This is a genomic window from Streptomyces sp. NPDC005863 (assembly GCF_042871345.1).
Classification (GTDB): Bacteria; Actinomycetota; Actinomycetes; order Streptomycetales; family Streptomycetaceae; genus Streptomyces.
The window spans coordinates 1-56903 of record NZ_JBIAII010000003.1 but is presented as its reverse complement, the minus strand read 5'-3'; the positions used below and the strand labels follow the sequence as shown (position 1 = coordinate 56903).

General features: G+C 71.0%; 47 protein-coding genes, 1 tRNA gene and 1 pseudogene. 27 read left to right on the top strand and 22 right to left on the bottom strand.

The features are described from left to right. Positions 1–105: 105 nt before the first annotated feature. The gene (locus ACFYO9_RS12630; protein ID WP_355813383.1) at positions 106–795 is read right to left on the bottom strand and encodes a MarR family transcriptional regulator; all 690 of its coding nucleotides are present in this window, start codon (positions 793–795) and stop codon (positions 106–108) included. Positions 796–933: 138 nt separating this feature from the next. Here ACFYO9_RS12630 and ACFYO9_RS12625 point away from each other — a divergent pair, with 138 nt between their 5' ends. The 4 genes from ACFYO9_RS12625 to ACFYO9_RS12610 all read left to right on the top strand — a co-directional run bounded on the left by ACFYO9_RS12625 (position 934) and on the right by ACFYO9_RS12610 (position 5908). Then, a complete protein-coding gene (locus ACFYO9_RS12625; protein WP_358778501.1) occupies positions 934–2442 on the top strand; it encodes an MFS transporter in 1509 nt (502 codons plus the stop codon). Between the two features lie 225 nt (positions 2443–2667). Beyond that, positions 2668–2871, top strand: coding sequence for a cold-shock protein (locus tag ACFYO9_RS12620; RefSeq protein WP_030362889.1), 204 nt, complete (start codon positions 2668–2670; stop codon positions 2869–2871). A 142-nt stretch (positions 2872–3013) separates the two neighbouring features. Continuing rightward, positions 3014–4627: a DEAD/DEAH box helicase gene (locus ACFYO9_RS12615; protein WP_355813376.1), complete on the top strand. Its 1614-nt coding sequence runs from the start codon at positions 3014–3016 to the stop codon at positions 4625–4627. Positions 4628–4990: 363 nt separating this feature from the next. Further along, positions 4991–5908: a pentapeptide repeat-containing protein gene (locus tag ACFYO9_RS12610; RefSeq protein ID WP_358778502.1), complete on the top strand. Its 918-nt coding sequence runs from the start codon at positions 4991–4993 to the stop codon at positions 5906–5908. A gap of 21 nt (positions 5909–5929) precedes the next feature. On the opposite strand, the gene ACFYO9_RS12605 is transcribed toward ACFYO9_RS12610, so the two are convergent. Next, positions 5930–6850 (bottom strand): hypothetical protein, encoded by a 921-nt coding sequence (locus tag ACFYO9_RS12605; RefSeq protein ID WP_358778503.1) that lies wholly within the window; start codon positions 6848–6850, stop codon positions 5930–5932. Between the two features lie 232 nt (positions 6851–7082). On the opposite strand from ACFYO9_RS12605, the gene ACFYO9_RS12600 reads away from it, so the two are divergent. Together ACFYO9_RS12600 and ACFYO9_RS12595 are read left to right on the top strand one after the other, a co-directional pair. Further along, positions 7083–7964 (top strand): S1 family peptidase, encoded by an 882-nt coding sequence (locus ACFYO9_RS12600; RefSeq protein WP_388666237.1) that lies wholly within the window; start codon positions 7083–7085, stop codon positions 7962–7964. A 222-nt stretch (positions 7965–8186) separates the two neighbouring features. Then, complete coding sequence (locus ACFYO9_RS12595) at positions 8187–11291, top strand: endo-alpha-N-acetylgalactosaminidase family protein (RefSeq protein WP_358778504.1); 3105 nt, start codon at positions 8187–8189, stop codon at positions 11289–11291. A gap of 63 nt (positions 11292–11354) precedes the next feature. Here the strand turns inward: ACFYO9_RS12595 and ACFYO9_RS12590 are convergent, their stop codons facing one another. Next, positions 11355–13106, bottom strand: coding sequence for a beta-galactosidase family protein (locus ACFYO9_RS12590; protein ID WP_358778505.1), 1752 nt, complete (start codon positions 13104–13106; stop codon positions 11355–11357). 163 nt (positions 13107–13269) lie between these two features. On the opposite strand from ACFYO9_RS12590, the gene ACFYO9_RS12585 reads away from it, so the two are divergent. After that, positions 13270–14178: an AraC family transcriptional regulator gene (locus tag ACFYO9_RS12585; protein ID WP_355813358.1), complete on the top strand. Its 909-nt coding sequence runs from the start codon at positions 13270–13272 to the stop codon at positions 14176–14178. Positions 14179–14189: 11 nt separating this feature from the next. Beyond that, a complete protein-coding gene (locus tag ACFYO9_RS12580) occupies positions 14190–14624 on the top strand; it encodes a chorismate mutase (RefSeq protein ID WP_388666234.1) in 435 nt (144 codons plus the stop codon). A 108-nt stretch (positions 14625–14732) separates the two neighbouring features. Here the strand turns inward: ACFYO9_RS12580 and ACFYO9_RS12575 are convergent, their stop codons facing one another. After that, on the bottom strand, positions 14733–15182 hold the full coding sequence (locus ACFYO9_RS12575; protein WP_358778506.1) for a hypothetical protein: 450 nt from the start codon (positions 15180–15182) through the stop codon (positions 14733–14735). A gap of 187 nt (positions 15183–15369) precedes the next feature. Here ACFYO9_RS12575 and pepN point away from each other — a divergent pair, with 187 nt between their 5' ends. Further along, on the top strand, positions 15370–17925 hold the full coding sequence (gene pepN / locus ACFYO9_RS12570; protein WP_358778507.1) for an aminopeptidase N: 2556 nt from the start codon (positions 15370–15372) through the stop codon (positions 17923–17925). Positions 17926–17984: 59 nt separating this feature from the next. Here pepN and ACFYO9_RS12565 read toward each other — a convergent pair whose 3' ends face one another. Next, positions 17985–18356 (bottom strand): hypothetical protein, encoded by a 372-nt coding sequence (locus tag ACFYO9_RS12565; protein ID WP_358778508.1) that lies wholly within the window; start codon positions 18354–18356, stop codon positions 17985–17987. Between the two features lie 194 nt (positions 18357–18550). Between ACFYO9_RS12565 and ACFYO9_RS12560 the strand changes: the two are divergent. Beyond that, a pseudogene (locus tag ACFYO9_RS12560) lies at positions 18551–18919 on the top strand (transposase); the annotation flags it as partial. A gap of 69 nt (positions 18920–18988) precedes the next feature. Here the strand turns inward: ACFYO9_RS12560 and ACFYO9_RS12555 are convergent. Next, the gene (locus ACFYO9_RS12555) at positions 18989–20011 is read right to left on the bottom strand and encodes an Lrp/AsnC family transcriptional regulator (RefSeq protein WP_358778509.1); all 1023 of its coding nucleotides are present in this window, start codon (positions 20009–20011) and stop codon (positions 18989–18991) included. Positions 20012–20137: 126 nt separating this feature from the next. On the opposite strand from ACFYO9_RS12555, the gene ACFYO9_RS12550 reads away from it, so the two are divergent. Together ACFYO9_RS12550 and ACFYO9_RS12545 are read left to right on the top strand one after the other, a co-directional pair. Beyond that, complete coding sequence (locus ACFYO9_RS12550) at positions 20138–21688, top strand: MFS transporter (RefSeq protein WP_358778510.1); 1551 nt, start codon at positions 20138–20140, stop codon at positions 21686–21688. 351 nt (positions 21689–22039) lie between these two features. Further along, positions 22040–22735 carry an alpha/beta hydrolase gene (locus ACFYO9_RS12545; RefSeq protein ID WP_358778511.1) on the top strand — a complete coding sequence of 232 codons (696 nt, stop codon included), beginning with the start codon at positions 22040–22042 and terminating at the stop codon, positions 22733–22735. 155 nt (positions 22736–22890) lie between these two features. Here ACFYO9_RS12545 and ACFYO9_RS12540 read toward each other — a convergent pair whose 3' ends face one another. Together ACFYO9_RS12540 and ACFYO9_RS12535 are read right to left on the bottom strand one after the other, a co-directional pair. Next, positions 22891–23442 carry a transposase gene (locus tag ACFYO9_RS12540; protein WP_388666231.1) on the bottom strand — a complete coding sequence of 184 codons (552 nt, stop codon included), beginning with the start codon at positions 23440–23442 and terminating at the stop codon, positions 22891–22893. A 99-nt stretch (positions 23443–23541) separates the two neighbouring features. Beyond that, on the bottom strand, positions 23542–23646 hold the full coding sequence (locus ACFYO9_RS12535) for a transposase (protein ID WP_388666339.1): 105 nt from the start codon (positions 23644–23646) through the stop codon (positions 23542–23544). A gap of 254 nt (positions 23647–23900) precedes the next feature. Between ACFYO9_RS12535 and ACFYO9_RS12530 the strand changes: the two genes are divergently transcribed. The 3 genes from ACFYO9_RS12530 to ACFYO9_RS12520 all read left to right on the top strand — a co-directional run bounded on the left by ACFYO9_RS12530 (position 23901) and on the right by ACFYO9_RS12520 (position 28118). After that, positions 23901–25379, top strand: coding sequence for an aminotransferase class V-fold PLP-dependent enzyme (locus ACFYO9_RS12530; RefSeq protein WP_358778512.1), 1479 nt, complete (start codon positions 23901–23903; stop codon positions 25377–25379). Further along, the gene (locus ACFYO9_RS12525) at positions 25376–26815 is read left to right on the top strand and encodes a SidA/IucD/PvdA family monooxygenase (RefSeq protein WP_358778513.1); all 1440 of its coding nucleotides are present in this window, start codon (positions 25376–25378) and stop codon (positions 26813–26815) included. The genes ACFYO9_RS12530 and ACFYO9_RS12525 overlap by 4 nt, the downstream gene beginning before the upstream one ends. A 121-nt stretch (positions 26816–26936) precedes the next feature. Further along, positions 26937–28118: a GDSL-type esterase/lipase family protein gene (locus ACFYO9_RS12520; RefSeq protein ID WP_358778514.1), complete on the top strand. Its 1182-nt coding sequence runs from the start codon at positions 26937–26939 to the stop codon at positions 28116–28118. Here the strand turns inward: ACFYO9_RS12520 and ACFYO9_RS12515 are convergent. Continuing rightward, positions 28115–29935, bottom strand: coding sequence for a 5'-nucleotidase C-terminal domain-containing protein (locus tag ACFYO9_RS12515; protein WP_358778515.1), 1821 nt, complete (start codon positions 29933–29935; stop codon positions 28115–28117). The genes ACFYO9_RS12520 and ACFYO9_RS12515 overlap by 4 nt on opposite strands. Before the next feature lie 130 nt (positions 29936–30065). Here ACFYO9_RS12515 and ACFYO9_RS12510 point away from each other — a divergent pair, with 130 nt between their 5' ends. Further along, entirely contained in the window at positions 30066–30776 is a 711-nt protein-coding gene (locus tag ACFYO9_RS12510) for an SIMPL domain-containing protein (RefSeq protein ID WP_358778516.1), read from the top strand. 33 nt (positions 30777–30809) lie between these two features. Here the strand turns inward: ACFYO9_RS12510 and ACFYO9_RS12505 are convergent, their stop codons facing one another. Continuing rightward, on the bottom strand, positions 30810–31631 hold the full coding sequence (locus ACFYO9_RS12505; protein WP_358778517.1) for a glucose 1-dehydrogenase: 822 nt from the start codon (positions 31629–31631) through the stop codon (positions 30810–30812). Positions 31632–31720: 89 nt separating this feature from the next. On the opposite strand from ACFYO9_RS12505, the gene ACFYO9_RS12500 reads away from it, so the two are divergent. Beyond that, positions 31721–32593, top strand: coding sequence for a helix-turn-helix transcriptional regulator (locus ACFYO9_RS12500; protein WP_358778518.1), 873 nt, complete (start codon positions 31721–31723; stop codon positions 32591–32593). Here ACFYO9_RS12500 and ACFYO9_RS12495 read toward each other — a convergent pair whose 3' ends face one another. Both ACFYO9_RS12495 and ACFYO9_RS12490 read right to left on the bottom strand, forming a co-directional pair. Further along, on the bottom strand, positions 32594–33226 hold the full coding sequence (locus ACFYO9_RS12495; protein ID WP_358778519.1) for a TIGR03086 family metal-binding protein: 633 nt from the start codon (positions 33224–33226) through the stop codon (positions 32594–32596). Continuing rightward, positions 33223–34434, bottom strand: a complete 1212-nt coding sequence (locus ACFYO9_RS12490; RefSeq protein ID WP_358778520.1) for an alpha/beta hydrolase — start codon at positions 34432–34434, stop codon at positions 33223–33225. The genes ACFYO9_RS12495 and ACFYO9_RS12490 overlap by 4 nt, the downstream gene beginning before the upstream one ends. Before the next feature lie 95 nt (positions 34435–34529). On the opposite strand from ACFYO9_RS12490, the gene ACFYO9_RS12485 reads away from it, so the two are divergent. The 6 genes from ACFYO9_RS12485 (at position 34530) to pyk (ending at position 38781) form a co-directional block, all read left to right on the top strand. Then, on the top strand, positions 34530–35144 hold the full coding sequence (locus tag ACFYO9_RS12485; RefSeq protein WP_358778521.1) for a TetR/AcrR family transcriptional regulator: 615 nt from the start codon (positions 34530–34532) through the stop codon (positions 35142–35144). Positions 35145–35466: 322 nt separating this feature from the next. Beyond that, the gene (locus ACFYO9_RS12480) at positions 35467–35985 is read left to right on the top strand and encodes a sigma-70 family RNA polymerase sigma factor (RefSeq protein ID WP_355813313.1); all 519 of its coding nucleotides are present in this window, start codon (positions 35467–35469) and stop codon (positions 35983–35985) included. Further along, entirely contained in the window at positions 35982–36623 is a 642-nt protein-coding gene (locus ACFYO9_RS12475) for a hypothetical protein (RefSeq protein WP_358778522.1), read from the top strand. Before ACFYO9_RS12480 ends, ACFYO9_RS12475 begins: the two co-directional genes overlap by 4 nt. Before the next feature lie 116 nt (positions 36624–36739). After that, positions 36740–36898, top strand: coding sequence for a hypothetical protein (locus ACFYO9_RS12470; RefSeq protein ID WP_355813307.1), 159 nt, complete (start codon positions 36740–36742; stop codon positions 36896–36898). Next, on the top strand, positions 36891–37190 hold the full coding sequence (locus ACFYO9_RS12465; RefSeq protein ID WP_355813304.1) for a hypothetical protein: 300 nt from the start codon (positions 36891–36893) through the stop codon (positions 37188–37190). The genes ACFYO9_RS12470 and ACFYO9_RS12465 overlap by 8 nt, the downstream gene beginning before the upstream one ends. Before the next feature lie 154 nt (positions 37191–37344). After that, positions 37345–38781 carry a pyruvate kinase gene (pyk, locus tag ACFYO9_RS12460; RefSeq protein ID WP_358710791.1) on the top strand — a complete coding sequence of 479 codons (1437 nt, stop codon included), beginning with the start codon at positions 37345–37347 and terminating at the stop codon, positions 38779–38781. Positions 38782–38790: 9 nt separating this feature from the next. On the opposite strand, the gene ACFYO9_RS12455 is transcribed toward pyk, so the two are convergent. Together ACFYO9_RS12455 and ACFYO9_RS12450 are read right to left on the bottom strand one after the other, a co-directional pair. Further along, the gene (locus tag ACFYO9_RS12455; protein ID WP_358778523.1) at positions 38791–39576 is read right to left on the bottom strand and encodes a helix-turn-helix domain-containing protein; all 786 of its coding nucleotides are present in this window, start codon (positions 39574–39576) and stop codon (positions 38791–38793) included. 83 nt (positions 39577–39659) lie between these two features. After that, positions 39660–39743: transfer RNA gene (locus ACFYO9_RS12450), tRNA-Leu, on the bottom strand. Between the two features lie 102 nt (positions 39744–39845). Here ACFYO9_RS12450 and ACFYO9_RS12445 point away from each other — a divergent pair. Further along, positions 39846–40502, top strand: coding sequence for a response regulator (locus ACFYO9_RS12445; protein WP_355813296.1), 657 nt, complete (start codon positions 39846–39848; stop codon positions 40500–40502). Between the two features lie 80 nt (positions 40503–40582). Here the strand turns inward: ACFYO9_RS12445 and ACFYO9_RS12440 are convergent, their stop codons facing one another. The 8 genes from ACFYO9_RS12440 to ACFYO9_RS12405 all read right to left on the bottom strand — a co-directional run bounded on the left by ACFYO9_RS12440 (position 40583) and on the right by ACFYO9_RS12405 (position 50502). Further along, a complete protein-coding gene (locus ACFYO9_RS12440) occupies positions 40583–41299 on the bottom strand; it encodes an ABC transporter ATP-binding protein (RefSeq protein WP_355817713.1) in 717 nt (238 codons plus the stop codon). After that, the gene (locus tag ACFYO9_RS12435; RefSeq protein ID WP_355817715.1) at positions 41296–42120 is read right to left on the bottom strand and encodes an ABC transporter ATP-binding protein; all 825 of its coding nucleotides are present in this window, start codon (positions 42118–42120) and stop codon (positions 41296–41298) included. The genes ACFYO9_RS12440 and ACFYO9_RS12435 overlap by 4 nt, the downstream gene beginning before the upstream one ends. Positions 42121–42123: 3 nt before the next feature. Further along, positions 42124–43977 carry a branched-chain amino acid ABC transporter permease gene (locus ACFYO9_RS12430; RefSeq protein WP_358778524.1) on the bottom strand — a complete coding sequence of 618 codons (1854 nt, stop codon included), beginning with the start codon at positions 43975–43977 and terminating at the stop codon, positions 42124–42126. Positions 43978–43982: 5 nt separating this feature from the next. Further along, positions 43983–44912: a branched-chain amino acid ABC transporter permease gene (locus ACFYO9_RS12425; protein ID WP_358710798.1), complete on the bottom strand. Its 930-nt coding sequence runs from the start codon at positions 44910–44912 to the stop codon at positions 43983–43985. A gap of 165 nt (positions 44913–45077) precedes the next feature. Further along, positions 45078–46331, bottom strand: a complete 1254-nt coding sequence (locus tag ACFYO9_RS12420) for a branched-chain amino acid ABC transporter substrate-binding protein (RefSeq protein ID WP_358778525.1) — start codon at positions 46329–46331, stop codon at positions 45078–45080. An 890-nt stretch (positions 46332–47221) separates the two neighbouring features. After that, a complete protein-coding gene (locus ACFYO9_RS12415; RefSeq protein ID WP_358778526.1) occupies positions 47222–47602 on the bottom strand; it encodes a hypothetical protein in 381 nt (126 codons plus the stop codon). A 95-nt stretch (positions 47603–47697) separates the two neighbouring features. Continuing rightward, complete coding sequence (locus ACFYO9_RS12410) at positions 47698–48174, bottom strand: hotdog fold thioesterase (protein WP_358778527.1); 477 nt, start codon at positions 48172–48174, stop codon at positions 47698–47700. A gap of 48 nt (positions 48175–48222) precedes the next feature. Continuing rightward, positions 48223–50502: an FdhF/YdeP family oxidoreductase gene (locus ACFYO9_RS12405; RefSeq protein WP_358778528.1), complete on the bottom strand. Its 2280-nt coding sequence runs from the start codon at positions 50500–50502 to the stop codon at positions 48223–48225. A gap of 230 nt (positions 50503–50732) precedes the next feature. Between ACFYO9_RS12405 and polA the strand changes: the two genes are divergently transcribed. The 3 genes from polA to ACFYO9_RS12390 all read left to right on the top strand — a co-directional run bounded on the left by polA (position 50733) and on the right by ACFYO9_RS12390 (position 56793). Beyond that, positions 50733–53402, top strand: a complete 2670-nt coding sequence (gene polA / locus ACFYO9_RS12400; protein WP_358778532.1) for a DNA polymerase I — start codon at positions 50733–50735, stop codon at positions 53400–53402. Positions 53403–53870: 468 nt separating this feature from the next. Continuing rightward, entirely contained in the window at positions 53871–54821 is a 951-nt protein-coding gene (locus tag ACFYO9_RS12395) for a serine hydrolase (protein WP_358778529.1), read from the top strand. 199 nt (positions 54822–55020) lie between these two features. Next, positions 55021–56793 (top strand): lytic transglycosylase domain-containing protein, encoded by a 1773-nt coding sequence (locus tag ACFYO9_RS12390; protein WP_358778530.1) that lies wholly within the window; start codon positions 55021–55023, stop codon positions 56791–56793. The last annotated feature ends 110 nt before the right edge of the window (positions 56794–56903 follow it).

Genomic DNA, 56903 nt, shown 5'->3' with positions numbered 1-56903 from the left:
TAGCGAGGCGCCCGTGCGGGAGGAAGGGTCGCGTACGAGAAACTGACGTAAAGTCAAGTTTGTAGACCGGCAGGCGAGTTGGCCCGTGGGGGAGACGGGGCGGGGTTACTCGGAGAGGCGCGCGGCCGCCCGCCGCTGACGCTCGGCCGCTCCCTCCAGGAAGCGCGTGACGGTCTCCAGCTCCTCCGTCGTGAACTCCTCGTAGAGCTCCCCGACTTCGCGCGCCCAGTCGGTGAACGTCGCCTCCAGCCCGGCGAGTTGCTCCTCGCGGATCTCGACGAGTACGCGCCGCTTGTCCGTGGGGTGCTTGACGCGCCGGACGAAGCCCTTGCTCTCCAGGCGGTCGACGAGCCCGGTCACCGAGGCGGGAGCGAGAGCGGTGCGCTCGGCCAGCTCCTTGGCGGTGAGCGGACCGCCGCGCTGCAGCAGGTCGAGGGTCTTCGTCTCGGTCGCGCCGAGCCCCTGCCGGGCGGCGACCGCCGCGTGGAACATCACGGTGACCGCGCTGCTCTCGCGTCCGGCGGTGGTGAGCCGCTCGATCGCCTCGGCGCGCCGCCACTCGGCGCGGACGTCCGGCTCTCCGTGGGGTGCGTGGTTCTCGCGGTCCCCGCGTGACGTCCGCGAGCTCTCGCGCGGCGTCCGCGTCCGGGAGCCGCGCTTGCTGTCCGTACCGCGTGTACCGCCTGTACCGCCCGTACCGCCTGGACCACCTGTACCGCCTGGACCACCTGTGCTGCCCGTACTGCCGGCACCGCCCGTACCGCCCGTGCTGCTCCTGTCGCCCGTGCTGCTCATGCGGGACACCTTAGTTCATATTTCGTTCGACCGAACGAACTACTTGCGATCACGTCGGCGCCCGTGCCACGCTTTATTTCGTTCGCCCGAACGAAATAAATCGGGCACCCCTGCCGTGCGAGTCTCTCTGGAGCCAACATGCCCCCCGCCCCGCCGACCCAGCCCCGCCCCCACTCACCTTCACCCTCGGCCTCCACCTCGCCCTCCACCCCGCCCTCCGCGCCGACGCCCGAGAGCGGCGGCCCCACCGCGCCCCACCCCCGGCGCTGGGCCGCGGCCGCCGTCATGATGATCGCCGCGCTGATGGACCTGCTCGACGTGACGATCGTCAACGTCGCGATCCCCTCCATAGGCCGTGAGCTGGGCGCCTCCGAAGGGGCCCTGCAGTGGATCGTCTCCGCCTACCTCCTCGGTTTCGCCGCCACGCTGATCGTCTCCGGGCACCTGGGGGACCGTTACGGACGCAAGAGCCTCTTCCTCGCGGGCACCGCCGCGTTCGGGCTGGCGAGTCTGGCGTGCGGGGTCGCGCAGTCGCCCGGGCAGCTCGTCGCGGCGCGCGCCGTGCAGGGGGTCGCGGCGGCGCTGCTCATGCCGCAGGTGCTCGGGTCGCTCCGCACCCTCTTCCAGGGCAAGGAGCGCGGCGCCGCCTTCGGGATGTACGGCGCCGTGGCCGGCTTCGCCTCGGCCGTGGGGCTGCTGCTCGGCGGCGTCCTCACCGACGCCGACCTCTTCGGGTGGGGCTGGCGCTCCGTCTTCCTGGTGAACCTGCCCGTCGCGGTGGCCACCTTCGCCGCCGCGACCGTCCTCGTGCCGGCCACCCGTGAGCGGTCCGCCGGGCGCCCCGACGTCCTCGGCAGCCTCGTCCTCGCCGGCTCGCTCGTCGCCGTCGTGCTTCCCCTGGTCCAGGGCCGGGCCAATGGGTGGCCGGTGTGGGGCTGGTGCTGCCTCGCGGCGGGGGTGCTCGGTCTCGCGGGGCTCGGTGTGATCGAGGGCGGCCGCCGCTTCGGCGCCACCGTGCCGCTGCTGCCCTCCCGCGCCTTCCGGCTCCCCAGCTTCTCGGTGGGGGTCCTCGTGCAGCTCCTCTTCTCCGTCGGCATGCAGGGCTTCTTCCTGGTCTTCGCGATCTGGCTGCAGGGCGGCGAGGGCTACACCCCCCTGCAGGCGGGCGTCGTCACCGTGGCCTTCTCCGTCGGCGGGTTCCTGACCGCCCCGGCTGCCGACGGCCTCGCGGTCCGGTTCGGGCGGCTCGTCCTGGTGGCCGGGGCGCTGCTCATGGCGGGCGGCTTCTGCTGGGTGTGGGCGGCGGTCACGGACTCCTCGGCGCACCACACCGGGGCGTGGCCCCTGGTGCCGGGGCTCGTGACGGCCGGTGCCGGGCTCGGCTTCCTCGTCGTACCGCTGGTGAACGTCGTGCTGTCCGCCGTGCCCGGTGAGATGGCGGGCGCGGCCTCCGGGATCTTCGCGACGGCCCAGCAGTTCGGCGGGGCGCTCGGTGCCGCGGTCATCGGCACGATCTTCTTCGGCCACGCCGCCGACGGCCCGACGGACGCGCTCGGCGCGGCGATGCCGTGGGTGGCGGCAGGCTTCGGCCTCTGCGCGGTGCTGTGCCTGGCGCTGCCGGGGCGGGCGGTGGTCGCGGCCGAGTGAGCCGGGAGGCGGTCGCTCGCGGGGCCGGGAACAAGGGGTCCCGCGGGCGTGTTAAGGTTATGCGTTGCAGTTTTGGTACCCATGAACTTTATGTGCGTCTGACGGGAATGCTCCGAGGACGCAAAATTGTTTTTCCGGTTCTCTCCGGTATATGGGGGTCATTGCAGCGCTGGAGATTCGCAATTCGGTGTTTCTCCATTCACTGCCCCTGTTGAGGAGATTGACATGGCAACCGGCACCGTTAAGTGGTTCAACTCGGAAAAGGGCTTCGGCTTCATCGAGCAGGACGGCGGCGGCCCCGACGTCTTCGCCCACTACTCGAACATCGCGTCCTCCGGCTTCCGTGAGCTCCTGGAGGGCCAGAAGGTCTCCTTCGAGGTCACCCAGGGCCAGAAGGGCCTGCAGGCCGAGAACATCGTTCCTGCCTGATCGCCGCAGCGCGCGAACCTCACAGCCGAGGCCCGCACCGGAAGGTGCGGGCCTCGGCTTGCGCTGTCATCGGGCCCGACCGGGCCCAGAGCCGCTCCGGCTCAGAGGTCCGGAAGTCCAGCGACCAGGAAGGCATCACTGAATGAACCGCCCCGAACGTCCGGCGCGCCCCGCCCGCAAGCGCCCCGCCACCGCAGGTGGAAAGGGCCGGCCGAACGGCCAGGCAAAGGGCTCCGCGCACTCTTCGCATTCCGCGAAGAAGTCCGGCGGCCGCAAGCCGAGGCCGGTACAGGGCGGCGAGTTCGCACTGCCCGAGAGCAGCACGCCCGCACTGCCGTCGGTCGAGGCCTTCGGTGACCTGGACATGCCCGAGGCCCTCCTCAAGACGCTGGCCGCCCAGGGCGTGACCGAGCCGTTCCCGATCCAGGCGGCCACCCTCCCCAACTCCCTCGCCGGGCGCGACATCCTCGGCCGCGGACGCACCGGCTCCGGCAAGACCCTCGCCTTCGGCCTCGCCCTCCTGGCCCGTACGGCGGGACAGCGCGCCGAGCCGAAGTCGCCGCTCGCCATGGTCCTGGTCCCCACGCGCGAGCTCGCCCAGCAGGTGACGGACGCGCTCACCCCGTACGCGACCTCCGTGAACCTGCGCATGGCCACGGTCGTCGGCGGCATGTCGATCACCCGGCAGTCCGGGACGCTGCGCCGCGGCGCCGAGGTCCTGGTCGCCACCCCCGGCCGCCTCAAGGACCTCATCGAGCGCGGCGACTGCGACCTCTCCCGGGTGCGCGTCACCGTCCTCGACGAGGCCGACCAGATGGCCGACATGGGCTTCATGCCGCAGGTCACGGCGCTGCTCAAGCAGGTCGGGCAGGGCGGCCAGACCATGCTGTTCTCGGCGACGCTCGACAAGAACATCGACCGCCTGGTCCGGATGTTCCTGACCGACCCCGTCGTGCACTCCGTCGACCCCTCCGCGGGCGCGGTCACCACGATGGAGCACCACGTCCTCTACGTCGCCGACGAGACGGACAAGAAGGCCGTCGCGATGCGGATCGCCGCCCGCGAGGGTCGCGTGATCATGTTCCTGGACACCAAGCGAGCGGTGGACCGCTTCACCAAGCGGCTGCTCGCCAACGGTGTACGGGCCTCCGGCCTGCACGGCGGCCGCTCGCAGCCGCAGCGCAACCGCACGCTGGACCAGTTCAAGACCGGCCAGGTCACCGCGTTGATCGCGACGAACGTGGCGGCGCGCGGCATCCACGTCGACGACCTCGACCTGGTCGTCAACGTCGACCCGCCGAGCGACCACAAGGACTACCTGCACCGAGGCGGCCGTACCGCCCGCGCCGGCGAGTCCGGCAGCGTCGTCACCCTCGTACTGCCCGACGAGAAGCGCGACATGACGCGGCTGATGTCCGACGCGGAGATCCGCCCGAACACGGCACGCGTCTCCTCCTCGGACGAGGAGCTGACCCGGATCACCGGGGCGCGCGAGCCCTCCGGCATCCCGGTGGTCATCGAGGTGCCGCAGCCGCAGCAGCAGCCCACCGCACGGACCGGCGCGCAGCGCCGCCGCCGCCCCCGCGGGTCCGGAGGCGCGGCCACCGGAAACCAGGGCCAGCGCACGGTCCCCCGCCAGGGCCAGTCCGGCCAGACCAGAACGGGCTCCACCGCAGCCGGCGCCAACGGCAACGCCCGCCGCCGCAACCGTGCCGGTGGCGGCGGCTCCCAGGGCGGCCGCCGCTCCGCAGCCTGACCCCGCCGGCACCACCGCCGTGAGCCACGCGAGCCCCCACGCCCCCGCACCCGCGTACGAGACGGGAGGGGACGTGGGGGTATGTGCGCACGGAGCACCGAGCACGCTGTAGCAATGTTGTCCGCGAGGCGTGGCGAACAGTGGATAGCGAGTACGCACATACCCCCGCGGCCCCGCACCCACAAACAAAGCGAAGGCGCAGACACCAGACGCCCACGCCCCCGCACCCAAGAACGGCCCCAAGGCGCAGACGCCCACGCCCCCGCACCCAAGAACCGCCCCCAAGGCGCAGACGCCTACGCCCCCGAGAACCGGCCCCAAGAACCGGACCCCAGGCGCAGACGCCACGAAGGAGCCCGCCCGATGACACCGGAGCGCGAACCCGTCGACCTGCCCCTGCTGGACGTGCAGGCCGACGACCGCACCGCACTCCGCGCCGACTGCGCCAACTGCTTCGGGCTGTGCTGCGTGGCCCTCACCTTCTCCAGGTCGGCGGACTTCCCGGTGAACAAGGACGCGGGCACACCCTGCACCAACCTCCGGGCGGACTTCCGCTGCGGCATCCACCGCGACCTGCGGGACCAGGGCTACCGGGGCTGCACGGTGTACGACTGCTTCGGAGCGGGCCAGCACGTCTCGCAGGTCACCTTCGAGGGCCGCGACTGGCGCCAGGACCCGGCCACGGCACGCCAGATGTTCGCGGCGCTCCCGATCATGCGGCAGCTCCACGAACTGCTCTGGTACGTGACCGACGCGCTCGCCCGCCCGCAGACCCGCCCGATCGCCGCCGACCTGAGGCGTGCCCGCGCCGCGACGGAGCGGCTGACCCGGGGCACCCCCGAGGCCGTCGTCGAGACGGACGTGGCGACCCACCGCAACGAGGTCAATCAACTCCTCCTGCGCGCCAGCGAACTCGTCCGTGCCGAGCACCTGAGCCAAGGCAGGACCAGCAACGGCACCGGCAACCGCAACCGCAACCGCAACGGCAAGGGCGCGAAGAAGAACCGCAGGGGCGCCGACCTCATCGGCGCCCGCCTCACCGGCGCCGACCTCAAGGGCGCGGACCTGCGCGGCGCCTACCTCATCGGCGCCGACCTGCGCGACGCGGACCTGCGGGGGGCCGACCTGATCGGCGTGGACTTCCGCGACGCGGACCTGCGCGGCGCCGACCTCACCGACGCGCTCTTCCTCACCCAGTCACAGGTGAACGCGGCCAAGGGCGACGACCTGACCAAGCTGTCGTCCACCCTGGACCGCCCCGCCCACTGGTCGGCGGCCTGACCCCGAGACCCCCGACACCCCCTACGCGTCACACTCCAGCACCGTCCGGCACAGCACGCACCGCACCCGCGTCCGCCCGTGCGCCGGCACCCGGATCCGCTGGTGGCAGGTGGGACAGGGAAAGGTCACCTTGAGAACCCCCGCCTCAAGCGAGAACGAGTAACCCTCACCCCCGAGACGGCCCGCACCTCCACCCTCAAGACGGCCCCCACCCCCACCCTCCCGCGCAGCCCGCCGCTCCTTCGCGTACCGCCGCCGCCCCGCCCACCCCGCCGCCGTCAGCGGCGGCTGCCGCTCGTCGAGGCGGGCCCGGGCGAGCCCCTCGGTGTACGCCGTGTACGCCTGCGCGCTGGTGAACCAGGTCTCCGGTGCCTCGCCGAAGGCCGACGCCCGCTTGGCCAGGACGTAACCGAACTCCTCCGGGGTGAGGTAGCCGAGCTTCTGCGAGGACGCGCCGTCCTCGCGGTAGGCGTCGAGCAGCAGCCACCCCGCCCCGAGATAGGTCGTGGCCGTGTCGGTCAGGATCTCGTTGTCGCGCGTGCCGGGGAACGACAGGTCGAGCCGGTGCAGATAGACGTGCATGACCTCGTGGGCGAGGGCCGCGCCGATGTCCCTGCGGTGCGTGCGGAAGCGGTCGTTGAGTTCGACGAAGTACTCGGGCCCCGCGGCGAGTTCGACGGACGCGGCGTGTTCCATCGCGCGGAATCCGACGATCATCCGGGCGTCGGGCAGGCGCAGGTGCCGGACCATCTCGCGGGCGACCCGCTGCACGCCGAGGTACAGGTCGTCCTCGTCGCCGAAGGCCACGTCGGCGGGGGCGACGCTGGTGTCGAAGGTGTGGACGGTGTCGTACGAGAGGCGTTTGTAGAGCGCGGTCACGGCGGCGCGCACCGTCTCCAGGTGAGGGAAGCCGTGCACGACTGGACCGCCGCCGACCGCCACGTCCGTACCTCCTGACGCCACCCCGCCGGGCCGCTCAACTCGCCTCCACTGTAAGGGCGGTGGCGGCGCGGCGGAGGGGTCCGTGCGGGGGACGGTGGCGGCGCGGGGGAGGGCCCCGTGCGGGGCACGGCGGCGACGGCGCACGGCATCACGACATGCCGTGGCCGAAAACCGCCCCTTGTCCTGAGCGGACACCGATCTCCATAATCCGCAACAACGCTTTGGCGGGCTCATGCCATCCACGCGCGTTCCGTGCGGAAGGACCGGGCCCGTCACGCGTGCATCCCCCCACGAACCCCCCACGAAGGGAAGTCAGTTGAAGACCAAGCTGCGTGGAGTGAAGAGAGCCGCCACCCTCGGTGCGATCGCCCTCGCCACCGTCAGCCTTCAGCCCGTGGCCGCCTCGGCTGCACCCCACCCGGGCCCCCAGCCGGGTGAGCGCGTCGTCGGCGGCACCCCTGCCGAGCAGGGTGAATTCCCGTTCATGGTCCGTCTGTCGATGGGCTGTGGCGGCGCGCTGTACGCCAAGGACGTCGTGCTGACCGCCGCGCACTGCGTCGACGGCTCCGGCGACAACACGAGCATCACCGCCACCGGCGGCGTCGTGGACCTGGAGAGCCCCGACGCGGTCAGCGTGAAGTCCACCAAGGTCCTGCAGGCGCCCGGCTACGACGGCAAGGGCAAGGACTGGGCGCTCATCAAGCTCGCCGAGCCGATCGACCAGCCCACCCTGAAGATAGCCAAGGACGCCACGTACAACGAGGGCGACTTCACCATCGCCGGCTGGGGCGCCGACAAGGAGGGCGGCGACCAGCAGCGCTACCTCCTGAAGGCGACCGTCCCGTTCGTCAGCGACGCCGACTGCCAGGCCGCGTACGGCGACGACCTCACGCCCGGCGAGGAGCTCTGCGCCGGCAAGCTCGCCGAGGGCGGCACGGACACCTGCCAGGGCGACTCCGGCGGGCCGATGTTCCGCAAGGACGAGGCCGGCGAGTACGTGCAGGTCGGCATCGTCAGCTGGGGCAACGGCTGCGCGCGGCCGAAGTTCCCCGGCGTCTACACCGAGGTCTCCACCTTCGCGGCGGACATAGAGAAGGCGGCGTCGGAGCTCTGACCGGTTCCGTACGTCCGCCCACCTGAACGGCCCCCCGGCGCGGGGCGCCCGCTTCCTGCGGCGCCCCGCGCCGTCGCGTCGTTCCAGAGTCCAGCGGGCGCCCGGCGTCGTCGCGTTAGTCCAACACCTGTCCCTCCTTTGTCCATGGGCGCACCGGCACCGGCCGCCGCATCGTGAGCGGCACGAATCCAGTCCCACGTCCGTCCCATGGAGGGGTGCCCCATGCCGCCGTCAGACACGACCGGACCGAGCCGCAGAACGGTGGTCGCGACGGGTGCGATCGCCGGAATGGGCGTCGCCGTCGGAGCGGGCGGCAGCGCCTTCGCCGCGTCCTCCTCGCTCCCCGCGGGGCGCGCGGCGGGCGAGGCGGTGCTGCGCTCGGCCGATCTGGACGTGCGCGTCGCCACCGCCTTCCCGAGCGTCGTCTCCTACACCGACCGCGCGAGCGGCGCCGTGCTGCACGGCCGGGCGGCGGGCGCCGTCACCACGGTCCTGATCGACGAGGCCGAGCACACCCCGAAGGTCACCGCGAAGGCGTCCGGCCGCCGCATCGCGTACGTGCTCTCCTTCGACGGCGGCACCCGGATCGACGTCGAGATCGCGGTCGAGGGCCGGCAGGTCCACTGGCGCGTCACGAAGATCGCGGACACGGCGGCGCTGCGCGTCGGCACCCTGCGCGTCCCCGGCCTCGCCCTGCTCTCGGTCCGCGCCGACCAGCCAGGCGCCGCCCTCCTCGCCGCCAAGGTGCAGCTGGACAAGGCCAAGAGCGGCGACACCCTCGTACGCCCCGCCGCCGGCACCCCCGCCGAGGCACCCGTCGGATGCGCGTACGCCGTCGTGGCGCACGACGGGCTCGGCGGCGCGATCGAGACGAACACGGTCTACGACAAGCCCACTTCGGAGGCGGGCACCACCTGGGAGAACGGCCGTCTGTGGCGCGAGACGGTGCGGGACGGCGACCGCGTGGAGGCCCGGCTGACCCCCGGCCAGTGGACGCACCGGGCGGCGACCGCGCCCGTCGACGCCACCGAGCCCCTCCCGTACGCCACCGTCGTGATCACCGGCGACCGCAACGGCGACGGCGTCGTCGACTGGCAGGACGCCGCCATCGCCTTCCGCGACATCATGGTGACCCCGCTCGGCGCCGACGAGCAGCATCTGCGGGTCGTCCCGCACATCCCGTTCAACTTCGCCTCGCAGGCCACCAACCCGTTCCTCGCCACGCTCGACAACGTCAAGCGGATCCACCTGGCGACCGACGGCCTGCGCCAGTACACGCTCCTCAAGGGCTACCAGTCGGAAGGCCACGACTCCGCCCACCCCGACTACGCGGACAACTACAACACCCGCGCCGGCGGCCTCGACGACCTCAACACCCTGGTCCACGAGGGCAAGAAGTGGAACAGCGACTTCAGCGTGCACGTCAACGCCACCGAGTCCTACCCCGTCGCCCGCGCCTTCTCCGAGAAGCTCGTCGACAAGAGTGACGAGCAGTGGGACTGGCTCGACCAGAGCTACCGCATCGACCAGCGCCGCGACCTGGTCTCCGGCGACATCATCAAGCGCTTCGCCGACCTGCGCGGCCAGACGGACAAGGGCCTCAACGCCCTCTACATCGACGTGTTCCGCGAGTCGGGATGGACCTCCGACCGCCTTCAGCGCGCCTTCCGCGACCAGGGCTGGACCATCACGTCGGAGTGGGGCCACGGCTTCGAGCGGTCCTCGCTCTGGTCGCACTGGGCCACCGAGACCGACTACGGCGGCGACACCTCGCGCGGCATCAACTCCCGCCTGATCCGCTTCGTGCGCCACCACCAGAAGGACGTCTTCGCCGACAAGTGGCCCACCCTCCTCGGCGTCGCCCGCATGGGCAACTTCGAGGGATGGGTCGGCAAGACCGACTGGCACGCCTTCTACGACCTGATCTGGACCCACTCGCTGCCCGCCAAGTACCTCCAGGCGAACCCCGTCAAGAGCTGGGGCGAGCACGAGATCGCCTTTTTCGGGGACGGGGCGACCACGGTCTCCGATGCCACCGGCGAGCGGCGCATCACCACCGGCGGACACATCGTCTACGAGGACGGCCGCTATCTGCTGCCGTGGGAGCCCCGCAAGGCGCACGATCCCGCCAAGCTGTACCACTACAACCCGGCGGGCGGCGCCAGCAGTTGGCAGCTCCCGCGCGGCTGGGCACGCCGCTCCCGCGTGGCGCTGTACCGCCTCACCGACCAGGGGCGCGTCTTCGAGTCGTACGTCTCCGTGGCGGGCGGAAAGGTCACGCTCAAGGCCGACCCCCAGCAGCCCTACGTCCTCTACCGCGAGCGCGCCGCCGCCCTGCCCGACCCGAAGTGGGGCCAGGGCACCCCGCTGCACGACCCCGGCTTCCACTCCGGTTCCCTGAAGGGCTGGCAGGTCAGCGGCCCCGCCGCGGTGAAGCCCAGCACCCTCGGCGACCACGAACTGGTCATCGGTGCGGGCGGCGCCGCCGCGGTCGGGCAGCGGCTCGCCCGCCTGCGGGCCGGCACCTATGTCGCCTCCGTGCAGGTCGAGGTCGGCGAGAAGCCGGGGGAGCGGCGCAAGGCCGCCCTGGAGGTGCGCACCGCCGACGGCGTCACCGCAGCCAACTTCACCGAGACCTCGACCGCCGGCAACTACGTCGCAGCCGACCGCAAGCACGGCACCCGCTTCCAGCGCATGTTCACGTTCTTCACCGTCCCCGAGGGCGGCGGCACGGCCCAGCTGACCCTGCGCGCCGAGGCGGGACAGGCGCGCGTGCGCTTCGACAACGTACGGATCACCGCCACCGCCCGCCCGGCGAAGCGCCCCCGCGCCACCCTCGTCCACGAGGACTTCGAGCATGTCCCGCAGGGCTGGGGCCCCTTCGTGAAGGGCGACGCGGGCGACGTCACCGACCCGCGCACCCACATCGCCCAGCGCCACGCCCCCTTCACCCAGCGCGGCTGGAACGGCAAGGTGATCGACGACGTCGTCGACGGCACCAACTCCCTGAAGTCACGCGGCGAGAACACCGGCCTGGTCTACCGCACGGTCCCGCACACCGTCCGCTTCACCCCCGGCAAGCGCTACCGCGTCTCCTTCCGGTACGAGAACGAGAAGGCGGGCCAGTACGCGTGGATCACCGCCACCGACGAGCCGGCACCCCGCGAACTGGAGCGCAGGGAACTGCCGGTGGCGACCGAACCCACCACCCTCGTCCACGAGTTCACCGCACCGGAGCGGGGCGAGGCCTGGGTGGGCCTGTGCAAGACCGGTGAGGACGGCACGGCGGAGTTCGTGCTCGATGCGTTCGAGGTCACGGAGGTCTGAGGAGCCGCACGCGACGGAGCCCGCCCCTTGCCGGGGGCGGGCTCCGTCCGTACGTATACCGACTCAGGTCAACTCGACCCGCTCCCCGCCCTCCTCGAGCTCCAGCACCCACACCTCGTTGGTGCCCGCCCGCAGGACGGGGCCCGGCATGTACAGCGACGTCTGCGGGCCCGCCGACCAGTAGCGGCCCAGGTTGAAACCGTTGACCCACACGAACCCCCTTGTCCAGCCCGGGAGTTCGAGGGAAGCGTCGCCGGGGGAGTCGACCTCGACCGTGCCCCGGTACAGGCCGGGGCGGCCGTCTCCGGGGGCGGTCGCGGGGAGCTGTCGTACCGCCGCGGCGTCGTCGAACGCGTCCAGGCGCAGGCCCCGCGCCCGCACCCCGTGCAGGTACTGCCGTTCGTGCAGGATCCCCCCGGTGACGCCCTTCGGCTCGCCCGTGCGCGGGCCGTAGTTGACCCTCCCCAGGGACTCCACCCACAGCTCCACGCGCGCGTGGCCGGCGACCGGGGTGAGCAGGGTGGGGGTGCCCTCGGTGAGGACACCGGCGCGTGCACCGTCCACGTACACCACCGCCCGGTCCCGAAGGCCCCGCACGCTCAGCGGATACGGTTCGCGCGGGCCCGGCACGGCCACGGCGTACCGCACCAGGCCGCGGTCCACGTCGAGCTCCTCGAAGGTGGGCGGGACGGCGTGCTCCGACTCGGGGGTGCCGAGGGCGTCGAGGACCGCCTCCAGGGGAGACCACTGGGTGAGGTCCGCCGAGGCTGGGGCGGTGAGCGCGGGGAGCGGCGGGGGCGGATCGGGCAGCGGGGCGGACGCGTACGGGGCGAGGACCTCGCGGAAGGCCCAGAACTTGGCGGTGGCGCGGCCGCGTTCGTCGACGGGCGCGTCGTAGTCGTACGACGTGACGTCGGGCTGCAGCTCCCCGTCGTGCAGCGCGCCGCCGCCTCTATTGGCCCCGGCCCAGCCGGCGAAGCTCGTGCCGCCGTGCGCCATGTACAGGTTCACCGACGCCCCGCACTCCAGGATCTCCCGCAGCGCCGCCGCCGCGTCGTCCGCGTCCCGCGCGACATGGTCGGCGCCCCAGTGGTCGAACCAGCCGCACCAGAACTCCATGCACATCAGCGGGGACCGGGGCCGGTGCCGGCGCAGCGTGGCGAACGCCGCGCGGGCCCCCGAGCCGAAGTTGGCCGTCGCCAGGACGCCCGGAATCGAGCCGCCGGTCAGCATGTGGTCCTCGGGGCCGTCCGAGGTGAACAGGGGGACCGTCACGCCCTGCTCGCGCAGCAGATCGGCGAGGTGGCGCAGGTAGACCTGGTCCGAGCCGTAACTGCCGTACTCGTTCTCGACCTGCACCATGATCACCGGGCCCGCGCCGTCCGCCCCGTACTGGCGGGACACGACCTCGGGCAGCAGCCGGCGGAACCAGCGCTCCACATGGCCCAGGTACTCCGGGTCGCGGGTCCGCGCGCGAGCCCCCACCGCCCCCGTCAGCCAGTGCGGCAGACCGCCGTTCTCCCACTCCGCGCAGATGTAGGGGCCGGGGCGGACGATCGCCCACAGGCCCGCCTCGTGCGCCGCGTCCAGGAAACGGCCCAGCGCCTCCACGTCGCGATAGACCCCGGGACGCGGCTCGTGCAGGTTCCACGGCACGTACGTCTCCACGCAGTTGAGGCCCATCGCGCGCAGCATCGCCAGACGGTGACCCCACTGCGCCTCGTGCACCCGGAAGTAGTGCAGCGCACCGGAGAGCAGCCGCACCGGCCGACCGTCCACCTCGAAATCGTCCTCGCCGACCCTGAACCCGTTCATCGCGTCCCTTCGCTCACGTACCGCTCGCCCACGATCACCTCTGGCGGGCGGCAGGGTCCATGGACAAAGATCGGGTCCGGTTGGACGCAGCGAGGGGACCGGACGCGTCCGGCGACGCACGAGCAGACCGGACCAGGCCCGGCACCGGAAGGGACGCACGCGGATGTACCACACGTGGATGCGGTATTTCACCCCGAGCCCGGCCCACCACCGGCTCGGCCTCGCCTGCCTCGGCGTCGGCCTGCAGCACGGGGCGCTGCCGGTCGTCGGGCCGCGCACCCTCGACCACCACGTCGCCGTCGTCGTCAGCTCCGGCGGCGGCTGGTTCCGCGCCGCCGACGGGCGCAGGACCACCGTGACCGCGCCCGCCCTGATCTGGCTCACCCCCGGCGTGCGCCACCACTACGGGCCCGACCCGGAGACCGGCTGGGACGAGTGCTTCGTCGACTTCACGGGGCCCGCCACCGCCACGTACACCGAACTCGGCTACATCGAGCCGACCCGCCCCGTCGTGCCGCTCTCCGACGCGGCGGGGGCCCGCGCCGCCGTCGCCCGCATCGCCCGCGCGGCCCGGCGCGGCAACCCCCTCCTTGAGGTCGAGACCGGCGCGGCCGTCCACGAACTCCTCGTCGCGCTGCGCCGCGCCCGCGCCGACATCGCCCCCGACGGCGACCCCGTGCTGCAGGCCCTGGCCCGCGACGCCTTCCGGCCGCTGTCCGTCGCCGAGCACGCGGCCCGGCACGGCATGACCCCCGCCGAACTGCGCACCGCCGTGCGGCGCGGCGCCGGATGCAGCCCCAAGGACTACCTCCTCGGCATCCGCCTGGGCCGCGCCAAGGAACTCCTCGCCGCCACGGAGCTCCCCGTCGCCGCCGTCGCCCGCCGCGTCGGCTACGACGACCCCGCCTACTTCTCCCGGCTCTTCACCCGCCGCGTCGGGATGGCGCCCGTCCGCTTCCGCGACCAGCAGGGCAGGTCCGTACCCGGCGGCTGGTCCCACCAGATACCGGATCCCGACCACCCGCCGATCCTGCGCTCTTCCGCCGGTGGCGGTCCGGAAGCGGCAACGTAGGCTCGTGGCCCATGACCACCAGCCACACCAGTGACGAGAACAGCGCGAGCGGGACCGGAGCCGGCGCCGCCCCCGCGACGGGCGCCACCGGGGCGAGCACCCCCGCAATGGGCGCCCCCGCGCAGGCGGACGAGGCCGTGCGCGCCGAGCTGTCCCGGCTGCGCGACAGCATCGACAACATCGACGCCGCCGTCGTCCACATGCTCGCCGAACGCTTCAAGTGCACCCAGCAGGTCGGCCACCTCAAGGCCGAGCACCACCTGCCGCCGGCCGACCCGTCCCGCGAGGCCCGCCAGATCGCCCGGCTGCGCCAGCTCGCCGAGAACGCCAAACTCGACCCCGCCTTCGCGGAGAAGCTGCTCAACTTCATCATCGCCGAGGTCATCCGCCACCACGAGAGCATCGCGGACAACAGCCCGGCCGGCGGCGACGCCCCCAAGGCCTGACGCCGGCCGACGCCGCTCCGGGCGCGACCCGCACCGAGGACCCCGTCAGCCGTGCGCCGACGGGGTCCTCGACTGCCGGCGCCGGACGGCCGGCCCGGCGCCGGTCACTCAGCCCTTGCCCGGGCCGGCGTCGCCCACCGTCAGGGGGCTCAGGCGCACGCCGCCCAGATCCATGCCGCCCAGGTGCACGACGCCCGCGCCCGGCACCGCACCCGGGTCCGCGCCCGGGTCCGCCGCCTTCCCGAGACCCGGCAGAGCGCCCGGCTGCTGCGCCGGCTGCTTCGCCGGGTCCGCCATCGAGACCTTCCCGGACTTCATGCACTGGTCGTGGACCGTGGCGGGGTTCAGGGCGTCGACCTTGACGAGCTGCGCGGCGCCGATCTGCTCGATGATCTTCTGCACGCTCGCGCACACCGTCTCCAGGATCTTGGCGTCGGGAGCCGCGGGCGCCGTGGGCGGGGGCGGCTCCGCGGCGACGGCGGGACCCGCCGCCGCGAGCGGCCCGAAAGCGGCGGCGGCGGCCAGACCGATGCAGGCCAGGGTGGTGCGTGTACGCATGGTTCTCCCTCGAACAGAGCGATTTCCGTCGGTTCTCCCGCTCCATTCACCGACCCCGCACACCGGGCCGCACCCGGGGCACCCCCATTCAGCGGGTCGCCCACCACTTCCGGCGTACCAAAGGGTCGGCACGGCCCACCGGCGATAAGCCCTACGCCGTCCGGGCTCCATCGGGCAGCATGGCCCCATGCCCGTACTGACGCGCGACGAAGCGCAGACCCGAGCCCGGCTCATCGACGTCCACCACTACGCGGTCGAGCTGGATCTGAGCCGGGCGGCCGACCCCGCCCGCGACACCTTCGACTCCCGGACCGTCATCCGGTTCGGCGCCCGCGCCGACGGTGCCACCTTCGTCGAGCTCAAGCCCGCCGAACTGCGCTCCGTCACCCTCGACGGGCAGACCGTCGACCCCGCGGCACTCGTCGACAACCGGCTCGTCCTCGACGGGCTCACCGCGGGCGAGCACGAGCTGCGCGTGGACGCCGCGATGCGCTACTCCCGTACCGGCGAAGGCATGCACCGCTTCACCGACCCCACCGACGGCGAGACGTACACCTACACACAGCTGTTCATGGAGGACGTGCAGCGCGTCTTCGCCGCCTTCGACCAGCCCGACCTGAAGGCCGTCTTCGAGCTGACCGTCACCGCCCCCGACGGCTGGACCGTGCTCGCCAACGGCGTCACCGAGGACATCGGCGGCGGCACCTGGCGGGCCGCCGCCACCCCGCGCATCTCCACCTACCTCGTCGCCGTCGCCGCGGGCCCCTGGCACTCCGTGCGCACCGAACACCGCGGCCTGCCCTTCGGCATCCACTGCCGCCGCTCGCTCGCCCCCTTCCTGGACGCCGACGCCGACGAGATCCTCGACATCACGCGCGCCTGCTACGACCGCTACCACGAGAAGTTCGACGAGCCCTACCCCTTCGACTCCTACGACCAGGCGTTCGTCCCCGAGTTCAACGCCGGCGCCATGGAGAACCCCGGGCTCGTCACCTTCCGCGACGAGTTCGTCTACCGCTCCGCCGTCACCGACACCGAGCGCCAGACCCGCGCCATGGTCATCGCCCACGAGATGGCCCACATGTGGTTCGGCGACCTCGTCACCCTCACCTGGTGGGACGACATCTGGCTGAACGAGTCGTTCGCCGAGTACATGGGCTTCCAGACCACCGCCGAGGCCACCCGCTTCACCGACCCCTGGACCGACTTCGGCGTCGCCCGCAAGACCTGGGGGTACGACGCCGACCAGCGCCCCTCCACCCACCCCGTCGCCCCCGACCCCGACGCCGTGCCCGACACCGCGTCCGCGATGCTCAACTTCGACGGCATCTCCTACGCCAAGGGCGCCGGCGCCCTGCGCCAACTCGTCGCCTGGCTCGGCGAGAAGGACTTCCTCGCCGGCATCAACACCCACTTCGCCCGGCACAAGTTCGGCAACGCCACCCTCGCCGACTTCATCGACTCCCTCGCCCACGCCACCGACCGCGACGTGCACGGCTGGGCCGAGGCCTGGCTGCGGACCACCGGCGTCGACACCCTCACCCCGAAGGTCGGCCACACCGGACGCGCCTGGCACCTCACCGTCGACCGCGCCGCCGGACCCGGAGCCGACGGGCGGGAGGGTACCGGCCGGCCCCACCGCATCGCCGTCGGCGTCTACGACCGCGACCTCTCCGACGGCCGCTCCCTCGTCCTGCGCGAACGCTTCGAGACGGACGTCCCCGCCACCGGCGACATCACCCGCGACGGCGGCCGCCCCGCCCTCGTCGTCCTCAACGACCAGGACCTCACCTACGCCAAGATCCGCCTCGACGAGACGTCCGAGGAGGTCGCCCTGCGCGGCATGTCCGGCGTACCCGACGCCCTCACCCGCGCCGTCCTGTGGAACAGCCTGCGCGACATGGTCCGCGACGGCGAACTGACCGTCGGCGACTACCTGTCGACCGCGAGCGCCCACCTGCCCGAGGAGACCGACCTCGCCCTCGTGCAGGGCGTCCTCGCCTTCGCCACCACCCACATCGCGCACCGCTACGCCACCCCCGAGGAGCGGCCCGACGCCCTCGCCCTCCTCGGCGAACTCTGCCGCGACCTGATCCGCCGCACCGAGGACGGCTCCCACCCCGGCCTGCGCCTCACCGCCGTCCGCGGCGCCATCGACGTCGCCACCCAGGCCGGACCGCTCCAGGCCTGGCTGCGGGAGGGCACCGTGCCCGGCGGACCCGAGCTCGACCCCGAGCTGCGCTGGCGCGCCCTCGCCCGGCTCGCCGCACTCGACGCGACCGACGAGGCCACCATCGCCGCCGAGCTGGCCGACGACCCGAGCGCCACCGGCCGCGAGGGCGCGGCACGCTGCCGGGCCGCGCTGCCCGACGCCGACGCCAAACGCACCGCGTGGGAGGCCATGTTCGCCACGGACGACCTCTCCAACTACCTGTTCACCGCCACCGCGCAGGGCTTCTGGCAACCCGAACAGGCCGACCTCGTACGGGAGTACGTGCCGCGCTACTTCGAGGACGCCGTCTCCCTCGCCGCCCGGCGTGGACCCGCCATGGCCGAGGCGGCGGGGCGGCACGCCTTCCCCCTGCCGTTCGTGGACGAGGAGACCCTCCGGCTCGGCGAGCGGTGTCTGCGCGACGCCGACCCCACTCCTGCCCTGCGCCGCAAGCTGGCCGACCAACTCGACGACCTGGCACGGGCGTTGCGGGTACGGGAGGCGGGGCGCGAGGCGGCACGCGAGGGGTGAGAACACGTCCGGGGGCGTAGGACCTTGTGCCTGCGCCCCCGGCCCCGTGGGGCGAACCCTCAGGCAGGGACGAAGACGTCCTCGTGGGCCCCGTCGAGGATGAACCCGTTGTCGAAACGGACCCGCACGCTCACCCGAGGCCCCCGCTCCTGGAAGGCCGTCCACGCGGGTTCCAGAGCGGCGACCTTCTCTTCGAGCTGCCTCCTGCTCCCCGTGGGCATCCCGGCCCCGTAGGCGTCGAGCAGCGCCTTGAGCCGCTCGTACTCGCGTACGTCGTCGCTCTCGTCCTGCTGCCCGACCACCTGCTCGACCGTCCCGCCGACGCCCGCCGCCAGGGACAGGAACCCGACGACGACCCCCGCCACCTCGGCCGCATCCGTCAGCCGGGTGTCCGCCGCCAGCACCACCCGCTGGCCCGCCCTCAGAGTCATCCGCTCCCCATCTCCGCCGCACCGGCCCACTCGAACCGCCGGACGATCACTACATCACACGGGTCCCGGGAACTGTGGCAGCCCCAGGAGCCGCGGTAGCTCCCTCGCGCTCTCACCGCCCCACCGCCGCGCACGCCCTAAGAGGTCGTCGAGTCGGGTGATGTGGCGTCCGGGACAGGCGGTATGCCGACGTCATGACGGGACGTCGTGTGTATCCGAGTGATCTGCCCGATGCCCGCTGGGAGTTGATCGAGCCGGTGCCGGCCGCGTGGCGGTTCGAGCGTCGCGGCCGCGCTCTGGACTTCGGCAGGCCACCCCGGCACGATCTGCGAGAGATCATGAATGCGATCCTGTATGTGGACCGCACCGGCTGCCAGTGGGCCTACCTCCCACACGACTTCCCGCCCTGGCAGCCGGTCTACGGATACTTCGCCCATTGGCAGAAGGATGGCATTTTCGCCCATCTCAATGGGCTCCTGCGGGAGTTGGTACGAGCGCAGGACGGCCACGACAAACACCCGTCGGCCTGCGTGATCGACGCGCAGAGCGTCAAGACCTCCACCACCGGCTCGAGGGCCGCCACCCGCGGCGCCGCAAGCGCGTCCGAGGCCACAGCATCGCAACACGCTCAGTCAAAGTTCGGGTGGCAGCGGGTATGGGCCCGGGCCCTTGAGGGTTCGGTGGATGGGCGTGGTCACTGTGTGCCGCAGTCCGGGCAGTCCGGACAGAGTCTGGGTCAGGTAGCGGTACAGGAGTTGCGCCGACTCCACCTGGATGCTCGCGTACAGGTTCGTCGCGCCGGTCACCGCCGCGGCGAAGGACACCTCGGGATGCGCCGCCAGGGCCTCGCCTGCCTCGGCCAGCCGCGCGGGGTCGATCTCCAGCCAGAGCGCGATCCTGAGCTTTCGGTGCAGGACGTCGGGGTGGTAGTCCACGTCGAAGTACAGCACGCCTTCGGCGCGTAGATCGTTGATGCGGCGGCGCACTGTGGACTCGGACAGCTCGGTGGCCGCGGCCAGTTCGCCCACCGGAGCCCTTCCGTCGCGGGCCAGCAGGTCGAGCAGTAGTCGGTCGCGGTCGTCCAGCACGACGGGTTCCGAGCCGGCTGCCGACACCCCGTCCGTTGGCCGCGGGGTCAGTGCGGCGACCTGTGCGTCGCTCAGCGGTCCGCTCTTGGTGATGAAGCCGAGGTCCTGGCCGAAGAACACATGCAGGACGCAGTGCGCGGAGACGTCGACCACTCGTGGGGTGCGGGGCAGTTGCTGCACCAGGAAGGGCTCCTCCAGGCCGGGCCCGCGGGCGCGAACCGCGGCCATCGTCTCCGTTCCCCCCGAGGTGAGGTTGACCCAGGTGGTGTCCGTGCGCCGGGCCAGTGCCGAGCCGATGGAGGCGGATGCGTCCGGAGTGCACCGCACGCGCACGAACCATGACAGGTCTCCCAGCCGGAACGGGTCGGTCAGACCGAGCACGCGCAGTTTCCCGGTGGTGCGCAGGCGGGTGAAGCGGCGAGCCGCGGTCTGGTCGGAGACGCCCAGCACGGCTGCGATCTCGGTGAAGGAGGCGCGGCCGTTGAGCTGGAGGGCGTGCGCCAGGACCAGGTCTTCATCGGTGAGGTGATGCCCCACAGGGTCGGGACTGTCGAGATACGTCTTCACGTCCTCGATTTTAGGGGATACGTGCAAATGTGACCGTGCGAGTCATCTGATCGCGTGCATGCCGTCAACAGTGGTCGAGGACCGAGGCTTCGGTCCGTTCCCCGATCCCTGAATGGAGATGACGACATGCGTAAGTGGGGACCGCTCATAGCGGTCTGTCTCGGCGCGTGCATCCTGCTGGTGGACGTCACCATCGTGAACGTGGCGCTGCCCAGCATGGCCCGTGACCTCGGTGCGTCCTTCGCGTCACTGCAGTGGGTCATCGACGCCTACGCGCTGGCTCTGGCGGCGCTGCTGCTCGCTGCCGGCGCTTTCGCCGACCGCTATGGGCACCGGCGAGCCTATGTGGGCGGGCTCGCACTGTTCGCCGTGGCCTCGCTCGTGTGCGGCTTCGCTTCCGATGCCGACGTGCTCATCGCAGCCCGGGCTGTGCAGGGCATCGGCGGAGCCTCCATGTTCGCCACCGCTCCCGCTCTGCTGCTCGCCTCTTACCAGGGGCGGGACCGCGGTACGGCCTTCGGGCTGTGGGGTGCGACCAACGGGGCCGCAGCGGCGGCGGGTCCGCTGCTGGGCGGCGTTCTGACACAGCGCATCAGCTGGCCCGTGATCTTCTGGATCAACCTGCCCGTCGCGGTCGTAGCCATCGTTCTGACCCGGCGCTTCATGGCTGCCGACCGACCGGCCGCGGTCGGCCGGAAGAATCGCGTCGACCTCCCCGGGGCCGCGACCTTCAGCGTGGCCGCCGGCGCCCTCGTTTACGGACTCATCCGCGGGTCCGATGACGGCTGGGGCTCGCCTGGCACCCTTGTCTCCTACGCTGTCGCCGCGCTCGCCCTCGTGGCCTTCGTAATGGTGGAACACCGCACGGCCCACCGCGGCGAAATCCCGATGCTGGACCTGGCGCTGCTGCGCAACGCCTCCTTCGCCGGGCTGTTGACCGGCGCACTTCTCCTGCAGGCCAGCGCCTTCGGCTGCCTGGCGCTCGTGTCGCTGTGGCTGCAGTCCCTGGCCGGACTCGCTCCCATCGGGGCGGGACTCGCTCTGACCCCGCTCGCGGCCGCGTCGTTCCTCGTCTCGGCTGTGACCGGCCGGCACATCCAGCGGCTCTCCCCGCGCCTGCCCATCGGGCTGGGTCTGCTGCTGGTGGCGGCGGGCATGCTCCTGCTGCGCGCAGGTATGTCGGAGGGCGCGAGCGCGACGTCGCTCACCTGGGGGCTGGTCGTCACCGGTCTCGGGGTGGGCCTGGCCACGCCCGTCCTTGTCTCCGCCGCCACCTCCGCCGTGTCGCGGCAGCGTGCCGGCATGGCGGGCGGAGCCATCAACACGGCGCGTCAACTGGGCATGACCCTGGCCATCGCGGTCCTCGGCGCCGTCTTCGCGAGCAATGCCGCCACCACGCTGACAGACGGCGAGCTGCCGCACGCCGCCGACGCCGCCGACGCCCTGGCCTCGGGCCAGGCGAACGAGGTGATCGCCTCCGCACCGGCCGGGCACCGCGAGGCGGCGGCGGACCTCGCCCACCAGGCTTTCGCCGCTGGTCTTGACCGCGTCTTCCTCCTCTCGGCGCTGGCCGCGGCCGTCGGCGCCGTGGCCGTACTGCTCCTGGTCCGTACGGCACCTGGCTCCGGCCGTACCTCCGAGGCCGCAGGCAAGGTATCCACCCCTGCGCGGACGTGACGCCAACGCCGGGACCGGCGGGAACGGGGGCGCGGCCCACGGCTCCGGAACCGGTGGGGGACAGGACGGCGCACAGGGCGCGGTCGCCGCCCGCGAGCTGCCGGGCTCCGGCGACGGGCTGACGCCACGACGAAAAGACGACGGATGCGCTGCGCGAAGTCGTCTGGCGTACTCACACGTTGCGCCGTGAGTCGATCTTCGTCACCTCACCCGTTCAACGTCGAGAAATTGAAAGAACACCACCGTCTCGTACGTGATCGCGCCGTGTCCCGGCCTCATGTCGGAGGAACTCAAACCTCCGCCGGGCCGGCAGGAATCACTCAAGGCAGTCATGACAGAAGGAAGTGCGAAATGGGAAACGTAGTGCTGGTCCACGGTGCTTGGAGTGACGGCTCGATCTGGCAGGAGGTCATAGGCCACCTGCACGAACAGGGCCATCAAGCACTGGCCGTCCAGTTGCCGATGACCTCACTCGCGGACGACATCGCCTGGACCCGTCGGCACATCGACGCGCTGGAAGGACCGGTCACCCTCGTCGGACACTCCTACGGCGGCACCGTCATCTCCGGCGCGGCACTTGAGCGCCCCCAGGTCAACTCCTTGGTCTTCGTGGCCGGCTACGTGCCTGGCGAGGGTGAGACCATCGGCATGCTGAGCGACAAGGGTGCCGAGATGCCAGGCCGCGTGGCCTTGCGGTTCGCTGCGGACGGCTGGTCGGACGTGGACCCGGAACTGTTCGGTGACGCACTCGCCCACGACCTGCCGCCCCGCCTTGCCCGGAGCCTGGCCGCTATGCAGAAGCCGACCCATGGAGCCTGCCTGACGGCCCCGGCCTCTGCGGGCGCCTGGCACGACCTCCCCTGCGGCTACGTACTCAGCGCCCACGACCGGATCCTCGATCCGCAACTGCAGCGATGGTTCGCCGCACGCGCCGGAGCCGTCGTCACCGAGCTCCCCAGCAGCCACCTCTCGCCACTGTCACATCCCGCGGAAGTGGCCGCGGCAATCTCGGCGATGCTTCGGCCCGAAGAGGATTCCGCGAACTGATCCGAGCTGCGGCCCTGCCCGTCACTTCCCAGCGTGCCGACCCGGGTCATGTCCGGTCCCGCCTGGTGGCGGCATTGACCCTGGTGAAACGCCGCTGACGGCGGCACGGCGCGAACGATCTGGACTCGCTGCCGGACCGGGTCGAGCCGCCACAGCTACTGGCAGTGCTCGGTGCCCTGGTGCCGGCGGGCCCTTGGCGTAACGGGCGATCCGGCACTCGACCTTGTGTCTGGCCTTGTACTGTTCGCGGTCGAAGCCGGGCGGCCGTCCACCTGCCGCTCCTCGACGCAGGCGTGTCCGGCTTGGTCACGCTTTTCCGGGATGGTGTGCGGGATCTGCCGCCTGCGCAGGTAGGCGCGGATCTCGCGGGAGGAGTAGGCGCGATCGGTGAGCACGTGATCGGGCCGGACACGAGGCCGCCCGCTGCCGGTCCGGGGCACCTTGATGCGGTCCATGACCCGGATGAAGTGTGGTGCGTCGCCGCGTTGGCCTCCAGTGATCACGACGGCGAGGACGTGTCCGGCGGCGTCGGCGGCCAGGTGGAGCTTGGTGCTCAGGCCGCCGCGCGAGCGGCCGAGGCCGTGGTCGTCCGGCTCGTCCGCCAGGCCGTCCGGGGACGTCCGGCCCGGACGGACAGCCTCCTTTTCCGGGCCCCCGCGGAGTGCTGGTGGGCGCGGCGGACTGTGGAGTCGACCGAGACCTCCCACTCGATGTCCCGTCGGCACCCGCCTTGACCTGCAGTTTCTCCAGGACGCGGGCCCAGGTTCCGTCGATCTGCCAGCGGCGGAACACCGAGTACGACGTCCCTACGGCCCGTACCGCTCGGGCATGTCCCGCCAAGGCGAACCCGTCCTCACCCGCCACCAGATCCCGTCAAAGACCTGCCGCCGATCCCGCGGCTTGCGCCCCATCTTCGGCAACAGCGGCAATACCGCCTCCAAGCACAGCCACTGGTCGTCCGTCAGATCTCCCCGAGCCATCCGAAGATCGTTTCACGACCTTGATCAACATCTCAAACAGTCCCTAGCACCCCACGCCACCCCGCCACGCCCCCTTCGCACGGCCGTACCCCTTTCGGGTTCCCTCGCGCCGGTATCCGGGCGCACCGCCCGCGCCGCCGTACAGGCTGGTGTCCCCGTACGCGCGGACCCGAAGGACACGCCCCATGAGCACCCCGCCGCCCGGCACCCCGCCGCCCCTCGCCGGAGGCGCCCGAGGACCCGACGCCCTGCGGCCGCTGCTCGCCGCCGCCCTCGACGCCCTCGGCACGGGGGCGGCCGCCCGCCGCGGACCCCTGCCCGCGGGGGGCCCCGAAACCGTCGCCGCCCGCGTCCGCGCCGCCGCCGAACCGATCCTGCCGGAGCGCGGCACCGGCCCCGACGCGGCCCTGCGCACCCTCGTCCACACCCTCGCCGAGGGCGCCGCCGACCCCGCTGACCCGCTCTGCGCCGCCCATCTGCACTGCCCGCCGCTCGCCGTCGCGGCCGCCGCCGACCTCGCCGCCTGTGCCCTCAACCCCTCCATGGACTCCTGGGACCAGGCGCCCGCCGCGACCGCGCTCGAAGCGCTCGTCACCCGCGCGCTGGCCGCCGAGATCCACCGCGGCGGCGACGCCCTCGTCACCACCGGCGGCACCGAGGCCAACCAGCTCGCCCTCCTCCTCGCCCGCGAGAGCCCCGCGAGCCACGGGCCCGTACGCCTCCTCGTCGGCGAGAACGCCCACCACTCGCTCGCCCGCGCCGCCTGGCTCCTCGGCCTGCCCGACCCCGTCGTCGTCCCCGCGCCCGCCGGCACCCTCGACCCCGCCGCGCTCGACGAGGCGCTCACCGAACTCGGCGGCCCCGCCGGAACGTTCCTCGTCGCCGCCACCGCGGGCACCACCGACGCCGGACTCATCGACCCCCTCGACGAGATCGCCGACCTGTGCGCGCGCCACGGCGCCCGGCTCCACATCGACGCGGCCTACGGCGGAGGGCTCCTCTTCAGCGACACCCGCAGGAAACGGCTGCGCGGCCTGGAGCGGGCCGACACCGTCGCCCTCGACCTGCACAAACTCGGCTGGCAGCCCGCCGCGGCCGGACTCATCGCCGTACGCGACCCACGCGACCTGCACCCCCTCGCCCACCGCGCCGACTACCTCAACGCCGACGACGACACCGAGGCGGGGATGCCCGACCTCCTCGGCCGCTCCCTGCGGACCACCCGGCGCCCCGACGTACTGAAGATCGCCGTCACCCTCAAGGCCCTCGGCCGCACCGGCCTCGGCGCGCTCGTCGACCAAGTCTGCGACCAGGCCCAGGAGTTCGCCGAGACCATCGACGCGCACCCCGCCTTCGAGCTCTACGACACCCCCGCCATCAGCACCGTCCTGTTCCGCCCCGCCGACGCCACCGACGACCGCGTCGCCCACATCCGCAGAAGCCTGCTCACCGAAGGCACCGCCGTCCTCGGCCGCGCCGACCTCGACGGCCGCCGCTGGCTCAAGGCCACCCTCCTCAACCCGCACACCCGGCCCGGCGACCTCGCCGCCCTCCTCAAACTCGTCGAGGAGTGCGACGCCGCCGCCACGGCAGCCACCGCCGACGACGCGGCCGCCGCCGCCCGCGCCACCCCCCACCCCGTGGAAGGAACCACCCCCCGATGACCGGCACACCCGACCACCCCGGCCCCCAGCCGCTCACCACCCCCGACGCGCCCCGCGACCTGGTCGGCATCGGCATCGGCCCGTTCAACCTCTCCCTGGCCGCCCTCGCCCAGCCCCTCGGCGAACTCGACACCGCCTTCTACGAACAGCGCCCCGACTTCCAGTGGCACCCCGGGCTCCTCATCGACGGCGCCACCCTCCAAGTCCCCTTCCTCGCCGACCTGGTCACCCTCGCCGACCCCGCAAGCCCCTGGTCCTTCCTCAGCTACCTCAAGACCCGCGAACGGCTCTTCCCCTTCTACTTCGCCGAGCGCTTCCACATCCGCCGCGCCGAGTACGACGCCTACTGCCGCTGGGTCAGCGAGAACCTCCCCGCACTGCACTTCGGGCACCAGGTCGACGCCGTCCGCTGGAACCCCGAACGCGACGTCTTCGAGGTCGACTTCACCCAGCTCGATGCCGACGGCGAGGCCGAGGCACTCGGCCGCACCTACACGCGGAACATCGCCATCGGCGTCGGCACCGCACCACACGTCCCCGAACCCCTCAGGCCGCTCGCCGAGGCGCCCACCGTCCCCGTCATCCACTCCGCGGACTACCTCCACCACCGCGACCTGCTGCTCTCCGCCGACCACGTCACCGTCGTCGGCTCCGGGCAGTCCGGCGCCGAGATCTTCCTCGACCTGCTGCGCTCCCGCCCCGCCGGGCGGGAGAAGATCCACTGGCTCGCCCGCACCGAGGCCTTCGCGCCCATGGAGTACTCCAAGCTCGGCCTGGAACACTTCACGCCCGACTACACCCGCTACTTCCACGCCCTGCCCGAGGCGGTACGCGACGGTCTCGTCCCGCACCAGTGGCAGCTCCACAAGGGCATCGACGCCGACACCATCGCCGCCATCCACGACGAGCTCTACCAGCGCACCCTGCACGGCGGCTGGCCCGACGCCGTCCTCACCCCCGGCGTCCGCGTCCGCACCGCGGGACGCGTCGCCACCACCCGCGTCGAACTCCACCTCGAACACATCCAGCAGGGCACCCGCTCCCGGCTCACCACCGACGCCGTGGTCCTCGCCACCGGCTACCGCGAACGCCCCCTCGACCAGCTCCTCGCCGGGCTCGACCCCTACATGCGCAAGGACGCCTCCGCCCGCCCCCGCGTCGACGAGCAGTACCGCCTCGTCCTCGACCCGTCCGTCACCGGCGCGGTCCACGTGCAGAACGCCGAACGCCACACCCACGGCGTCGGCGCCCCCGACCTCGGGCTCGCCGCCTGGCGCAGCGCCACCATTCTCAACTCCCTGACCGGCAAGACCCCTTACCCGCTGCCCGAGCGCACCGCGTTCACCAGCTTCGGCCTCCAGACCCCCGAAGGGCCGAGGGGCGCGGCGGGGCACATCGGCGAACAGCGCGGCACCCTCGTCCCCCTCAAGAACTGACAAAAGCGCTGCTCCTGTGGGCAAATGTCCGGCCCCAAGCGCCGGGACGCCCGGCAATATTCCTGCGCAAGAAGATGGCCCCAGCCGAAATACCCGCACCCCGGACCCGGTTCGGACGACCATGACCACCGAATCCACGGCCTCCTGGGCCGCAGCCTTCCGCTCCGCCGTCCTCAGCCCGTACGAGAGCATCGAGCTCTTCGAACGCCGCTCCTTCGCCGGCCGGACCCTCCGCCAGATCATCCGGCTCGACGGCGGCGGCACCGCCCTGCGTATCCGCCTCACCAACCGCTACGGCAAGCAACCCCTCCACATCGGCGGCGCCCGCCTCGCCAGACGCACCGAAGGAAGCGGCATCGAATCCGGCAGCGACCTGACCGTCCGCGTCGACGGCGCCGAACAGTTCACCGTCCCCGTCGGCGCGGAACTCGTCACCGACCCCATCGACCGAGCCGTGGCCGCCGGCGACGAACTCGCCCTCGACCTGTGGCTGCCCGAGGACACCGGCCTCTCCACCTACTCCGCCGTCCCGCTGCGCACCGGCTACGCCGTCCCCGGCAACGCCCTCGCCGCGACCACCCTGGACGGCGCCGACGGCCTGGAAGAGCTCGTCACCCGGCACTTCATCGCCGGCGCCGACGTCCTCGCCCCCACCGGCACCCCCGTCGCCGTCGCCTTCGGGGACTCCTGGTTCGAGGGCACCGGCACCACGCCCGACACCGACCACCGCTTCCCCGACCTGCTCAACGACCGGCTGCGCGCGGCCGGCCGCGACGGCTGGGTCGTCAACCAGGGCCTGTCCGCCAACCGGCTGCTCACCGACGAGGCCGGCGAACACGCCCTGGCCCGCCTGGAACGCGACGCCCTCCAGGTGCCCGGCGTCACCCACGTCCTGATCCACTTCGGCCTCAACGACCTCGGCATCCCCGGCCAGGAGGCCTACCCCGAGCCCGCGCCCGGACCCACCGCCGCCGACCTCGTCGCCGGCCTCACGACGCTCGCCGACCGCATCCACGCGGCGGGCCTCACCGCCGTCGCCACCACCGTCGGCCCGTACCGGGACACGATCTTCGAGGGCTACTCCACCCCCGAAGGCGTGTCCGTCGCCCGCGAGGTCAACGACTGGATCCGCGGCGCGGACAGCCCCTTCGACGCCTACGCCGACTTCGCCGCCGCCGTCGCGGACCCCGCCGACCCCGACCGGATCCACGACACCTACGACAGCGGCGACGGCCTGCACGTCAACGACGCGGGAGCGGGGGCCCTCGCCGACTCCGTCGACCTGGCCGGCCTGAAGATCTAGAACACGGGCGTGCCGTCCCGGGTCAGCTTCCAGTCCACCGACGCGAACCGGCCCGGGTCGACCGTCCCCTTCGCCTTCACCCAGGTGATGATCGTGTTCCGGATCTCCTCGGAGTTCGCCCACAGCTGCTTGGCGCCCGCGACATGCGGGAAGTTGCCGCCGCCGCTCGCCCGGTAGTTGTTCACCGCGAGGACGAACTCCGCCTTCGGATCGATCTCCTTGCCGTCGAACGCCAGCTTCACGATCCGCGACCCGGCGGGCTTGGCGATGTCCACCTCGTACGTCACGCCCCGCACCGCGTCGTAGTTGTAGTCCGGGATGTTCTCGGCGTTCGTCAGCTTCGCCGGGTCGACCGGCCCGCCGGCCGGCGTCCGCACGTAGTACCGCGCGGAGAACTCCAGGTACTCCTTCAGCTGCGCGCCCGTGAGCAGCCGCGCCTCCAGGGTGTTCTCGAACGGGTACAGCCCCGCCGCGTCCTTGATCGTCACATCGCCCGCGGGGACCTGCGCCGTCCGCGAGAAGCACGACGCCTGCGAGAGCACCGGAAGCGCCTCGTACGCACCGCCCTTGAGGGCCGCCGTCACCGTCTCCTGCTGCACCAGATTGATCAGATCGATGAGCGCGACATCCTTGTACGGGCCCTCGGCCGTGCTCATCGCCGCCGTCGACGTGCCGATCACCTGGTTGACGTAGGCGACGACCTTCTTGTGCTCGTCGGCGAGGAGCCGCGTGACCTTGCGGTCCTCGGCGGCCGTGTTGGAGTTGAGGACCTGCGCGCCGACCTTCTCGACCGTCCAGCGGCCCTTCGCCCACACCAGCTCGAAGTCGAACAGCGTCAGCCGCTGCCCCCACTTCAGCGGCTCCGACAGCACGACCTTCCTGCCGGTCTGCTTGTTCTCCACGAAGTACTCGGGGATCTCCGTGTGCGCGTGCCCCACCAGGATCGCGTCGATCCCCGGCACCTGCTCCGCCACCAGACCCGCCGCGTTCTCCACATACGGCAGCTGGTCACCGTAGGACGACGTGCCGCTGGAGCCCGAGTGCGCCGACACGATCACCACGTCCGCGCCCATCGACCGGAGCCTCGGCACCCACTTCGCCGCCTGCTCCTCCAGGCCGGGGAACGTCATCTTGCCCTGCACGTTCGCCTTGTCCCAGATCGCGATGCCCGGGTTGGTCAGACCGAGCACCGCCACCTTCACGTCCCGGCCGTGCGGGGTGCGCAGCCGCTTCATGACGTACGGAGCGAACGCGGGCCGCTGCGTCCTGGCGTCCAGCGCGTTCGCCCCGAGCAGCGGGAAGTCGCACTGCTCCTCGAACTTGCGCAGCACCGGGATGCCGTAGTTGAACTCGTGGTTGCCGAGCGCCGCCGCGTCGTACCCGATCGCGTTCATCGCCTGCGCCATCGGATGCACCGGACCGTGCGCGGCGGTGATCGGGTCGACCTTGGCGTAGTAGTACGACAGTTGGGTGCCCTGGATGGTGTCGCCCGCGTCGATGAGCAGCGTGTTCCTGCGGCCCTTCTCCTCGCGGACCTGGTTCACCAGCGTGGAGATCTTCGCCAGGCCCACGTCGTTGTGGTCCTTGTCGTCGAACTCCTTGTCCGTGAAGTAGTCCCAGTTGAAGACGTTGCCGTGCAGGTCCGTCGTGCCGAGCACGGTGAACGCGTACCGCTTCGTGTGCCGCCCGCCCTTCCCGCCACCCTTCCCGGACCCGGCCGGCCGCGCGGCGGCGGGCGTCGCGGCCGCGCCCGTCAGTGCCGCACCCACACCCGTGGCGGCAGACGTACCCAGGAACTTCCGGCGGTTCAGCGGCATTTCCGTACTCCTCCATAGACCGATGTAACGCGCGTAGATTCTGACCCCGGCACCCACCCCCGCAACAGCCCCCGCCAGGTTTCGATCAGGTGACTGTCCGGTGCGCCCCACCCGGTGCGAGAGTGACCGCATGGAACAGAGCCCCGCCCCCTACGGCACCCCCGACGCCCCCCGCCTCGCCGTCCGCGGCGAAGCCCACCTCGAAGTCGACCCCGAGATCGCCCGCATCAGCGTCACCGTCAGCGCCCGCGGCACCGACCGCCGCGACGCCCTCAACGACCTCACCCGGCGCAATGCCGCCGTCCTCGACCTCGTCAAGGCCTACGGCGACGCCGTCGACTCGGTCGAGAGCGGCACCTTCTCCATCAGCCCCGAACTCACCCGGCACGGCCGCGGCGAACGCATCCGCGCCTACCACGGCCGCGTCCACACCACCGCCGAACTCAGCGACTTCACCGCCCTCGGCGAACTCACCACCCGCCTCGCCGACCTCGACCTCACCCGCGTCGAAGGCCCCTGGTGGGCGCTGCGCCCCGGCTCACCCACCTACCGCCAGGCCCGCCAACAGGCCGTCCGCGAAGCCGTGCAGCGCGCCCGCGAGTACGCAGAGGCCCTCGGCACCGACCTCGCCGCCCTCGTCGAACTCGCCGACATAGGCGCCGAGAACCCCACACCCTCCTACGGCTACGGCAGTCCCGCCCCCGGCATGTCCACCGTCGCCTACGGCGGCGCCGCCCCCTTCGACGAGGCCCCGCCCCTCGACCTCGAACCCCAGCGCCAGCACGTCTACGCCCAGGTCAACGCCCGCTTCACCCTCGTCCCACCGCGACTGGGCCACTAAGACACCACGAGGGGTTCCAGGCCGGCAGGGACCTCAGGCCAGCATGCCGCCGTCGACCCGCAGCACCGCGCCCGTCACATACGAGGCGCGGTCGCTCAACAACCACGCCGCGGCCTGGGCGATCTCCCGCGGCTCGGCGGCGCGCCCGAGCGGCGTCCGCGCGTTGAGCGCGTCGACGGTCCCCGGGGAACGCTCGTCCCACTCCCGCAGCAACTCGGTGAGCGTCGTGCCGGGCGCCACGGCGTTCACCCGGACATCTTCCGGGCCGTAGGTGGCCGCGGCCGACGCCGTCAGAGCGTTCAACGCCCGCTTCAACGCCCCGTACGCGGGCAACTGCGGGTTGGCCGTCAACGCACCGACACTGGAGGTGTTCACGATGGCCCCACGCCCCGCCGTCGCCCGCATCGCCGCGATCTCGGCCGACATCGCCACCCACGCGCCCTTCAGATTGACCGCGTACAACTGGTCGAAGTCCGCCTCCGCCAACTCGTCCAGCGGGCCCGGCGGCTGCCCCGTCGCACCATTGTTGAACGCCACATCGAGCCGCCCGAACACCCGCACCGCACGGTCCACCGCCGCGCGCACGCTCACCGGATCGGCCAGATCGCACACCACATGCTCCGCGACACCCCCGGCCGCCCGGATCTCCCCGGCCACCGACTCCAACTGGCCCTCCGAACGCGCCGCGAGCAGCACCCGCGCACCCTCCTCGGCGAACAGCCGCGCCGCCGCCGCACCGATCCCACGACCGGCCCCGGTGACGAAGGCGACCTTCCCGGCGAGCAGCCCGCCCGAGGCCGACACGGGGGAGGGGGAAGCGGCGGGCGGCACGTCGTACTCAACGATCTTGTCCATGCCGACGAGCCTGCGCCCCCGCAGGCCCCCACATCCAGGCACCAGCAGTGCCTGGCTGAGCACCGCACCCCCCGATACACAATGGACCCGTGGACCGACGAGCACGACGAGAACTCGGTGACTTCCTGCGCAGCCGCCGCGCCCGGATCACCCCCGCCGACCTGGGCCTGCCCGCGGGCACCCGCCGCCGCACCCCCGGCCTGCGCCGCGAGGAGGTGGCACAGCTCGCCCACATCTCACCCGAGTACTACGCACGCCTCGAACAGGCCCGCGCCCCGCACCCCTCCCGCGAGGTGCTCACCCAACTCGCCCGCGCGCTGCGCCTGTCGGACGTCGAACGCGACCACCTCCACCGCCTCGCGGGTCTCCCGCCGGGGCCGCCGCCCGGACCCTGCCGCGAAGTGCGCCAGAGCATCGTCGACCTCCTTGACCGGCTGCCGCAGGCCGCCGCCGTCGTGGTGTCGGCCATCAACGAGGTCATCGCCTGGAACACGCTCGCCACCGCGCTGATGGAGGACTTCTCCGCCCTGTCCCGCCCGGAACGCAACCTCATGCGGCGCACCTTCCTCACCCCGCCCCGGGGCGGCCGGCGGCTCTACGGGGTCGCCGACACCGCGGAGTTCGCCCGCACCTCGGCCCACCACCTGCGCGCCACCGCCGCCCGCTACCCCGACGACCCCGAGGTCCGGGCGCTGGTCGACGAACTCCTCGCCGGGAGCCCGGAGTTCGCCGCACTGTGGGCCGCCCACGACGTGACCGACCGGCCCATCCCGTGCAAGACCTTCGAACACCCCCTCGTCGGCACCCTCACCGTCCGATGCGACGTCCTGGACATCACCGACCGCGACCAGCGCGTCCTCATCTACACCGCCGCCCCGAACTCCCCCTCGGAGGAGGCGATGCGGCTCCTCTCGGTCATCGGCACCCAGCGCATGGACGACGCTCTCGCACCCGCGCCCTGATCATCCGGCGGGCAGGCCCTGGACGGTGCGGCCGAGGAAGGCCGACAGCCGCACATGCGCCGCAGCGGATTCCGGGGCCGGCAGCTCCGGCCCGAACAGACCAGGCCGCCGGAAGTCGTCCAGGCCCACCCGACGAAGGCGCGCGAGCAGGTCCGCGCACTGCCGCTGGTCGACCAGGTCGGTCCGGCCGACGGCGACCGCCAGGTCGACGCCGTGGGCCAGCACCTCCATGAGGTGGATCAGCGCCGCCAGCGGACCCGGGACGGTGCCGAACCCCAGGCGCACCGTCATCTGCGCCAGCGCGGCGTCGGTCGCGGCCGCACGGTGCCAGGCCGGGCGATCGGCCTCGGCGGCGGCCCGGAAGGCGCCCACGGGGTCCGCGCCGAGCCAGTCGTCGTGGTGCTCGCCCCCGGCGTCGGTACCGGTCAGCTCGGCGGTGTAGATCCGTATGCCGCCGACGAGGTGGTTGAGCGTCGTCCGCGCGTCCCACCCCGCGCAGGGGGTCGGGGCGGACCAGCCGTCACCGGCGCCGACCGCCTCGACCACCGTGCCCGTCACGGCCAGCGCCCGGTCGATGCGGCCGACCACCACCGGCCGGCGGGCGACCGCCCCGGCGGGCCGCTGGGCCGTCACCCCAGGACCCCGTCCAGCCAGTCGTAGACACGGCTGAGCGCCAGCCGCTGGGCGCCGGACTGGCAGTGCGCCGCGGCGCCCTCCTCGTCGGTGAACGCCATCAACGTCTTCTCGCAGGTGAGATGCGCGTACAGCTGCTCCGGCTGGCCCTGGAAGAAGCCGTCCTCCGCGGCGGAGCAGACCAGCACCGGACAGGCGATCTTCTCGGCGAGACCGTCCCGCAGGTGGTAGTCGAGGTAGGCTGCACAGAACGCCCGCGGGCTGTCCACCCCCATCGCGAACATGCCGTGCTCCACCGCCCACTTGAGCGTGGGGGAGGCGGCCATGCCCTCGGCGAGCAGCGCGTCGAGCTCCGGGTCTTGAGCCGCCCGCAACCGGCGCTCGGCCTCCTCGCGCGGCATCGAGAGGAAGGCGGTACTGATGTCACCGAGGTCGAAGACCCCGTCGAGCGCGACGACCGCGGCGATCCGCCGGTCGAAGACGGCGGCGCGGGGCGCCAGATAACCGCCCATGCTCAGGCCGAACACGGCCATCCGCTCTGGATCGACCCCGGGCAGCGTCACCGCGTGGTCGAGGACGGGCGTCACGACGCTCTCCCAGTCGGGACGGAACGTCAGCCCCTGGCGGTGACGGGTGCCCGGCTGCCCGGGACCGTCGAAGACCAGGACGGTGTAACCGCGTTCGACGGCCGCGGCCGCGCCGAAGAAGTGCATCTCCTCGGCGGTGCCGTCGAAGCCGTTGAACATCACGACGGTCGGGCGCGGCAGGCCGGAGTCGTCGGGGCGGTAGAGGTAGCCGGGCAGGGTCGTGTCCTCGTACGGGATCTCGACCGGTTCGATCGCCGGGCTGAACAGCTCCGCGGCCCGGCGGAAGGCGGCGACGGACGCGTCGTAGGCGTGCCGGATGCGCGGGTCGGCGGCGTCGCCGTGCAGGAAGAACTCGGCCGAGCGGTAGTAGTTCGAGGCGCGCAGGAACCCGTCGCGGGCGCTGACACGGTGGCCGCCCGCGAGGGAGGTGTGCGCCTGCTCGGCGACGCGGTCGGCGGTGGCCAGCCACTGGTCGTGCCAGCTGTCGTAGTCGCCGGCGGTGATGCGCTGGGCGGTGGTGACGACCTCGCCGAAGTCGGCGCCGCCGTAGGCGATGTGGCCGAACGACCGCAGGGTCTCGTACCAGAACGACGGGTGGTCGGCGAAGAAGAGCGGCTTCACGGGAAAGCTCCTAACGCAGTTGGTGGCTGCTTTAGTGCGACCGTAGACCCGTCGGCGACATAAACGCAAGCGCGCCCTGCGTTAAGATGGGCGTCATGAAGGAGCCTCGGCCGCCGGCCACCCCGCCGACACCCGCCCCCGCCCCCGCCCGCCGCCCGGGAGGCCGCAGCGCCCGGGTCCGCACCGCCGTCCACCAGGCCGTCACCGAACTCATCGCCGAACGCGGCTACGGCACCTTCACCGTCGGCGACGTCGCCACCCGCGCCGGCGTCGCGGACAGCAGCATCTACCGGCGCTGGGGCACCCTGGAGGCGCTCCTCATGGACGCGGTCGTCAGCCGCCTGACCGAGCACTCACCCGTGCCCGACACCGGCAGCCTCCGCACGGACCTGCGCTCCTTCGCCGCCAAGGCCGCCGAGGACGTCACCGGCCCGGACGGCCTGGCACTGCTGCGCACCGTCCTCGCCGCACTGGCCACCGGCCCCGGCGGCGAGTCGGCCCGCGACAAGTTCCTCGCCGTCCGCTCCGAACAGCTCCAGGGCATGCTGGAGCGCGCCCGCGCCCGCGGCGAGGACGCCCCCGACGTGCTGGGAGTGCTGGACGGTGTCCTGGCGCCGATCTACATGCGGGTGCTGTTCGGCGTCGTACCGCTGACGCCGGAGTACGTCGACGGCCTGGTCGAGAGCACACTCGCGCGCTGCTCGGGGTGACGTTCGAGGGGCTTCCACTCGTACGGGTCGAGTGAGGCGGCGCGCACCCCGCGTGCACGTCGTGCGTGCGGTGTGATTTGGGTCACAGGGTGGTCGGTCATTGGCGTAGACCTCGCTGCAAGGGCCTCTGTAAACCCCGTGGTCACACTCCGTTACCCATCAGTACCTGGTGACGTTGTGCAGCGTTCAATGATCACTGCGTGATTTTCGAACCCCTGCGCGTGCGTGTTCGGCAACATCGCGAGGTTGAGTAACCCTCACCAGTGGGTGACGGGACGCGAGTTGACGGTCGCCCTTCGCTTCAAGCCCTCATGAAGGACTCATGAACGATGATGTCCACGCGGAGGACGGCAGCAGCCCGGTAGCCGAGTCCGTGCTGCCTCTGCCGCTGGAATTCGAGACGCTCTACCTGAGCAACCAGGAAGCGTTTCACTCCTACGCGTTGCTGCGACTCGGCACCAACGCGGCCGCCGAAGACGCGGTACACCGCGCGTTCCTCGAAATCCTGCAGCACTGGTCCGCGCTGACCGGGGAGAACGACCTCCACCAACAGACATGGGCGATCCTGCGCCGCGTCGTCATGTCCGAGGCACTCAAAGCCTTCCGCAAACGCCTGGCACTCCTGCCCAGCGACATAGGCCTCTTCCGCGCCATGTGCAAACTCCCGCCCCGCCAGTTCGACGTCATCGTCCTGCGCCACGTCCTGCAGTACGACACCCAGGGGATCAGCTGGTACATGGGCGTCACACCCAGCACCGTCGACTACCACTGCCGCAAAGCGAAGGAGCGGCTCGAGCCCGCCGTGGCCTCATACATCAAGACCGAGGGGGACCGGAAATGACCACCATGGAGACACTTCTGGCGCAGGTCGGCACAGAACTACGCACGCGCCGACGGCCGTTCGACGTAGGAGCCGGACTGCGCCGACTCGCCGAGGACGCCGGCTACGTACCCCACTCCCAAGACGTCCCACCCGTCGCACGAGCCCGCCGCCAACTCACCGCCCTGGTACGCGCCACACTCGACCAGGCCGGCGCCGCCATCCACATCGAACGACTCGCCCAAGAAATCGGCGAAGGCGGACCCGACGGAAACCGCACCCCCCTCAAAGACCTCGACATCGGCGGCGCCCACATCTTCGCCTGCATGCTCCACCTCGCCGACCACCCCGAAAGCGCACAGTTCTGGTGGCAACTCGCCGCCGGCGCCCAGAACCGCGCCGCCGCCCACTGCCTCCACCTGCACCACCTCGGACGCGGCGAAAGCACCGAAGCCGCCCACTGGCTCGACCAACTGCAGCACTGCCACGACGACCCGGACGACGCCACCGCCCACCACCCGCCCCACACCACCCGCGAACCCGGCATCAGCGCCGAAGTGGAACGCCTCGCCGCCCGCGACGACACCGACGCCGTCCTCGTCTGCCGCCCCGAACGCGAAATCGCCGACCGGCTCCAGCACTTCGCCCAACAACACTGACCCGCAACGGCAGCGCACGACACCCACAGCAAAGAGCCTGCCCGACGGTCCCTCGGTTCCTAGGCCACCGACCGCGGACAGGCTCCTCCACAGGCACGCCCCCAGGAGGGCCACCCATGCGAAAGCGTAAGCCGACCCCCCGACGCACAACCAGTGCCCCACCGGACAACAGCCCCCGCCGCGACGCCGCCACCCACCTCCTGCGCGGCACCTGCTACGGCCTCGGCACCAGCCTCGCCGGCCTCGCCGCCTGGTGGATCCAGCGCCATGGCTGACCACCCGGGCAGAGGCGCATTCGCCCGCTGGCTGCTGCGCCAGTACCGACTGGCCGGCCACGCCGAAGACGTCGAAGCACACCTGCGGATCGTCACCATCGCCGCCATCGCCCTCGACGCCGGCCTCACCCCCGAACAGACGGCCGCACTGGCCCGCACCCTCACCGTCACCCCACAAGAGGTCACCGCGGCCTACACCGCCGAAAAACGGCAACGCACCCTGGAAAAGCTCCTCGACCACCCCGGCCTCGCCGAACTCGACCACCACCTCGACCACATCGCCCGCGGATAATCACCCACCGAAAACACCTCGGAACACGGCGGAGCCGCTCATCGGAGCGGCTCCCCGCACAATTCAACACTTGTCAATAACCCTTCATGCAAAGGTTGTTGAGTAGTCACCCCCGACCAATTCTCTACCCGCCGGTAAGGCCTAGGCTCGAACCATGCGCCGAGCAAAAATCGTCTGCACCCTGGGACCCGCCACCGACTCCTACGACCAGATCAAGGCACTGGTCGAAGCCGGAATGGACGTCGCCCGCTTCAACCTCAGCCACGGCACCCACGCCGAGCACGAGGAGCGCTACCAGCGCGTGCGCAAGGCCGCCGAGGAAACCGGCCGCAGCGTCGGCATCCTCGCCGACCTTCAAGGCCCGAAGATCCGCCTCGGCCGCTTCAGCGAAGGCCCCGTACTACTCGAACGCGGCGACGACTTCACCATCACCGTCGAATCCGGCACACAAGGCGACCGCCAACACTGCGGCACCACCTACAGCGGCCTCGCCGACGACGTCACCACCGGCGAACGCATCCTCGTCGACGACGGCAAAGTGACCCTCGAAGTCACCTCCGTCGACGGACCCCGCGTCGCCACCACCGTCGTCGAAGGCGGCATGGTCTCCGACCACAAAGGCCTCAACCTCCCCGGCGTCGCCGTCTCCGTCCCCGCACTCAGCGACAAGGACGAAGCAGACCTCCGCTGGGCCCTGCACACCGGCTTCGACGTCATCGCCCTCTCCTTCGTCCGCAGCGGACGCGACATCGAAACCGTCCACCGCATCATGGACGAAGAAGACCGCCGCCTCCCCGTCATCGCCAAGGTCGAAAAACCCCAGGCCGTCGACAACATCGAAGACATCGTCGCCGCCTTCGACGGCATCATGGTCGCCCGCGGCGACCTCGGCGTCGAAATGCCCCTCGAACAAGTCCCGATCGTCCAGAAGCGCGCCATCAAACTCGCCAAGCGCAACGCCAAACCCGTCATCGTCGCCACGCAAATGCTCGACTCGATGATCGACAACTCCCGCCCCACCAGGGCCGAGGCAAGCGACGTGGCCAACGCCGTCATCGACGGCACCGACGCGGTCATGCTCTCCGGCGAGACCAGCGTCGGCAAATACCCCATCGAAACGGTCAAGACGATGGGCCGCATCGTCGAAGCGGCAGAGGAAGACATCCTCGCGAAGGGCCTGCCCCCGCTGACGGACCGCAACAAGCCCCGCACCCAGGGCGGCGCCGTCGCCCGGGCGGCCGCCGAAATGGGCGACTTCCTCGGCGCGAAGTACCTCGTCGCCTTCACGCAGTCCGGCGACACCGTCCGCCGCCTCTCCCGCTACCGCTCACCCATCCCGCTCCTCGCCTTCACCCCCGACCGGGCCACCCGCTCCCAGCTCAACCTCACGTGGGGCGTGGAAACCCTCCTCGGCCCGCACGTCGACTCCACCGACGCGATGGTCGAACAGGTCGACGAGCTGCTGCTCAAGGGCGGCCACTGCGAGCGGGGCGACATCGTGGTCATCACGGCCGGCTCCCCTCCCGGAGTCGCCGGCTCCACGAACCTGGTCCGCATCCACCACATCGGCGAGGACGACAGCCCGAAGTAGCGCGGCCGCTCAGTGTTTCGGGCCGACGTGGACGTCCATCAGAGCCACGTCGGCCTTGCGGGCGACGGAGACGTTGAACGGATTCCCGTGCCGGGTGCAGTGCGTCCAGCCGACGCCGAGCGCGTCGAGGGTGCGGGTGAAAAGGTCCCTGATGTCGTCGGACTTGTTGGTGAAGAAGTACCGAGGATATTCGTAGCGCTTGCGTACGCCGCCGACGAGGCGGGTCGTCCAATTGGTGATGCGGCAGCCGTCGGAGTGGATGAGCCCGCGAACGAAGTCCCACGGGTGGGCGTCGACGATCTCCTGCTGCCAGGGTTCGAGGGCGATCTTGCGGTCGTGCTTCTTGCCGGGGCCGTGCTGGGGGAACATGCACGACAGATGCTTCGAGTAGACCTTCACGTCATGACACCCAGTTTTGCGGGCCAGGCAGACCGCATTCTCGGGGAAGACGGCCCGTACAACTCGCTCGCACTCAGCCATGAGGCCTGGCCATGCATCGTCACAGGTGATCCGAAGGCTGGGCGCGCGGTGCGCCGAGGGCTGCGAGATGTAGCCGTCCCCGAGATACCAGCCCAGAAGGTATGCGTATGCGGCGGGGTTGACTGCATGTCCATCGCATCGCGGGCACTGAGGGGATGGTCGTGCCTGCTCCCCGCGCCTGGCGCGTTCCCGGTGCGCCCACACGCCGATCGTGCTCGCCGGTACTCCCAACGAGCGAGCGACCTCGGCGTTTGTTGTACCGCTGCGTAACAGGGTGAGTGCGTGCTGTCGCACACCTGCGTCGTGTCGCGCCATGCCGACACTCTGGGCTATGTCATATGGCGCTATGTAGCAATTAGCGGAGGTCCACGAGAACGTGGACCTCCGCTAATTGAGGGTGCCGGGTATGGGATTCGAACCCACACGTCCTTTCGGACAGAGGTGTTTGAGACCTCCGCGTCAACCAGTTGCGCCAACCCGGCTTTACGGTGCTGCGCGCTGCCGGAAGTGTACCGGGTCACCGGGCGGTGACGCAGCTAGGTACCCTGCTAGGGCAGCGCACCTGCCATGAACGAGGAGCCCCCGTGACCGCCCCCGAGTCGCCCCAGCCCACCGACGTGTCCGACGACGACAAGTCGCACGTGCCGCCGCTGACGACCCGCGTCGTCATCGCCGAGGACGAGGCCCTGATCCGGCTCGACCTCAAAGAGATGCTCGAGGAAGAGGGCTACAGCGTCGTGGGCGAGGCCGGGGACGGCCAGACGGCCGTGGAGCTGGCCCGCGAGCACAAGCCCGACCTGGTGATCCTGGACGTGAAGATGCCCGTCCTGGACGGCATCTCCGCGGCGGAGAAGATCGCCGAGGAGTCCATCGCCCCGGTGCTCATGCTCACCGCGTTCTCGCAGCGCGACCTCGTCGAGCGCGCCCGCGACGCCGGCGCGATGGCGTACCTCGTGAAGCCGTTCAGCAAGACGGACGTCGTCCCGGCGATCGAGATGGCCGTCTCGCGGTTCACGGAGCTGAAGACGCTGGAGAAGGAGGTCGCCGACCTCTCGCAGCGCCTGGAGACGCGGAAGCTGGTGGACCGGGCGAAGTCGATCCTGCAGACGGAGTACGGCTTGACGGAGCCCGCCGCGTTCCGGTGGATCCAGAAGACGTCGATGGACCGTCGCCTGTCGATGCAGCAGGTGGCGGAGGCGGTCATCGAGGACTCCGAGGAGAAGAAGGCGTCGAAGGGCTGAGCGCCCGCTCCCGTACGTACGAGGAGGCCCGCACCCGGATCCGGGGTGCGGGCTTCCTCGCGTACAGGCGGGGCGGGCGCTCAGTCCTCGCCGAGGTACGCCTTGCGCACGGACTCGTCGTGCAGGAGGTCGCCGCCCGTGCCGGAGAGGACGACCTTGCCGACCTCCATGACGTGGCCGTGGTCGGCGAGGGAGAGCGCCGCCTGGGCGTTCTGTTCGACGAGGAGGATCGTCGTGCCCTGGGACTTCAGCTCGGCGATGGTCGCCATGATCTTCTGCATCATGATCGGTGAGAGGCCCATGGAGGGTTCGTCGAGCATGAGGAGTTTGGGCTGGGACATGAGGGCGCGGCCCATGGCGAGCATTTGTTGTTCGCCGCCCGAGAGGGTGCCGGCGGCCTGTTTCTTGCGTTCGCCGAGGATGGGGAAGAGTTCGTACGCGCGGTTGATGTCCTTTTCGATGCCTGCTCGGTCGGAGCGTAGATAGGCGCCGAGGCGGAGGTTGTTCTCGATGGTCATGCGGGGGAAGATGTGGCGGCCTTCGGGGGAGTGGGCCAGGCCGAGTGCGACGATTTGGTCGGCGCGGTATTTGCGGAGTGCTTTGCCGTTGAATTTTATGGAGCCGCCGACCGGCTTGAGGAGGCCGGATATGGTGCGGAGTGTGGTGGTTTTTCCCGCGCCGTTGGTGCCGATGAGGGTGACGACCTCGCCGGCGTCGACGGTGAAGCTGATGCCTTTGACGGCTTCGATCTTGCCGTAGGCGACGCGGAGGTCCTCTACTTCGAGGAGTGCGGTCATGTGTTGTTCTCCTCGAAGGGCTCGCCGAGGTAGGCGGCGATGACGCGGTCGTCCTGTTGCACGGTTTCGCTGGTGCCTTCGACGAGTTTCTCGCCTTGGACGAGGACGGCGACGCGGTCGCAGAGGTTGAAGATGAAGCGCATGTCGTGCTCGATGACGAGGACGGCGATGCCCATTTCCCGGATGGCGAAGACGAGTTCTTCGGTGGCGCGGGTTTCCTGCGGGTTCATGCCGGCGGTGGGTTCGTCGAGGAGCAGGAGGCCGGGTTCGCTGGCGAGGGCTCGGGCGATCTCCAGTTTGCGCTGTTCTCCGTAGGGGAGGTTGCGCGAGAGGTGTTCGGCTTTCGCGGCGAGTCCGACGAATTCGAGGAGTTCCATGGCGCGGGCCTTGGAGGCGGCTTCGGCCTTGTGGAATCCGGGGCCGCGGAGCAGCGCGGACCAGAGGCCTTCCTTGGTGCGGGTGTGGCGGCCGACGAGCACGTTTTCCAGGACGGTCATGTTGGCGAAGAGGCGGATGTTCTGGAAGGTGCGGGCGATGCCTGCTGCGGTGACTTTGAAGGATTTGGCGGGCAGGACGCTGCCTTTGTAGCGGACTTCGCCTTCGGTGGGGATGTACAGGCCGGTGAGGCAGTTGAAGAAGGTGGTTTTTCCTGCGCCGTTGGGGCCGATGAGGCCGACGATTTCGCCGGTGTTGACGGTGAGGTCGACGTTGCGTACGGCGGTGAGGCCGCCGAAGCGCATGGTGACGCCGCGGGCGTCGAGGACGTTTTGGCCTGCCGGGGTGGCGGGGGTGGTGTCCTCTTTGGTGGTGTCCGTGGTCATGGGTCAGACCCCTGTCTTGCTGAGGGCTGCGGGGGGCGGCGTCTCGCCGGGGCTGAGTTCGGCCTCGTGGAATTCGAGTTGGCGGCGGCGGTTGGGGATGAGGCCTTCGGGGCGGAAGCGCATGAGGAGTGCGAGGGCGAGTCCGAAGGCGAAGAGCTGGTAGTCGCCGAGGAATTGGAGTTTGTTGGGGATGAGGTAGAGCAGTGAGGCGCCGACGAGGGGTCCGCTGATGGTTCCCATGCCGCCGAGGACGACGGCGGCGAGGAGGAAGGCGGAGTTGGGTGGTACGGAGTTGGCGAATTGGTACTGCTCGGGGGTGACGGTGTAGGTCACGTGGGCTTGGACGGTGCCGGCGAGGCCGGCGAGGGATGCGCCGAGGGCGAAGGCGATGAGTTTGACGCGGAAGCCGTTGATGCCCATGGCGAGTGCGGCGGTTTCGTCTTCGCGGATGGCGACCCAGGCGCGGCCGATGCGGCTGTCGCCGCTGCGTCGGAAGACGAGGACGACGACGAGGGTGATGAGCAGCATCAGGAAGAAGTAGTTGGCGAAGCGGCCGATGGTCTGGCCGAGGATGCTGTGTTCCGCGCCGAAGTCGAAGCCGAAGATCTTGAGGTTGGGGATGGAGGAGATGCCGTTGGATCCGTTGGTGATGTCGGGTCCGGAGCTGCCGTCGCTGTTGTTGGCGGCGAGGCGGAAGATTTCGCCGAATCCGAGGGTGACGATGGCGAGGTAGTCGCCGCGCAGGCGGAGGGTGGGGGCGCCGATGAGGACGCCGAAGACGAGGCTGGCGCCGGCGCCGACGAGGATGGCGCCCCAGAAGGGGAGGTGGATGTCGAAGGGGGAGGAGGGGGTTCCGGAGACCATGGATGCGGCGTAGGCGCCGACGCCGAGGAAGGCGACGTATCCGAGGTCGAGGAGGCCTGCGAGTCCGACGACGATGTTCAGGCCGAGGGCGACGGTGGCGAAGATGAGGATGTAGACGCCGATGGTGGCGTATTGGTCGTCGCTCTGGGTGAAGGGGAAGGCTGCGGCGGCGAGGAAGGCGCCGATGAGGGTGATGTTGCGGTGGCGTGCGGTGTAGGTGGAGATCTGGGCGACGAGGCCGGCTTTGGCGAGGGCGGCGAAGCCGAAGCCGACGGTGATGAGGAAGCCGATGAAGAGTTCGTCGTATTCGGTGCCGATGCCGTAGGTGAAGACGAGGAGGCCGGTGGCGAGGGCGGCGACGATGATGAGGATCTCGACGTAGGAGTTGAGTGTGCGGGGTGGTGCGGGGGTGTCGGCGGTGAAGGCGCCCTTGATGCTGGTGCGGCTGTTGCGGGCGCGGTGTTTGTACTGTTCCCAGGTGCTGTCTTCGGGGTCGACCGGGTAGGTGTGGGGTCGTTCGAAGGGCAGGGCGAGGGCGCCGGCGAGGGCGGCGAGGGTGGCGAGGGCGACGATCCAGCCGCCGGGTTCGAGGTTGGCGAGGCCGCCGAGTTTGTCGCTGATGGCGATGATCGTGTACCAGGCGGTGGCGAAGGCGGCGAGTGCGGCGTATTTGAGGGCGGCGTCGGCTCCGGCGGGGGCGAGGGCGCGCAGGCCCTTGATGCCGTAGGAGGCGAGTCCGTACACGGTGGTGAGGGCGCCGGCGATGAGGACGAGCCATTGGAGGCCGCCGGGGTAGCCGTAGACGGTGAGGTCGCCGGGGAATTTCGCGGTCCAGGTCCAGGCGAGGAACGCGGAGATGACGGTGAGGATGCCGCCGCCGGTGGCGAGTGCGCGGGCGGGGCCGACGGGGATGGGGATGAGTCCGGTGGCGGCCTTGTCCTTGTGGAGGTCCTGCGGGCGGGGGCCGTCGGCTGCGGTGGTCTGTGTGGTCATGGTGGTCACGCCCTGTCCGCGACGCGCTCGCCGAGTAGGCCTTGGGGCCTGACGAGGAGGACGATGATGAGGAGTACGAAGGCCCAGACGTCGGCCCAGGACTGGCCGCCGAGTTTGTCCATGCCGGGGACGTCGTTGATGTAGGCGGTGGCCATGGATTCGGCGAGGCCGAGGACGACGCCGCCGATCATGGCGCCGTAGATGTTGCCGATGCCGCCGAGTACGGCCGCGGTGAAGGCTTTGAGGCCGAGGATGAAGCCCATGCGGAAGTCGATCTGGCCATATTTGAGGCCGCGGGCGACGGCGGCGATGCCGGCGAAGGCGGCGCCGATGGCGAAGGCGACGACGATGACGCGGTCGGTGTTGATCCCCATGAGTTTGGCGGTGTCGGGGTCTTGTGCGGTGGCTTGCATGCCGCGTCCGATGCGGGTCTTCATGACGAACCAGCCGAGGGCGACCATGCAGATGGGGGCGGCGACGAGGAGGAAGATGTCGCCGGGTTGCATGGTGACGGAGCCGATGTGGATGGATCCGCCGGGCAGTTCGGGGAAGGAGCGGGCGGATTTCGCTTCGGGGTACCAGGCCCAGACGGCTTGTTGGAGGGCGAGCGAGAGGCCGATGGCGGTGATGAGGGGGGCCAGGCGTGGGGCTTCTCGCAGGGGCCGGTAGGCGAAGCGTTCGGCGCCGACGGCGATGGTGGTGGAGACGAAGATCGCGCCGATGAGCATGAGGGGGACGGCTGCCCACATGCTGGTGCCCGAGGGGAGCCAGAGCCAGACGGTGAGGGCGCCGAATCCGCCGGTCATGAAGATCTCGCCGTGGGCGAAGTTGATGAGCTGGACGATGCCGTAGACCATTGTGTAGCCGATGGCGATGAGGCCGTACATGGATCCCAATAGCAGGCCGTTGACCAGCTGTTGCGGCAGTTCGTGCACCGCAGGTCCTCCGAGTCTTTCGTTGTCGTGCGGCTGTTGCGCGGGGGGCTCGGGGGCCGGCGCGCGGCCGTACGCTCCTGGTGACGAGTGCGACGGATGCGACGCCGCGCGGGGCGCTTGCTTGTCAGCGCCCCGCGCGGTCGGTCGTGGGCTGCGGGCCGGGTGTCAGTTGGACCCGGAGTAGGTGCCCGATTCGACGGGCTTCCAGCCGCTCTTGGGGTCGGTCGTCTTGACCTGGTAGACGGTGAGCTGCTTGTTGGTCGCGTCGCCGTATTCGTCGAAGGAGACCTTGCCGGTGACGCCGTCGAAGGAGACGCTCTTCATGGCGTCGATGACCTTGGTGCGGGCGTCGTCGGGCAGTTTGCCGTCATTGTCGTCGACGATCTTCTTGACGGCTTCGATGATGGCCCAGGCGCTGTCGTAGGAGTAGCCGCCGTAGGCCTCGTAGGCCTCCTTGAAGCCGGCCTTCTTGTAGTTGGCGATGAACTCCTTGGCGGAGGGGAGTTCTTCGACGGGCTGGCCGACGGAGGTGGCGTAGTCGCCGACGCCCTGCTTGCCGGAGAGCTTGATGAAGTCGGCGCTGTAGATGCCGTCGCCGCCGACGAGGGGGGCCTTGGAGCCTGCCTGCTTCATCTGCTTGCTGAGGGGTCCGGCCTGCGGGTATTCGCCGCCGTAGTAGACGAGGTCGGCGTCGGAGTTGCGGATCTTGGTGGCGACGGCGCCGAAGTCCTTGGTGTCGGGGTTGATGTGTTCGGTGCCGACGACCTTGCCGCCGAGTTTGGTGAACTCGTCCTTGAAGGTGGCGGCGAGTCCGGCGCCGTAGGTCTTCTTGTCGTCGACGACGAAGACCTTCTTCTTCTTGGCCTTGTTGTACAGGTACTGGGCGGCGAACGGTCCCTGGATCGCGTCGGTGGTGGCCGTGCGGAAGTAGGACTTGTAGGGGCGCGCCTTCTTGCCGCCGTTCCAGTCCGGGCCCTGGGTGAGGGCGGGGTTGGTGTTGGCGGGGGAGACCTGGACGAGTTTGGCGTCGTCGAAGACCTTCTGCATGGATTCGGCGACGGAGGAGTTCAGGGGGCCGACGGCGCCGAGGACGTCCTTGTCGGCGACGAACTTGGTGGCGTTGGTCTGGCCGGACGAGGGCTGTCCCTGGTCGTCGAGAGCCTCGATCTTGAAGGTGACGCCGTCGACGTACTTCTTCTGGTTGGCCTGTTTGGTGGCGAGGTCGACGGAGTTGCGGATGCCGAGGCCCAGTGCGGAGAGTTCACCGGTCAGGGGCGCGTCGACGCCGATGACCACGGTGGTGCCGCCCCCACCGGCCTCGTCCCCGTCGTCCTTGTCGTCGCGCGAGCCACAGGCGGTGAGGGTGAGAGCCCCCGCGGTGAGTGCAGCGGTGATGGCTATGAGCGAACGTTGACGCACGATCAGTCCTTTCCCCTGGCACGGCTGTCCCTTGTTGGGATGCCGAGTCGAGCGCGGAACCGAACTGAGAGGAATCCGGTGGGCGCGGTGACTGGCCGTGACTCTAAGGGGGGCTTTGTTCTTGGTGGAGTGGTCGGACCAAGGCTGTGACGCTCTTGTTATGCCACGGAGTATTCCGGGCTGGAACGCGGGGGGCGGTTGGGGCTGAATATAGCCTTGTTCGGTGGATCTCGACGTATCCACATGGTGAGAACTTCCAGCGCAAGTGGCAGGACTGAAAAGGCGTTTGACTCATGACACCGGTGTTCGCGGGCATGCGGAGCCGAGAGCCCCGGAAAGATCATTCGCGTATTCCGGACCCAGGATGTAACTCTGCTTCTCGATTGCGCGTTTATTACGCAGAGTTACTTCGAGGAAAGGGAGTCCTGCATTCCGCGGTACTTCTCCGCATTCGCGAATGTGCATCCTGATGATCAACTTCCGGGGTGCTCCCGTTTTGACCGTGAAAGGGGTGGGAGGGCCTGTGCTGACCGAAAGAGCTGCCGACGGCTGAGCGATCCGGCGCACGGCCACCGGTGGCCCCGACTCCTGCGCGAACGCGACGGCGAAGGTGAAACTCCGGTCCCCGGCCCGGGGGCGCGACATCTCTCCGGCATACGTCACGGACACGCTCTGCGACGGCCACGGCGTGGGGGGAGGCGGGGGCGGAGGGGGCGGTTCCGGGCGGGTCAGATACAGCGCGAGCCCCGCCGCGCCGGCCAGCGCGGCGGCGGTGACGGAGAGCGCGGCGCGGCGCCTGCGCCGCTGGCGGGGGGCGGGTGGGGCCGGGAGCGCGAGGGCCGGCTCGTGGTCCCAGGTGTCCTCGCCCGGTTCGACCGGGCCGATGGCGTTCACACCCACGGCCCGCCGCTCGGTCCGCCGTCGCGGTACCGGTCGGCGCACCGCTCGCGTGCCTGACGGTCGATCAACTTCCGCCTGGCGGCGTCGGTTTCACGCCTGCGTTCGACGCGGGCGGCGTCCAGGATGTCGCGCAGGATCTGGTACTGCCCGTTGGACAGACCCATCGACTGGTAGTCGCCGTATCCCCGGTCGCCCGAGTCGTAGATCTGCCGCGCCAAGGTGTTGACGACGTGGGCGCACAGGCCGGCCGGGGACGTGGTCGGGGAGGAGGGGCGGGGGGCGGTGCCGCGGTCGCCGGGGTCGGATTCGGTGCATCCGGCGGCGGCGACGGCGGCGAGGGCGAGCGCACAGAGCGGTATCCGGTGCCTCATGCGCCGACGCTAGTCCGGAGCCGCACGCTCCGACAATGCGCCTGCGCCCGCCCTTCTTGTGGGTTGTCCGCCCGCCCCGCCGGGGCGGAAGGGGGTCAGCCGGCCGAGCCGGGCTGCGGGAGCGCGTCCCGCAGCATGCAGGTCAGCCGGGCGCTGCACACCCGCTTGCCCTGCTCGTCGCTGATCACGATGTCGTACGTCGCCGTCGAGCGGCCGCGGTGCACGGGCGTCGCCACCCCGGTGACCAGACCGGAGCGGGCTCCGCGGTGGTGCGTGCAGTTCAGGTCGACGCCGACGGCGAGCTTGCTCGCGCCGCCGTGCAGCATCGCGCCGACCGAGCCGAGGGTCTCGGCGAGCACCGCGGACGCGCCGCCGTGCAGCAGTCCGTACGGCTGGGTGTTCCCCTCGACGGGCATGGTGCCGACGACGCGGTCCGCCGAGGCCTCCAGGACCTGCACGCCCATGCGGGTGCCGAGGTGCCCCGCGGAGAACAGGGCGGGCAGGTCGACACCGAGCGAGGCGTACTCGTCGAGGACCTCCTGCGGGAACTTCACGCTGTGCTGCTCACCCATGGGGACCGGCTCCGTTCGTTCGTCGTCCACCTGACGCTGAGCAAACGCTCAGTCGATCGCCGATTGTTCCAGGCGTACGACGACGGACTTGCTGGCAGGGGTGTTGCTGGTGTCGGCGGTCGCGTCCAGCGGCACCAGGACGTTGGTCTCCGGGTAGTACGCGGCCGCGCAGCCCCGGGCCGTCGGGTAGAGCACGATGCGAAAGCCCGGCGCGCGGCGCTCCACGCCGTCCTGCCACTCGCTGACCAGGTCGGCGTAGGCCCCCTCGGTGAGGCCGAGCTCGGCGGCGTCGTCGGGGTTGACCAGCACCACGCGGCGGCCGTTCTTGATGCCGCGGTAGCGGTCGTCCAGGCCGTAGATCGTGGTGTTGTACTGGTCGTGGGAGCGCAGGGTCTGCAGCAGCAGCCGGCCCGCGGGGAGCTCGGGGTACTCCACGGGGGCGGCGGTGAAGTTGGCCTTGCCGGTGGCGGTGGGGAAGCGGCGCTCGTCGCGCGGCGCGTGCGGCAGGGCGAAGCCGCCGGGGCGCGCCACCTTGGCGTTGAAGTCCTCGAAGCCGGGGATCACGCGCGCGATGCGGTCGCGCACGGTGGCGTAGTCCTTCTCGAACTCCTCCCACGGGGTGTGCGAGGCGCTGCCGAGGACGCGGCGGGCGAGGCGGCACACGATGGCGGGCTCGGAGAGCAGCTGCTTGCCCGCGGGCTCCAGGCGGCCGCGCGAGGCGTGCACCATGCCCATGGAGTCCTCGACGGTCACGAACTGCTCGCCGCCGCCCTGCACGTCCCGCTCGGTGCGGCCCAGGGTGGGCAGGATCAGGGCGCGCGCGCCGGTGACGGCGTGCGAGCGGTTGAGCTTGGTCGACACGTGCACGGTCAGGCGTGCCTTGCGCATCGCGGCTTCGGTGACGTCGGTGTCGGGGGACGCGGCGACGAAGTTGCCGCCCATCGCGAAGAAGACCTTCGCCTCGCCGTCGCGCAGCGCCTTGATGGCGCGGACGACGTCCAGGCCGTGGTGGCGGGGCGGGGCGAAGCCGAACTCCTTCTCCAGAGCGTCGAGGAAGGCGGGCGCGGGGCGCTCGAAGATGCCCATCGTGCGGTCGCCCTGCACGTTCGAGTGGCCGCGGACGGGGCAGACGCCCGCGCCGGGGCGGCCGATGTTGCCGCGCAGCAGAAGGAAGTTGACGACCTCGCGGATGGTCGGCACGGCGTGCTTGTGCTGGGTGAGGCCCATCGCCCAGCACACGACGGTGCGCTTCGAGGCGAGGACCATGCGCAGTGCTTCCTCGATGCGTTCGCGCTCCAGGCCGGTGGCCCGCAGGGTGTCGTCCCAGTCGGCGGCGCGCGCGGCGTGGACGAAGTCCTCGTATCCGTGGGTGTGTTCGCGGACGAACGCCTCGTCGACGGCGCCGTCGGTCTCCAGGATCAGCTTGTTGAGGAGACGGAAGAGGGCCTGGTCGCCGCCGAGGCGGATCTGCAGGAAGAGGTCGGTGAGGGCGGTGCCCTTGAGCATGCCCTGGGGAGTCTGCGGGTTCTTGAAGCGCTCCAGGCCGGCCTCGGGCAGCGGGTTGACCGTGATGATCTTCGCGCCGTTGTTCTTGGCCTTCTCCAGGGCGGAGAGCATGCGCGGGTGGTTGGTGCCCGGGTTCTGCCCGGCGACGATGATCAGGTCCGACTTGTAGAGGTCCTCCAGGAGGACGCTGCCCTTGCCGATGCCGATGGTCTCGGTGAGCGCCGAGCCGGACGACTCGTGGCACATGTTCGAGCAGTCGGGGAGGTTGTTGGTGCCGAGCTCGCGGGCGAACAGCTGGTAGAGGAACGCCGCCTCGTTGCTGGTGCGGCCCGAGGTGTAGAAGACGGACTCGTCGGGGGAGTCCAGGGCGGCGATCTCCTCGGCGACGATGTCGAAGGCCCGCTCCCAGGAGACCGGCTCGTACCGCTCGGCGCCCTCCGCCAGGTACATGGGGTGGGTGAGGCGGCCCTGCTGGCCCAGCCAGTACCCACTGCGGCCCGCGAGGTCGGCGACGGGGTGCGCGGCGAAGAAGTCGGGCGTGACGCGGCGCAGGGTGGCCTCTTCGGCGACGGCCTTCGCGCCGTTCTCACAGAACTCCGCCGCGTGCCGGTGGTCGGGCTCGGGCCAGGCGCAGCCGGGGCAGTCGAAGCCGTCCTTCTGGTTGACGCGGAGCAGGGTGAGCGCCGTGCGCCGCACGCCCATCTGCTGCTGTGCGATGCGCAGCGTGTGCCCGATGGCGGGCAGGCCCGCGGCCGCGTGCTGTGCCGGCGCGACCTGCGGCGCGTCCTGGACCGGATCGCCCTTGGGCGGCTTGCTTGCCATGGTCGGCTCCCCTTCGAGCACCTGCGCTGCCTACGGCTCCCACCTGCGTGAGCTACGTCTCCGATCCTCCCACGGGCCGGTGACAATGCAGGGCGCAGGGGCGGCACGGGACCGGACTGTCAGTGGGGCGTGGCAGGATCGGGGACGTGGCAGAAACAGCAGCGAAGAAGAAGTCCGAGTCCGCGGCGGCCAAGGCCCAGAAGGCCGGCGGTGAGCAGCGCCCGCGCCTGATGCTCATGGACGGGCACTCCCTGGCGTACCGGGCGTTCTTCGCGCTGCCCGCGGAGAATTTCACGACCGCGACGGGCCAGCCGACGAACGCGATCTACGGCTTCGCGTCGATGCTGGCGAACACGCTGCGCGACGAGGCGCCCACGCATTTCGCGGTGGCGTTCGACGTCTCGCGCAAGACGTGGCGTTCGGAGGAGTTCCCGGAGTACAAGGCGAACCGCTCCAAGACCCCGGACGAGTTCAAGGGTCAGGTCGAGCTGATCGGCGAGATGCTCGACGCGATGCACGCGGTGCGTTTCGCGGTCGACGGCTTCGAGGCGGACGACGTGATCGCCACGCTGGCCACGCAGGCGGAGGCGGCCGGCTTCGACGTGCTGATCGTCACGGGTGACCGCGACTCCTTCCAGCTGATCACCGACCATGTGACGGTGCTGTACCCCACGAAGGGCGTCTCGGAGCTGACGCGCTTCACCCCGGAGAAGGTCGTGGAGAAGTACGGCCTGACCCCCGCCCAGTACCCGGACTTCGCCGCGCTGCGCGGCGACCCGTCGGACAACCTGCCGGGCATCCCCGGTGTGGGTGAGAAGACGGCCGCGAAGTGGATCAACCAGTTCGGTTCGTTCGCCGACCTCGTCGAGCGGGCCGACGAGGTCAAGGGCAAGGCGGGGCAGAACTTCCGGGACCACCTGGAGTCGGTCAAGCTCAACCGCGTCCTGACCGAGATGGTGCGGGACGTCGAACTGCCCAAGACGGTGACCGACTTGGAGCGCGCGGCCTACGACCGTACGGCGCTGGCGATGGTCCTGGACACCCTGGAGATCCGTAACCCCTCGCTGCGGGAGCGGCTGCTCGCCGTCGACCCGGGCGCGCAGGAGGCGGACCAGACGCCGGCGGAGCCGGGTGTGGAGCTGGACGGCGTGGTCCTCGGCGCGGGCGAGCTCGCCCCGTGGCTGGCCGAGCACGGCAGGGCGGTGCTCGGTGTGGCCACGGTCGACACCTGGTCGCTCGGTACGGGCACGGTCACCGAGGTGGCGCTCGCCGCGGCGGGCGGCGCGGCCGCCTGGTTCGACCCCTCGACCCTGGACGAGGCCGACGAGAACGCCTTCGCGGCGTGGATCGGCGACCCCACCAAGCCGAAGGTGCTGCACAACGCCAAGGCCGCGATGCGGGTCTTCCCGGAGCACGGCTGGACGGTGGACGGCGTCACCATGGACACGGCGCTCGCCGCGTATCTGGTGAAGCCCGGCCGCCGCTCCTTCGCCCTGGACGCGCTCTCCCTGGAGTACCTGGGCCGTGAGCTGGCGCCCGCCTCCGCGGCCGACGGTCAGCTCGCGTTCGGCACGGAGGAGGACGACCGGGCCGAGGCCGACTTCCTGATGTCGCAGGCCCGCACCGTCCTGGACCTGGGTACGGCCTTCGGCGAGAAGCTGACGGAGGTCGGCGCGAGCGATCTGCTCGCCGACATCGAGCTGCCGACGTCGGCGCTGCTCGCCCGTCTTGAGCGGCACGGCATCGCGGCGGACCGCGCCCATCTGGAGGCGATGGAGCAGCAGTTCGCGGGCGTGGTGCAGCAGGCGGTGAAGGAGGCGCACGCGGCGGCGGGCCACGAGTTCAACCTGGGCTCGCCCAAGCAGCTCCAGGAAGTCCTCTTCGGTGAGCTGAACCTCCCCAAGACGAAGAAGACGAAGACCGGTTACACCACGGACGCGGACGCGCTGGCCTGGCTGGCCGCCCAGACGGAGAACGAACTTCCGGTCATCATGCTCCGCCACCGCGAGCAGGCGAAGCTGCGGGTCACCGTCGAGGGTCTGATCAAGTCGATCGCCGCGGACGGCCGCATCCACACCACGTTCAACCAGACGGTGGCGGCGACGGGCCGGCTCTCCTCCACGGAACCGAACCTGCAGAACATCCCGGTCCGCACCGACGAGGGCCGCGCGATCCGCCGCGGTTTCGTGGTCGGCGAGGGCTTCGAGTCACTCATGACCGCGGACTACAGCCAGATCGAACTGCGCGTGATGGCGCACCTCTCCGAGGACGAGGGCCTCCTGGAGGCGTTCACCTCCGGCGAGGACCTGCACACCACGGTCGCCTCGCAGGTGTTCGGCGTCGACGGCTCGGCGGTCGACGCGGAGATGCGGCGCAAGATCAAGGCGATGTCGTACGGCCTTGCGTACGGGCTGTCCGCGTTCGGCCTCTCCCAGCAGCTGAACATCGAGGCGGGCGAGGCGCGTGCGCTGATGGACACGTACTTCGAGCGGTTCGGAGGGGTACGGGACTATCTGCGCCGCGCGGTCGACGAGGCGCGTGCGACGGGGTACACGGAGACGATGCTGGGCCGCCGCCGTTACCTCCCCGACCTCAACAGCGACAACCGCCAGCGGCGCGAGATGGCCGAGCGGATGGCGCTGAACGCGCCGATCCAGGGCACGGCGGCGGACATCGTCAAGATCGCCATGCTGAACGTCCACGGGGCGCTGACCGCGGCGAAGCTGGACTCGCGGATGCTGCTGCAGGTCCACGACGAAATCGTCCTGGAGATCGCGCCGGGCGAGCGGACGAAGGTGGAGGAGCTGGTCCGCAAGGAGATGGCAGGAGCGGTGGCCCTGCGGGCGCCGCTGGATGTGTCGGTAGGGGTGGGCCCGAACTGGGAATCCGCAGCGCACTAGCCCTCCCGGGCCGGGGGGCGGTGGGGGTACGGGGGTGTGGGGGCTCGCTTATTTGTCTGCGGGTGGGTGGGGGCTGGTCGCGCAGTTCCCCGCGCCCCTAGGGGGGCCTCCTGGGCGCTTACCTGCGGGGGTCTCCTGCACCCTCCGGGGGGCACCACGACGGACCACGCTCACCCCGTCCCCCTCAGGGGCGCGGGGAACTGCGCGAGCAACCACATCCCACCCGCAGCAAAACCCCGACACCAGCCGGGCACGACCCAGGGGCGCGGGGAACTGCGCGAGCGACCACGACGCACCCGCAGCAAAAACCCCGACACCAGCCGGGCACGACCCAGGGGCGCGGGGAACTGCGCGAGCAACCACAACGCACCCGCACCCAAAGAACCGCCCAAGCCAGCGCAGCGAACCCTCACTCGCGTGGCCCCACGCAAAGCGCCGCGCCCCCGCGCCGGGGCGCAGGATGTGGCCATGGCTTTTCACCTGCGAACGTGCCGGACGGCCCTCGCCGCGGCGCTCACCACCGTTCTGCTGGCTCCCATACCGGCGACCGCCGCCGACGCGAGCCGCCGGCAGGGTGGCGAGCTCTGCACGGCGGGCCGTGACCGTGCCTTCGCCGCCCTGATGTCCAGGGACATCAGGGCGGCGCTGTCGTCCCGGCGCGGCGCCGTCTCCATAGCCGTGCACGACACCCGCACCGGTCTCGTCTGCAACCTCGCGAGCCACCGCCGTTACGACGCGGCCAGCGTGGTCAAGGTCCTGATGATGGAGGCCGCGCTGCGCCGCGCGCAGGAGTGGGGGCGCGGCCTCACCGCCTGGGAGCGCCGCCGGATCCGCCCCATGATCACCGTGTCGGACAACACCGCGACCACCTGGCTCTGGCGGAACCTGGGCCAGCCCCGCCTCTCCCGTTTCCTGCGGCACGTCGGCACCACCTCCACCACCCTTGGCCCGTACGGTTTTTGGGGGCTGACCGGGACCACCGCCGCAGATCAGATGAAGCTGCTCGGTGTGCTCACGGGGGCCCGCGGCGATCTGCGGGCGAGCTCGCGCGCGTACGGGCTGCGACAGATGGCCGAGGTGCGGCGCGACCAGCGCTGGGGTGTGCCCGCGGGCATGCCGCGCGGTGTCCGCGCGCACCTCAAGAACGGCTGGCTGCCCCGGGCCAGATTCGGCTGGCGCGTGCACAGCGTGGGCGTGTTCACCGGTGCGGGCCGCACCTACCGCATCGTCGTCCTGTCCCACGGCAACCCCTCGATGTCGTACGGAGTGCGTACCATCGAGCGCATCGCCCAAGCCGTGCACCGCGGCCTCAACAAGGGCCGTGCGCTGGGGCAGGGCTTCACCCCGGAGAGCGAGATCAGTGAGGTCCCGGACGGGTCGGCGCCGGCGGAGGGGGAGGGCGGGAAGCCCGCCGCGTAACAGTGCTGTCGCGGGGTCCCGGCCAACCGGTAAAAACCGGGCACGAACGGGTGTCTGGGCGCCGCAAGTTGTCGTAGTGTCGCCTGAGTCGGCCCACTGAGAGTACGTACGTGCGACGACAGACGTGTACGAGGGGAAAGCGTGCACGGCGGGTGGGGCGACGCGCAACAGTCGTACATAGGGGAGGGGTGGCTCGGTCATGGCGCCGGTATTCGGCAGGCGGCTGCGTAGAGGAACGATGAGCGCCGCGGTGGCCGCGGCGGCGGTGGCGGCCCTCGCCGCATCGCAGGCGCCGGGTGTGACGGACGTACCGAGGGAGGGGACGGCGGCGGGCGCCGCGGACACGCCGCCGGCGGGCGACTCCGCGACCGGCGACTCCCCGTACTACACCGAGCTGCCGCGTCTGAAGAGCCCGGTTCCGACCGGCGACAAGAAGGGCGACGCGGAGCTGCCGGCCACCGTCCTCGACGCGTACAAGAAGGCCGAGGCCGCGCTCAACTCCGACAAGCCCGGCTGCAACCTGCCCTGGCAACTGCTCGCCGCCATCGGCCAGGTCGAGTCGGGCCAGGCCCGCGGCGGCCGCGTCGACGCGGACGGCACGACGCTCAAGGCGATCCTGGGCCCGCCCCTGAACGGCATCGGCTTCGCCAAGATCACCGACACCGACCGGGGCGTCTACGACGACGACACGACGCACGACCGTGCCGTCGGCCCCATGCAGTTCATCCCGTCCACGTGGGAGACCTCCGGGCGGGACGGCAACAACGACGGCAAGAAGGACCCCAACAACATCTACGACGCGGCGCTCGCCGCCGGCTACTACCTCTGCGCCAACGACCGCGATCTGTCCGTCGAGGACGACCTGCACCAGGCGATCCTGAGCTACAACCGCTCGTCGGACTACCTCAACACGGTCCTGACGTGGCTGGAGCACTACCGCAAGGGCACCCACGAGATCCCCGACGGCACCGGCGACCTGCCGGGCGACCGCAGCGACGCCCCGGTCCCGGGCCTCCTGCCGCACCCGAGGACGCCCAGCCCCCCGTCGTACACGCCGCCCGAGCAGGGCACGAAGCCGGGCTCCGGCGACAAGCCCGGCCACCACGGCGGCAGCAACGATCCCAGGCCGCCGCACGGCGGGGGCGGCGGTCACCAGACCCCCACGCCGACCGAACGCGTCGCCCGCCTGGCGAACGCCGGGACCGGCACGCTCACCGCGACGGCCGGCGACACCTTCGCCGAGCGCGTCCAGGTGCGCGCGACGGACAAGTCGGCGGCGTCCGTGAGCGGGGTCAAGGTGAAGTTCCGGGTCGTCGGCGACACCGACACCCGCTTCGCCGGCGGGGCACGGAGCGTCATGGTCACCACCGGAACCGGCGGCAAGGCCACCGCCCCGGCGCTCGAAGCGGGGGAGAAGGCGGGCGAGTTCAGCGTGCGGGCCACCGTCGTGGGCCGCAAGCTGGCCGGCGTCGACCTGGACGCGGAGGTCACCGCGCGCCGGGCCGACGCGCTCGCAAGGACCAGTGACAAGCCGCTGGTCTGCGAGCCGGGCAAGGAGTTCGCCGACCAGGTCGAGGTCAAGGCGACCTACCGGGGCCAGGCCGCCGACGGCGTCGCGGCCACCGCCACGATGATCAAGTCGGCGGCGGACGCCACCGCCAACGACAAGGGCCCCTACTTCAAGGACGCGGCAGGCAAGCCGGTCCGCTCCCTGCAGGGCCTCAAGACCGACGCGAACGGCGTCCTGAAGCTCCCGAAGATGTACGCGGACGACGCGGCGGGCACGTACCTCCTGCGCGTCGTCACCGAAGGCGGCGCCACGCTCACCGTCGAGCTGAAGGTGACCGCCCCGCAGCCCGACACGACGCCGACCACCGACCCGACCCCGGACCCGACCCCGTCGAGTGGCTCCCCGAGCGGGAAGCCGAGCGGCTCCCCGAGCACCTCACCCGGCGGGACGCCGAGCGCCTAGGGCCTGTCCGGCGGTTCTTGTCGCGGGCGCGGGGTCTGCCACGCCGACCTGCGGCGTTGTCGTCGGTTGCCAACGCTCCGCGTTGTCGCCCTCCTCCGCCTTGCATCTCG

Excerpts from the sequence above, each read along its gene's own strand:
- ACFYO9_RS12630 (WP_355813383.1), bottom strand. The coding sequence starts at position 795 with ATGAGCAGCACGGGCGACAGGAGCAGCACGGGCGGTACGGGCGGTGCC.
- ACFYO9_RS12625 (WP_358778501.1), top strand. The coding sequence starts at position 934 with ATGCCCCCCGCCCCGCCGACCCAGCCCCGCCCCCACTCACCTTCACCC.
- ACFYO9_RS12620 (WP_030362889.1), top strand. The coding sequence starts at position 2,668 with ATGGCAACCGGCACCGTTAAGTGGTTCAACTCGGAAAAGGGCTTCGGC.
- ACFYO9_RS12615 (WP_355813376.1), top strand. The coding sequence starts at position 3,014 with ATGAACCGCCCCGAACGTCCGGCGCGCCCCGCCCGCAAGCGCCCCGCC.
- ACFYO9_RS12610 (WP_358778502.1), top strand. The coding sequence starts at position 4,991 with ATGACACCGGAGCGCGAACCCGTCGACCTGCCCCTGCTGGACGTGCAG.
- ACFYO9_RS12600 (WP_388666237.1), top strand. The coding sequence starts at position 7,083 with ATGCCATCCACGCGCGTTCCGTGCGGAAGGACCGGGCCCGTCACGCGT.
- ACFYO9_RS12595 (WP_358778504.1), top strand. The coding sequence starts at position 8,187 with ATGCCGCCGTCAGACACGACCGGACCGAGCCGCAGAACGGTGGTCGCG.
- ACFYO9_RS12590 (WP_358778505.1), bottom strand. The coding sequence starts at position 13,106 with ATGAACGGGTTCAGGGTCGGCGAGGACGATTTCGAGGTGGACGGTCGG.
- ACFYO9_RS12585 (WP_355813358.1), top strand. The coding sequence starts at position 13,270 with ATGTACCACACGTGGATGCGGTATTTCACCCCGAGCCCGGCCCACCAC.
- ACFYO9_RS12580 (WP_388666234.1), top strand. The coding sequence starts at position 14,190 with ATGACCACCAGCCACACCAGTGACGAGAACAGCGCGAGCGGGACCGGA.
- ACFYO9_RS12575 (WP_358778506.1), bottom strand. The coding sequence starts at position 15,182 with ATGCGTACACGCACCACCCTGGCCTGCATCGGTCTGGCCGCCGCCGCC.
- pepN (WP_358778507.1), top strand. The coding sequence starts at position 15,370 with ATGCCCGTACTGACGCGCGACGAAGCGCAGACCCGAGCCCGGCTCATC.
- ACFYO9_RS12565 (WP_358778508.1), bottom strand. The coding sequence starts at position 18,356 with ATGACTCTGAGGGCGGGCCAGCGGGTGGTGCTGGCGGCGGACACCCGG.
- ACFYO9_RS12550 (WP_358778510.1), top strand. The coding sequence starts at position 20,138 with ATGCGTAAGTGGGGACCGCTCATAGCGGTCTGTCTCGGCGCGTGCATC.
- ACFYO9_RS12545 (WP_358778511.1), top strand. The coding sequence starts at position 22,040 with ATGGGAAACGTAGTGCTGGTCCACGGTGCTTGGAGTGACGGCTCGATC.
- ACFYO9_RS12535 (WP_388666339.1), bottom strand. The coding sequence starts at position 23,646 with ATGGGGCGCAAGCCGCGGGATCGGCGGCAGGTCTTTGACGGGATCTGG.
- ACFYO9_RS12530 (WP_358778512.1), top strand. The coding sequence starts at position 23,901 with ATGAGCACCCCGCCGCCCGGCACCCCGCCGCCCCTCGCCGGAGGCGCC.
- ACFYO9_RS12525 (WP_358778513.1), top strand. The coding sequence starts at position 25,376 with ATGACCGGCACACCCGACCACCCCGGCCCCCAGCCGCTCACCACCCCC.
- ACFYO9_RS12520 (WP_358778514.1), top strand. The coding sequence starts at position 26,937 with ATGACCACCGAATCCACGGCCTCCTGGGCCGCAGCCTTCCGCTCCGCC.
- ACFYO9_RS12515 (WP_358778515.1), bottom strand. The coding sequence starts at position 29,935 with ATGCCGCTGAACCGCCGGAAGTTCCTGGGTACGTCTGCCGCCACGGGT.
- ACFYO9_RS12510 (WP_358778516.1), top strand. The coding sequence starts at position 30,066 with ATGGAACAGAGCCCCGCCCCCTACGGCACCCCCGACGCCCCCCGCCTC.
- ACFYO9_RS12505 (WP_358778517.1), bottom strand. The coding sequence starts at position 31,631 with ATGGACAAGATCGTTGAGTACGACGTGCCGCCCGCCGCTTCCCCCTCC.
- ACFYO9_RS12485 (WP_358778521.1), top strand. The coding sequence starts at position 34,530 with ATGAAGGAGCCTCGGCCGCCGGCCACCCCGCCGACACCCGCCCCCGCC.
- ACFYO9_RS12480 (WP_355813313.1), top strand. The coding sequence starts at position 35,467 with ATGAACGATGATGTCCACGCGGAGGACGGCAGCAGCCCGGTAGCCGAG.
- ACFYO9_RS12475 (WP_358778522.1), top strand. The coding sequence starts at position 35,982 with ATGACCACCATGGAGACACTTCTGGCGCAGGTCGGCACAGAACTACGC.
- ACFYO9_RS12470 (WP_355813307.1), top strand. The coding sequence starts at position 36,740 with ATGCGAAAGCGTAAGCCGACCCCCCGACGCACAACCAGTGCCCCACCG.
- ACFYO9_RS12465 (WP_355813304.1), top strand. The coding sequence starts at position 36,891 with ATGGCTGACCACCCGGGCAGAGGCGCATTCGCCCGCTGGCTGCTGCGC.
- pyk (WP_358710791.1), top strand. The coding sequence starts at position 37,345 with ATGCGCCGAGCAAAAATCGTCTGCACCCTGGGACCCGCCACCGACTCC.
- ACFYO9_RS12455 (WP_358778523.1), bottom strand. The coding sequence starts at position 39,576 with ATGGCGCGACACGACGCAGGTGTGCGACAGCACGCACTCACCCTGTTA.
- ACFYO9_RS12440 (WP_355817713.1), bottom strand. The coding sequence starts at position 41,299 with ATGACCGCACTCCTCGAAGTAGAGGACCTCCGCGTCGCCTACGGCAAG.
- ACFYO9_RS12435 (WP_355817715.1), bottom strand. The coding sequence starts at position 42,120 with ATGACCACGGACACCACCAAAGAGGACACCACCCCCGCCACCCCGGCA.
- ACFYO9_RS12430 (WP_358778524.1), bottom strand. The coding sequence starts at position 43,977 with ATGACCACACAGACCACCGCAGCCGACGGCCCCCGCCCGCAGGACCTC.
- ACFYO9_RS12415 (WP_358778526.1), bottom strand. The coding sequence starts at position 47,602 with ATGAGGCACCGGATACCGCTCTGTGCGCTCGCCCTCGCCGCCGTCGCC.
- ACFYO9_RS12410 (WP_358778527.1), bottom strand. The coding sequence starts at position 48,174 with ATGGGTGAGCAGCACAGCGTGAAGTTCCCGCAGGAGGTCCTCGACGAG.
- ACFYO9_RS12405 (WP_358778528.1), bottom strand. The coding sequence starts at position 50,502 with ATGGCAAGCAAGCCGCCCAAGGGCGATCCGGTCCAGGACGCGCCGCAG.
- polA (WP_358778532.1), top strand. The coding sequence starts at position 50,733 with ATGCTCATGGACGGGCACTCCCTGGCGTACCGGGCGTTCTTCGCGCTG.
- ACFYO9_RS12395 (WP_358778529.1), top strand. The coding sequence starts at position 53,871 with ATGGCTTTTCACCTGCGAACGTGCCGGACGGCCCTCGCCGCGGCGCTC.
- ACFYO9_RS12390 (WP_358778530.1), top strand. The coding sequence starts at position 55,021 with ATGGCGCCGGTATTCGGCAGGCGGCTGCGTAGAGGAACGATGAGCGCC.